The sequence below is a fragment of the Paracoccus aerius genome (assembly GCF_014656455.1).
Taxonomy (GTDB): domain Bacteria; phylum Pseudomonadota; class Alphaproteobacteria; order Rhodobacterales; family Rhodobacteraceae; genus Paracoccus; species Paracoccus aerius.
Window position 1 is genome coordinate 221952 of sequence record NZ_BNCL01000004.1, and the last position, 56715, is coordinate 278666.

Consider the following 56715-nt stretch of genomic DNA (forward strand, 5'->3'; position numbering starts at 1 on the left):
CCGGCATGGCGGCATAGAAGGCCGTCACCAGGTCGAACCCGCAGAAGCGGCGGAAGAACGGCACGCCGACCAGGCCGATGGCCGCGATGTAGAGGGGGATGATCGCGACGGAGGCCAGCATCGAGGGAAGCTGCGCCACAAGCGCCGGCGTGACCGAGGCGCCGATGGCCACGCCCAGCACCGACCGCGCCGCGACCGAGATCTGGCCCAGCCCCGCCAGCCGCACGCCCATCAGCGCCGCGACCAGCGAGGCCATCATCGGCCCGAACAGGAAGGGCAAGGGCAGGTGCAGCACCAGGAACAGCCCGACACCGACGATGCCGATCAGCACCGTCTGCGCTTGTTGCCTGAACGCCGCCCCCGCCGCCATGATCGTCCGTCAGACCTCGTCGCGGCCAGACGCAAGGATGCAGGCCAGCGTGATCACCGATGCCGCCAGCATGTAATAGCCTACATGCGCCAGGCCATAGCTTTGCTGCAGCCAGGTCGCGGCGTATGGCGCCAGCGAAGCCCCGAAGATCCCCGCGAAGTTGAAGGTGATCGACGACCCGGTATAGCGCACGCGCGTCGGGAAGGGCGCGGCCAGGGCTGCGCCGATCACGCCATAGGTCAGGCCCATCAGGAACATGCCGATGGTCACGAACAGGTAAAGGCTGCCCTCGCCCGCGCCCATCAGCGGCGCCAGGAAGAACGAGAAGATGCCGATCATGATCGTCACCACCACCAGGAACGGCCGGCGGCCCGTCGCATCGGCGATCTTGCCCGCGAAGGGGATCGCGATACCGAAGATGACCGAGCCATAGATCTGCATCAGCAGCGCGTCCATGAAGGCGACCTGACGCACCTTGACGTTGTAGGACAGAAGCCAGGCCGAGCAGATGTAGAACAGCACAAAGGTCACAAGCGCCACGAAGGTGCCCAGGAACAGGCTGCGCTTGTGGTTGCGGAACAGTTCCACGACCGGAACGGACACACGCTGGTCGTGCTTGACGGCCTCGGCAAATTCGGGGGTTTCGGTGATCGACAGCCGCACCCAGAGGCCCAGCACGATCAGGATGATAGAAGCCAGGAAGGGCAGCCGCCAGCCCCAGGCCAGCAGGTCGTCCTGGCTCATGAAATGCAGAAGCACCCAGAAGAAGCCCGACGACAGGAACAGCCCGACCGGGGCGCCAAGCTGCGGGAACATCCCGTACCAGCTTCGCTTGCCCTCGGGCGCGTTCTCGGTCGCCAGCAGGACCGCCCCGCCCCATTCGCCGCCCAGGCCGAAGCCCTGCCCGAACCGGCACAGCGCCAGCAGCGCGGGCGCCGCGACGCCGATCTGCGCATAGGTCGGCAGCAGGCCGATGATGACGGTGGAAATGCCCATCGTCAGCAGGGCCGCGACCAGCGTGGCCTTGCGCCCGATCCGGTCGCCGAAATGGCCGAAGACGATGGCGCCGAAGGGCCGGGCGAAGAAGGCGATCGAGAAGGTCGCAAAGGAGGCCAGCAGCGCCGTGGTCGCATCCGAGGCCGGGAAGAACAGGGTCGGGAAGACCAGCACTGCGGCCGTTGCATAGACATAGAAGTCGAAGAACTCGATCGTCGTGCCGATCAGGCTGGCCAGCAGCACGCGCGCCGGGGAATTGACGGGCGTGCCACGCGCCGCTGCGGGCGCCGAGATCGTCTGATCAGTCATGGTTTTTGATCCGCTTGTCAGGAAAAAGGAAACCCGCTTCGCGGATGAGGCGGGCCAGCGACCCGCGCTATCGCAAAAACTGCGCAAAGAGAATGCCGGAGGCACCGGAAATTGCGCGCGCATACCGGCTTTGACCCCAGGGATTACCGGCGCGGCTTATCGTGCCTTGGCCTCGGCCTCGGCCAGTTTCTGCATGATGTCAGCGATCTGATAAGGCTTGCTGACGATGGGGGTGTCGGCAAAACCGTCGGGCAGGGTCATTCCCGCCCCATAGCCGGTCGCGAAGACGAAGGGGATGGCGCGGGCACGCAGGGCCTCGGCCACGGGCAGCGAATCGCCCTCGGCCAGGTTGACGTCCAGCACGGCAAGGTCGGGCGGATCGCTGGCGATCAGCGCAAGGGCGGTGACAACGGCGCCGGCCCGGCCGGTGACGTGCAAGCCTTCATCCTCAAGCTCGGCCTCAAGGGCCATGGCAATCAGGGCCTGGTCCTCGACCAGCAGAACCCGGCGACCGGCCAGCGGATTGGTTTGGGCCGGGGCAAGCGACCTTGCGCTGATGGCCGGGGCCGCCTCTGACAGGCGGATGAAATCGCCGGGCAGCATGAAGGCTGCCTCGATCCCCATGGGGCGATAGGTCACGCGGCTTTCCCCGCCCAGGTCGAAGGGCAGCGACTGTTCGATCAGGGCCGAGCCGAAGCCCGACCGCCGCGGCGGTGTCAGGCCGTGCAGCCCGTCCTCGGTCCAGCGGATCTGGCAGTGGCCGTCGGTGTCCAGATGCCATTCGACCGCCAGCCGACCGCCCGGCCGCGACAGGGCACCATACTTGGCCGCGTTTGTCGCCATCTCGTGAAAGATCAGCGCCATGACCGAGAATGCGCGGGCGTCCAGCGTCACGGCAGGGCCTTCCAGGCGGATGGGCTTGCCGTCGCCTGCATAGGGCCCAAGCTCGGCCCCCAGCAGGTCGCCCAAGAGCCCGCCCTGGTCGTCGCGGATCACCTGGTCATGGGCATAGGCCAGGGCCTGGATGCGCCCGCGCAGGGCATTGGCGTAATCGGCCAGCGTTTCGCCGTCCTTGGGCTTGCGGCTGACCAGCGACTGGATGACGGCCAGGATGTTCTTGATGCGGTGGTTCAGTTCCTGGTTCAGCACCCGCTGGCGGACGGCGGCGCGGCTGCGTTCATCGGCCAGCAGTTCGTTGTTGAACAACAGAACCTCGACCACGGCGATGCGCAGCGCCTCGGCGAAGCGGCGGTCGCCTTCGGACCAGGGATGGCTTTTGCCGCGAACGGTTTCCTTCCAGATCGCAAAACTTTTGCGGGGTGTCAGCCGGTCGCCGAACTTGCCCGTGGCATAGGTCTTGTTCGGATCGCCCGCCCAGTCCAGCGTCTGAACGGCCTCCTTGCGGAAATAGAACAGGAAATCGCGCGGCCGCCGGGACAGCGGGACGATCATCACCCCGGCGACCTTGTCCGTCAGGCCGCCCGCCAGGGGCAGCAGGTCAGCAAGGCCATCGGTGCAGAAGACCTGCCCGTCGGACAGGCCCTCGGCCAGGGCCATGATGGGCGCGGCCTCGAACTCGGCCGGGGCATGTCCCAGCCCGGTCCAGCAACCGTCCAGCCACATGGCGATGCCGTCGGCCTCGATCAGCCCTGCCAGTTCTGGCAGGCGTTCCCGAAGGGCGGCACCCGCATCCTCGTCCTTGCGGGCATCGACCATCAGGTCGTCAAGCGCACGCCGGGCGGCCATTTCCGCCTCGCGGGTCTGGCGGCGGGTCAGCGCGTCCAGGTGCATCGAGAAGAACTCGCCCACCATCTCGGCCGCCGCGCGGTCCGCCATCGTCAGGACCTTGGGCGCATAATGGTGGCAGGCGATCAGCCCCCACAGTGCGCCGTCGATGATGATCGACACCGACATCGAGGCCGCGACCCCCATGTTGCGCAGGTATTCGCAATGGATGGGCGAGACGCTGCGCAGATGCGCATAGGACAGGTCCAGAGGATCGACCCCGTCGCCCTGCGCCAGGATCGGCACCGGCACGAACGAGGCGTCGCCGATCACGCGGATCGGATTGCGCAGGTAAAGGGCGCGGGCCTGCTGGGGAATGTCGCCGGCGGGAAAATACTGGCCGCGGAAGCTTTCCTGTTCGTCCAGCTTGGCCTCGGCCACGACCTTGCCTGCCCCATCCTCGCCCAGCTGATAGATCATCACCCGGTCATAGCCCAACTGGGCCTGGGCCAGCATCGCGGCCTGGGCGATCAGCGTTTCCACGTCATCCGTCGCGCGCAGGCGTTCGATGACGGTGCGCGACAGGCTGATGATGGTGCCGACGCGGTCCGAGGCGGGCTCAAACTCGATGATCGTGTGGCCCTTGAAGCGGTGGATGGTGGCATCGAACCCGCGGCCGTTGACTTCGACCCCGAAGACCAGGGCCGGGCGCGGCTTGTTGCCGGACACCGCCAAGGCGTTCAGCAGCCGATGCGCGGTTTCGGCCTCGATGACCTCGGTCAGCCGCTGACCCAGCGGATGGCCGGGCAAGCCCAGCATCTCGACAGCATTGTCCGAGCAATAAAGAACGGTCCGGGCCGAATTGTCGCAGGCCAGCAGGCAGCCATGCGGCTGGATGCTGCCGGGGATGTGGATCGGCTCACGATCGCAATTCGTCAGGTCGATCGACTTGCCGACCAATGATGCGTCAAAGGCAGCATTTTCGTTCATGCCGCAGCTTTCACGCCATATGCACTTAGTGCAAGTCCAAACACGTCGCGTGCGCCGTCTACGGCCTGGGACTGGGGAACATCTGCGTGTTCCAGCCAGTCCAGGAACCGCCGCCAACGATCCGGTTGGGCCGTCTGCGCGGCCAGGTGACGCGCGCCGAAGCTGGCGGTAAAGCCCTGGTCCGCCGCGCGCCGCGCCAGCAGCCGCGCCCCCAGGGCGGAACCTTCCAGGACATAGCAGGCGGCCGCCTGCGCCGCGCGCCCCTCAAGCGCGGGGGCCGCGGGAAGCGCGGGACGGGGCTGGTCCAGGTCGGCCATGTCCTGTTCCAGCAACCGGGAAAGGCGCTGCACCTGCCAGGCCCCGTCCGTCAGCCTGGGCTCAAGAGCGGCGCGAAAGCGATAGCTGCCGGTCAGGAAGCCGCGATAGGCGCCGGCATCAGCAAAGACGCCGATCGCCTGGTCAAGGCGATCGTGCAGATCTCGCGTTTCCGACATCAGAACGCGACGCAGTGAGCCGTCTTTCATGAATGCGCGCCAAGTTACGACTCGATTTCGCCCAGACATAGCGGCCCCGCCGGAAGGCCCGCAAGGGCTGATGACGTCGGATTGCGCCAAGGAACCTTGCGATTCCGCACTAATAGCCCCGTTCCCGGTCAACGAGGTAGAGAACCGGCCGGTTCCCCATCGCGCGGCGCAGGTTCTCGACCGCGACGGGGGCCGCGGTTTCGGGCCGCGTCTCGGCTGCGATATGGGGCGTGACCGTAACACGGGGATGGGACCAGAAGGGGTGGGCCGGGGGCAGCGGCTCGGTCCGGAAGACGTCCAGCACCGCATGGCCCAGATGGCTGCTGTCCAGCAGCGCCAGAAGCGCCTGGTCGTCCAGCACCGTTCCGCGCCCCGGATTGATGAGCCATGCCCCCTTCGGCAGCCGCGACAGCCGCCGCGCATCCAGAAGGTTCCGGGTTCCGGGCGTGTCGGGCAGCAGCGAGATCAGGATTTCGGCCTGTGCAAGGGCCTGGTCCAGGCCGTCCGGACCAAAGACCTGCACCCCCGGAACCGGCCGCCCCGACGCGCTGAACCCGGCCAGCCGGAAGCCGATGCCGCCCAGCATGGCCGCGACGGCACGGCCCAACTCGCCCATGCCCAGGATCGTCACCTGCCGGTCCCCTGCCAGCGGCGGCGTCAGGCCATGTCGCCACACCCCGTCCTGGGCATAGCCGTCCATGCCCAGATGTGCCCGCAAGGCCCAGCCGGTGCAGTATTCCGCCATGCCCCGCGCCAGGCCGGGATCGACCATCCGCGCCAGGGGCTGGGTCAGCGTGGGGTTCGTCACGATGCGTTCGACCCCGGCCCAGAGGCTTTGCACCAGGCGCGCGTTCACGAAGGGCGACAGATCCTCGACCGGGCCGCCGGGGGCATAGAGGATCGCGTCGATCCCGGCCGGATCGGCGGCGGCGTCCTCGGCGCGGACCAGCACCATCTCGGGGGCAAGGCGGGCCAGGACAGGCGACCATTCCGGCCACAGCCCGTCGCGGGCGGCGAACAGGACGCGCATCCTCATCGCGGCCTGTGGACATGGGCGGATTGCACCAGCCCGAAACCCAGCAGCAGGATCATCAGCGAGGTGCCCCCATAGCTGACCAGCGGCAGGGGCGACCCCTTGGCGGGCAGCATCCCCATCACGGTCGCCATGTTGATCGCGAAATACAGAAAGAACGTCCCGCTGATGCCCACGGTGATCAGGGACGCGAAGCGGTCGCGGTTCGACAGCGCCGAGTAAAGGCAGAAGCCGATGATCAGCGTGTAAAGCGCCAGCAGGGACATCGCGCCGATAAAGCCGAACTCCTCGGCCAGGACGGTGAAGATGAAGTCGGTGTGCTTTTCGGGCAGGAAATTCAGCCGCGACTGGGTGCCCTGCATGAAGCCGCGGCCCGACCAGCCGCCCGAACCCAGGGCGATCTGGCTCTGGATGATGTTGTAGCCCGCGCCCAGGGGATCGGCGGTCGGGTCCAGGAAGGTGTCGATGCGCCGGAACTGGTAATCCTTGAGCAACTGCCAGTCCGTGCCGCGGCTTTCCAGCACCGCCGCGACCAGCCCCACGGCCGCCGCGATCACCACGCCGAAATACCACAAGGACACGCCAGCCGCGAACATCACGATGCCGCCCCCGGCCACCAGCATGATCGAGGTGCCCAGGTCCGGCTGGATCAGCACCAGCCCCGTGGGCGCCAGGATCAGCACAACCGGGATCAGCACCCACAAGGGCCGCGACACCCGCCGCGCGGGCAGCCAGTCGTAATAGGCCGCCAGCAGAAGCACGAGCGAAATCTTCATCAGCTCGGACGGTTGCAGGCGGATCGGGCCGATGTCGATCCAGCGTTGCGCGCCCATCCCGATCTCGCCCACCAGTTCCACCGCGATCAGCAAAAGGAAGCAGCAGACATAGGCGGGAACGGAGATCCCCCGCCAGAACCACATCGGCACGAAGGCCAGGGCGATGATGATGACCATGCCGGCGGCAAAGCGGTACATCTGCGGCTCGGCCCAGGTATCCACCCGGCCCCCGGCGACCGAGACCAGCATCAGGAAGCCGATCGAGGCCACGGCCGCGATCAGGAAGACCAGCGGCCAGTTCAGATACAGGATCTTGCGGATGCCGGTCGGGGTCTGGGCGACCTTGTAGTCGAGGTAAGACATCGCTCAGGCCCGCGTCAGCCGGGGCGCTTCGGGCGTGAACAGGCGCATGGCGTTGTGGCGTTCCTCCATCGCCTCCTGCTGGTCGCCGGGCACGGCATCCAGGGGCGGCAGCCCGTCCGCCAGGGCGAACAGCAGGATGTCGCGGGCGATGGGCGCGGCCACCGCCGATCCGCCGCCGCCATGTTCCACCACGACCGACACCGCATAGCGCGGCGCCTGATAGGGCGCATAGCAGACGAACAGCGCATGGTCGCGCCGGTTCCAGGGCAATTGGTCGTTCGACACCACCCCCCGCGCCCGTTCGGCCGCGGTGATGTTGCGGACCTGGCTGGTACCGGTCTTGCCTGCCATGCGCCAATCCTCGCGCACGATGCGCGACCGCCGCGCCGTGCCGGTGGCCGAGTTCATCACCTCGTCCATGCCCAGCCGGGCCACGCGCAGGAAGGCCGGGTTCAGGCCCAGATCCGGGAAATCCTCCGCCGGCTGGGGCACGCCGTCGATCGCGCGGACCAGCCGGGGCTTCACCTCCAGCCCCGTGGCCAGCCGCGCGGTCATCACCGCCAGTTGCAAGGGCGAAGCGAGCACGTAGCCCTGCCCGATCGAGGCGTTCAGGCTGTCGCCCACCTGCCAGGACTGGCCATAGCGGGCCTGCTTCCAGGCGCGATCCGGGGCGATGCCTTCGGCCACGGCGGACATGGGCAGGTCGTGGCGCTGCCCCAGGCCCAGTCTGCGGGCCATCGCGGCGATCCGGTCGATGCCGACCTTCTGGGCCAGTTCGTAATAATACACGTCGCAACTGTGCGACAGGCTGGTGACGGCATCGACGCTGCCATGCCCGCCCCTGCTCCAGCAATGGAAGCGGCGGCCGCCCACCTCGGTATGGCCGGGGCAGTAGAAGCGAGAGCCCGCGTTGATGACCCCGGCCTCCAGGCCGGCCAGCAGGGTGACCATCTTGAAGGTCGATCCCGGTGGATAGACGCCCTGCACGGTCTTGTCGGCCAGCGGGCGGTGGTCGTGGTTCATCAGCGCCTTGTAGTCGGGCGAGGAAATCCCCCGCACGAACTTGTTCGGATCGAAGGAGGGCGACGAGCAGATGGTCAGGATGTCGCCCGTCTGCACGTCGATCACCACGGCGGCGGCGCTTTCGGTGCCCATGCGCTGCGCGGCATAGTTCTGAAGCCTGGCATCCAGCGACATCTGCACGGTCGCGCCCTGCTCGCCCTCCTGCCGGGACAGTTGCCGCATCTCGCGCCCGGCGCTGTTCACCTCGACCCGGCGCTGACCGGCCTTGCCGCGCAGATGCTCCTCCATCCGCGCCTCGAAGCCGACCTTGCCCAACTGGAACTCGGGCAGCATCAGCACGGGATCGGGATCCTCGATCTTGGACAGGTCGTAATCGGAAACCGGCCCCACATAGCCCAGCACATGCGCCATGTCCCCCGCCCGAGGATAGACGCGCGACAGGCCCGATTCCGGCGTTACGCCCGCAAGCGAGGGCGCGTTCACGGCGATGGAACTGAACTGTTCCCATGTCAGCCGGTCGGCCAGCACGATGGGCGTGATCGCGCTGCGCTTGGCGAATTCGTCCAGAAGTTCGGCCATGCGGGCGTCGCTGATGGGGATCAGCCGGGCCAGGCGCCGCAAGACGGGTTCCACGTCGCCGCCCGCCTCCTCTCGCGTCAGGGTGACGCGGTAATTCTGTTCGTTGCCGGCGATGACGATGCCGTTGCGGTCGTGGATCAGGCCCCGCGCTGGCACCAACAGGCGAATCTTGATGGAATTGCCGTCGGCCAGCATCCGATACTGCTCGGCATGTTCGACCTGCATCGACCTCAGCTTCAGCGCCAGGGTCGTGACCACGCCCAACTGGATGCCCGCCAGCATCAGTCCGCGACGGGTGATGCTGCGGCCGGCGGCATCGGCGGGATTGACGGGCTTGGTCATCAGGCGAACCTCATCTGCTCGGCCTCGACGGGGGTGATGCGGCGCAATCCGAACAACAGCCGCGCCGCCAGCACGACAAGCGGATAGGCCGCGACCGTGGCGATGAAATGCAGGATCGCCTGACCCAAAGCCGGAATCGGCAACATGAACAGCACCTGTATGATCCGATAGCCCAGCATCATCATCCCGATCAGGGCGGCTGTGCGCAGCCATTCAACCATGAATGGCTGATCGCGCCAACGGTTCTCACGCAAGCGTGCGGCCTCGGTCCCGACCAGGACGATGGCGGGCCAGAGTCCCAGGGGATGGAACAGGATGATGTCCTGAAAGGCGAAGGCCAGGGCGATCACCGGCGCGGCCAGTTGGTCGGGGCGACGCAGCACCCAAGCCAGGGCCAGGCACAGCGCGACATCCGGGCCGGGCAGCCGCGCGGCCCCTGCCGACAGGGGCAGAAGGCGCAGGAACAGCAGCACCGCCATGGCGAGGCAGAACAGCACCGTGCCGATCAGCACCGGCCGTTTCATTCGGTGCCCGTCGCCAGCGGGTCCGAGCCCGCCGCCGCCTCGACCGGGGAACTGGGCACCTGCGGGCCGATGAAGCCGCGGTCGCCCGGCGTGATGACCGCGCCGCTGTCCACCACGGTTTCCGCCGGATGGGACCGAAGGACGCGCAGGAACTCCAGCCGGCCGTAATCGGCGGCCGGGCGCAGACGCATCCGCCCGTCGCTCCCCTGCACGACCTGCCCCGCCAGAAGGCCGGGTGGGAAAACCCCGCCATCGCCCGAGGTGACGACCCGGTCGCCCGGCCGCACATTGTCCGGCGTCTCGATGAAGTCGAGGATCGGCAGCGGGGTGTTGTCGCCGGTCAGCAGCGCCCGTTCGCCCGAAGGCTGGACCGCGACCGGGATGCGCGACGACGGATCGGTCAGCAGCACCACGCGGCTGGTCCGCTTGCCCACGCCGGAAATGCGGCCCACAAGGCCCAGCCCATCCATCGTGGCCCAGCCCTCGACAATGCCGTCGTCGGCGCCGACATTCAGCAGCACCGACTGGCGGAAGGCCGATCCGCTGTCCACCATCACCATGCCCGTGACGCTGGTCAGCGCGGGGTCGATGCGGACATTGTTCAGCGCCATCAGCTTGGAGTTTTCCTGTTCAAGCTGGACCGCGGCTTCCTTCCAGGCCTGCATTGCCTGCAATTCGCGGCGCAGTTCCTGGTTCTGCTGATAGATCCGGGCATAGGACTGGAACCCGCCGATCATCTGGCTGACCTGCGTGACCGGGGCCAGCGCCCATTCGAAGCCGGGCACCACCCGGTCGATGATCGCGATGCGCATCGCCTCGGCGCGCGGGCTGTCGATGCGCCAGAACAGGAACAGCGCGATCAGGACAAGCGCCATCAGCGCGATCAGGACGCGCCGGACGGGTGTGGTGAAATCTGGTCCCTTGCGTGCCATTCAGGCAGCCCCTGACTGGACGGATGCCGGGCCGCGCCCTCAGCTGTCGTAGTCGATGACGTGGCGCAGCTGCTTTTCGTATTCAAGCGCCTTGCCGGTGCCCAATGCGACGCAGTTCATCGGCTGGTCGGCCAGGGTGATCGACAGGCCGGTCTGCTCGCGCAGCGCCAGATCCAGGTCGCCCAGCATCGCGCCGCCGCCGGTTAGGATCACGCCGCGGTCCACGATGTCGGCGGCCAGATCCGGGGGCGTGGCTTCAAGGGCGACCATCACGGCCTCGCAGATGGCCTGCATGGGTTCGGCCAAGGCCTCGGCCACCATGGCCTGGCTGATCTCGATTTCCTTGGGGATGCCGTTCAGAAGGTCGCGGCCGCGCACCATGATCGTGGCGCCGCGCCCGTCGTCGGGCATCCGGGCCGTGCCGATGCTGGTCTTGACGCGTTCGGCCGTGCTTTCGCCGATCAGCATGTTCTGGTTGCGGCGCAGATAGTTGATGATCGCCTCGTCCATGCGATCCCCGCCGATGCGGACGGACCGCGCATAGACCACGTCGCCCAGGGACAGCACCGCGACCTCGGTCGTGCCGCCGCCGATGTCGACGACCATGCTGCCAGTGGGTTCGGTGATGGGCATCCCCGCGCCGATGGCCGCCGCGATGGGTTCGGCGATCAGCCCGGCCTTGCGGGCACCTGCGGACAGGACCGACTGGCGGATCGCGCGCTTTTCAACCGGCGTCGCGCCATGGGGCACGCAGACGATGACCTTGGGCTTGGAAAAGCCGCTGCGCTTGAAGACCTTCTTGATGAAGTGCTTGATCATCTGCTCGGCGCTGTCGAAATCGGCGATGACGCCTTCGCGCATGGGCCGGATCGCCTCGATGCTGCCGGGCGTGCGGCCCAGCATCAGTTTCGCGTCCTCGCCCACGGCCAGGACCTGCCGCTTGCCGTCCTTGACGTGATAAGCCACGACCGAGGGCTCGTTCAGGATGATGCCCTTGCCCTTGACATAGATCAGCGTGTTCGCCGTCCCCAGGTCGATTGCGATGTCGGTCGAAAACAACCCGCCGAATGCCATGCCCGTTTTCCTTTCGCGCCGGTTTGTCCCGGCCTTAGCCCGTTTCTGTCGCCCCATGAGCATCGCCGCCCGCCGGAATCGTCCGCCTGACTGCGGCCCCTCATATAAAAGGGTTGACCCCATCACGAAAGCCCCGATCCTTCGCAAAGGCTTGGGGAAAGCAGTTCCCCGCCGCGACAAAGCAGGACCGGGACGAAGCCCTTGGAAGCAAGCCAGATTATCGGCATCTGCCGGTTCGCCTTCCTGGGCCGGGGGGATTGGATCGGGATGCGCGGGGCGGATGCCCATGACGCGCCGCGGCTGAAGGAGCAGGCGGAATGGCTGTTCGATCCCGACCGGATGGCCCGGCGCCTGTTCACCCTGGAACGGATCTGCCTGGCCTCGGTCGCGGCGCAGACGGATCCAGACTTCCGCTTCCTGGTGGTGACATCGGCCCGCCTGCCGCAGGTCTGGCGCGATCGCCTGTCGCAGCTTTGCGCGGGCCTTCCGCAGGCCGAGTTGATCCTGTCAGACAGTCCGGACCTTGCCGGGGTGCTGCGCCCGATCCTGATGCGGTCCGCCCGGCAGACGGGGCGAGCCGCGCTGCAGTTCCGCCTGGACGACGACGACGCGGTCGGGCCCGGCTTTGTCGCGGATCTGCGCCGGATCGGGACGGCAACCGCGGCCCTGCCCGAACACGCGATCAGCTTTCCGCGCGGTCTCAGCGTGATGTGCTATGGGGACAACCCGCCCAGCTTCTGGAAGACCTGGCGCCCCTTACCGGCGCGGCCCTGGCGGTGCGGCTGGCCGATCCCGGCCAGTCGATCTTCGCGCACAACCATTTCGACCTGCCGCGCAAGATGCTGGCCATCACCGAGCCTGGGACCGCGGGCCATTTCGTGACCCGCTGGGACGTGGCCGATTCCGCGCGGCGCGGCTTTCCCGGCATCCCCTGGGGCTATGACCCCCTTCTGCCCGAGGAGTTCCGCGAGGCCCTGGCCGCCGATTTTCCATTCCTGGCCGGGATGGACTGGTCGCAACTGGCGGGGGTGACGGCATAGGGCCGCGACAGGCGCGGCACCCTGACGGTCAGTGCGAATACATGCTGATCTCGGGCGCGTCCTTGCCGGCGCGGGTGCGGCGCACGATCAGGTGGTTCAGCGCGCCGACATAGGCCTTGACCGATGCAAGGATCGTGTCGGTATCGGCGGCCTGGCCGTTTACGATGCGGCCCTCTTCCTCCATCCGGACGCTGACGGTGGCCTGGGCGTCGGTGCCCTCGGTCACGGCATGGACCTGATACAGCTTCAGCGTCGCACTGTGCGGGAAGATCTGCTTGACCGCATTGAAGCAGGCGTCGACCGGGCCGTCGCCGGTGGCGTGGACGGTCTTTTCCTGCCCGTCCACGATCATGGTCAGGTCGGCCGACTGCCCGTCGCTGCCGCAGACCACGCGCAGATGCTTGACCTGCAGGAAATCGTCGCCGGTATTGGCCGAGGCGTCCTGGACCAGGGCCACGATATCCTCGTCATAGACCTCTTTCTTGCGGTCGGCCAAGGCCTTGAACCGCACGAAGATGTCCTTCAACTGGTTGTCGCCCACGTCATAACCCAGGTCGGCAAGCTTGGCGCGCAGGGCCGCGCGGCCCGAATGCTTGCCCATGGCGATGTTGGTTTCGTTCAACCCGATGTCGGCGGGGCGCATGATCTCGAAGGTTTCGACATTCTTCAGCACGCCGTCCTGGTGAATGCCGGATTCGTGCAGAAAGGCATTCTTGCCGACGATCGCCTTGTTGAACTGCACCGGAAAGCCCGAGACCTGGGCCACGCGGCGCGAGATGCCGATGATCTTCGTGGTGTCGATGCCGGTATCGTAAGGCATGATGTCGTGGCGCACCTTCAGCGCCATCACGACCTCTTCCAGCGCGGTGTTGCCGGCGCGTTCGCCAAGGCCGTTGATGGTGCATTCGATCTGGCGCGCCCCGGCTTCCACCGCGGCCAGGGCATTGGCGGTCGCCATGCCCAGGTCGTTGTGGCAATGGGTGGCGAAGACCACGTTTTCCGACCCCGGCACGCGTTCCAGCAGCATCCGGATCAGGTCGGCCGATTCGCGGGGCGCGGTGTAGCCCACGGTGTCGGGGATGTTGATGGTCGTTGCCCCCGCCTTGATGGCGATTTCCACCACCCGGCACAGGTAGTCGTGTTCGGTCCGCGTCGCGTCCATGGGCGACCATTGCACGTTGTCGCACAGGTTGCGGGCGTGCGTCACGGTCTGCTCGATCCGTTCCGCCATCTGGTCCATGTCCAGGTTCGGGATCGCCCGGTGCAGCGGCGAGGTGCCGATGAAGGTGTGAATGCGCGGGCGGCGGGCGTGACGCACGGCATCCCAGCAGCGGTCGATATCGGGGATCTGCGCGCGGGCCAGGCCGCAGATGACGGCGTTCCTGGACTGCCGGGCAATCTCGCTGACGGCGGCGAAGTCGCCTTCGGACGCGATGGGGAAGCCCGCCTCGATGATGTCCACGCCCATCTCGTCCAGCATGGACGCGATTTCCAGCTTTTCCTCGTGGGACATGGTGGCGCCGGGCGATTGTTCGCCATCGCGGAGGGTGGTGTCGAAGATGACGACGCGGTTCTTGTCGGTCATTGGAGATGCTTTCTTACAGGTCTGTCGCGGAAGGTGACCGGGCACTTCCTGGCTGAGCGGCGGCCCGGAGACCCGCTCAGCGCAGCGTAAGAAGCAGCAGACCGCGGAGGTTCACGACCACGCGCGCACCAGATGGCGCGGTCGGGGCGGCAGGAATGTCCAGCATCCGGGTCATGGCGCGGACTATGCCGCGCGACTTGGCAAATGAAAAGCGGAAATCACGCCGCCCGCCAGAGGCGGTCCAGTTCGTCCAGCACCTGATGCAGCCGGTCCCGATCATGATCTGCGGGCAAGCCGGCCAGGCCCCGGTCGCAGGCCAGGCGCAACTGGCGGTCGGCCGCCTGGCGGGCAGCCTCGGGGCCGATCCGGCGCAGGGCGTCCAAGGCCTTGACCAGCCGGATCAGCACGTCGATCTGACCCGCCGCATCCCGCGCGATCAGGTGGAAGGCGTCGTCGCAGATGTCGTCATAGCGCAGAGGCGGGACGCGCAGGCGGGGATATTCCGCCTTGTGCAGTTCGGCCTTGTGCCAGCCTTCGGACCAAAGGGTCAGCAGGCGAACCTGCCGCCCGATCACGTCGATGGCGGTGCCCGGATCGTTGACGGCGGGGGACAGGGCGCGCAACGCCACCTCGGACAAGGCGATGACGCCGAAGCGGGGATCCTGGTCGAAGGATCGCACATTGGCGACGGTGAATGCGCCGCGGACCTTGCGCGCCAGATCCTCGCCCAGCGGCTCGCCCTGCACGACGGCCAGGGGGCTGCCGTGATACAGGAAGGTGCCGGGCAGGACGCGGATGTCCAGGTGGATGCCGCGATCCTCGCACAGGCCGGACAGGGTGGCGGTGTCGATGAACTGGACATAGCCCACCTGGTCCGACAGGATGGCAGGGCCCCCCGGCGCGTCGTCCGGCAAGGGGCGGCCGCCCAGAAAGGGCAGGTCCAGCCGCGCCTTCATCGACCGGAGGGTCGCGTCCTCAAGCCGGTCGATGGTGTCGCCCACGCGGCCCAGCTTGGTCAGTTGGTGGATCCACCGCAGCAGGGCCAGCACGATCAGGATGATGACCAGAACCGTGGTCACGAACAACAGCGCCCGGCCCTGCGGGCCATAGACGCTGACCCGCAGCGTCACCAGGCCCACGATGCTGAACAGGAAGGATCCGATGAAGGTCGCCAGGACCGACTGGATGAAGTCATCCTCGGTCAGCAGGCGGGTGGCCCGCGGCGTGGCGTTCGACGTGGCCGAGCCATAGGCCGAGGTCAGCGCCGTCACCGAAAAGGTCGTGACCGCCAGCATGGACGAGGCAATGACGTTCAGCAGGCTGTCGATGGCCTCGGCGCTGATGTCGATGGGCAGCGGCCAGGGCAGCCAGTTGGCCAGCGTCGCGGCGACCGCCGCCGCAACGCCAAGCAACGCATAAAGAGACACGCGGATCCACAATGTCCGTCGCAGCCGCGACAGGATCCACCGCAGCCGCGACATGCTATGGTGTCCACCGCACCCGTGTCAGGTCATTGGCCTGGGTGGGCGCGTTTTCCCAAAGGCCCTCGATCCGGGCATTGGCCACGCCGGTCTTGGCAAGCTGGAACAGGAAGGCGTTGACGTAATCGCCCGCGATCATCTCCTGCGCCTGCCGATAGAGTTCGCTGCGCTGCTGCGGCGTGACCGCCGTCTGCAACTGGTCCATCAGGGCCACGAAATCAAGCTTGGCGTAGCGGAAGTAGTAATCGGGCCGGGCATAGATATCGATGTCCAGCGGCTCGGTATGGCTGATGATGGTCAGGTCGAAATCGCCGCCCTTGAAGACGGTTTCCAGCCACTGCGCCCATTCCATGTTGGTGATCTGCGTCTGTATCCCGACCTCGGCCAGTTGCGCCTGCACGATCTCGCCGCCGCGGCGGGCATAGGGCGTGGGCGGCAGGGCAAGCCGCAGGGTCATCGGCCCGGTGCCTGCCTCGGCCAGCAGCGCCCTGGCCTTTTCGGGGTCATGGGCCGAAAGCCCGGTCAGATCGACGTAATCCGGATGATGGGGCGCGAAATGGCTGCCGATGGGGGTGCCATAGCCGAACATCGCGCCGTCGATGATGTCCTGGCGGTTGATCGCATGGGCAATGGCCTGGCGGACCCGGATGTCGTCCAGGGGGGCACGGGCGTTGTTCATGGCCAGGATCGTCTCGCCCTCGGTCGTGCCGACCATCACCTTGAAGCGGGGATCGGCCTGCAACTGGGGCAGCGTCTCGGGCGCGGGGAAGTTCGGGAAGGCGTCCACGTCGCCCGCCATCATCGCCGCGAAGGCGGCCGAAGGATCGGGGATGAAGCGGAAGGTCGCGGTTTGCAGCGCGGGCCTGTCGCCCCAATATCCGTCAAAGGCAGACAGCACGATCCGGTCGCCCTGCACCCACTGCTCCAGCCGGAAGGGGCCCGTGCCGACCGGGTTCGTGGCAAGGCTGTCGGCACTTGCCGGATCCAGCATCACCGCATCGCCCCAGGCCATCTTGAAGGGAAAGTTGCCGTCGGGCGCCGTCAGGGTCACACGGACAGTGGCCGTGTCCACCGCCTCGACCGAGGCAATGCCCTGGAACAGCACCTTCTGGGCATTGGTCGAATCGGGCGCCCGCGCCCGGTCCAGGGTGAAGACCACGTCGCCGGCGTCGAAAGCCGCACCGTCGTGGAAGGTCACGCCCTGCCGCAGGTGGAAGACATAGGTGCGGCCCTCGTCCTGGACATCCCAGCGTTCGGCCAGACCCGGCTCGATGCTGCCGTTGGGGCCAAAGCGGGTCAGGCCCTCGAAGACATTGGCGTAGACGACCTCGTCGGTTGCCGCCGCAGCGCCGCCGGTCGGGTCAAGGTTCGGGGGCTCCAGCACCATGCCCAGGGTGATGGCGTCCTGCGCGGCGGCGGGCAGCGCCAGCAGGATCAGCGCGGCCAGGGGTTTCAGGGCATGGATCATGGGCATCCCCGGGGGTTCAGGCGCGTTTGGGCATCAGTTGCTGGGCCGGCCCTGCCAGCAGCAGCCACAGCGAAGTGACCACAAGTCCCCAGTTGGCCCAACTGTCGGGGTGGAAGTCGACCCAGGCGGCGCGCGCGGCAAAGACGCACCACAGCACCGATACCGGCAGCGAGATCCCGCGCCAGCGTTCGGTGCGGACCGGGTGGATGAACTTGATGGGCAGGAACATCGCGACCGTCAGGGCGACCACGATCAGCAGGATTACCGACCAATGCGGATCGGTCGCGAAGACCACCAGCACCACCATGTTCCAGCAGCCCGGAAAGCCCGAGAACGAGTTGTCCTTGGTCTTCATCCGCGTGTCCGCGAAATAGATCACGCTGCCATAGACGATCACGATGATCGCGAACCAGCCGGTCCAGCCCGACAAGAGCCCCGACTTGAACAGCGCATAGGCCGGGATGAAGACATAGGTCAGATAGTCGATGATCAGATCCATCAGCACGCCGTCATAGTTCGGCGAATGGATCTTCACGTCGTATCGCCGCGCCAGGGGGCCGTCGATGCCATCGACGACTAGGGCCACGACCAGCCACAGGAACATCAGGGACCATTTCCCCTCGACCGCGGCCAGCATGGCCAGCATCGAAAGAACGGCACCCGTGGCGGTCAGCAGGTGGACGGACAGGGCTTTGTGTTGCGTCTTCATGGTCCGGTTCTGGCAGCTTGAGGGCAATCACGCAACCGTGCTTGGACGTCAGCGCAGGATCGGCGGGCCCTTGGGACGCGGCGGCGCGGCGGGTGCCTCGGGCGGGGAAAGGTCGAAGCGCAGGACCTGCGGGGGCAGCGCGGCATCGGTAAAGCTGACATCCACCCCGCCCGGCTGTTCTGGCAGAAAGGCCAGTGCCTCGGCCAGGGCCTTGGCGATGGCGGGCTGGTGGGCGGGATCGGCACCCGCGACCAGGACGACGTGGCCCTTGCCCGCGCCGGCAAGCGCGGCCCCCGCGATCAGCCCGCGCATGTCGCCCAGCCGTTCGGCCAGGGGCTGCGCCAGGGCCTCGACCGTGTCCGAGGCGGGCGCGGTCAGGCGCAGGCGGGCATCCGTCGCCTCGGGCGTGGCGGACAGGGCGCCGGTCAGCCAGTCCAGCATGGCCGCGTCCAGCAGCATTTCCGACGGCAGGCCCGGATTGACCAAGAGGCCCGCCCCCTCGGCCTTCAGCAGCCCCGCCAGCACCCGGCCGGGCATCGCCGCATAGGCCACCGGCCCCCCGAAAAAGCCTGCCAGCCGGTCCTCGGTATCGCAGGCAAGGGCGACGGGGCCCCCTTCCAGCGGAAAGATGCGCAGTTCCACCTGATCGCCGGACGGTTCGGCCACAAGGGCCACGGCCAGTTCCGTGTCGGCCAGCCGCGACAGCATCCGCGCGCGCTGCGGGGCGGCGGCATCGTGAAAGGGCACGGGGGCCAGGTCATCAAGCGCGGTCATGGCTGGGCTTCCTGCATGGGGGCATCAACCCTGCCGTAATGGCCCGGTGCCCCCCGGACAAGCCCAAGCTGACGCAAGCGTGATTCCGCCAAAGCCGTCAACCGGCACATATAGGATGCCATGAACCGACGCACCCTTCTGCTGACCGCCAGCCTGTCCCCGCTGCTTGCCGCGCCTGCATTGGCGCAAGCCAGCCTGACGCCGATCCTTGACGATGCGGCGCGGCTGGAAAACCTGCGCGCCATCGCCGTCTGGTCGAACGGGTCCGAGATCGCGGCCCGCGGCTATGGCCGCTTCACGCCCGACAGCCCGACCAACATCAAGTCGGCCTCGAAGTCGATCGTCTCGGCCCTTGCCGGCATCGCGATCCAGCGGGGCGAGTTGGAGGGCCCTGGCCAGCCCATCGCGCCGATCCTGCGGGACGACCTGCCCGCCGATCCCGATCCGCGACTGGCAACCGTGACGCTGGGCAATCTTCTGTCCATGCAGGCGGGGCTGGAGCGGCAGTCGGGTGCAAATTACGGCGCCTGGGTCAGCAGCCGCAACTGGGTCCGCGCCGCCCTTGCGGCGCCCTTCACGCAGAACCCCGGCGGGCGGATGCAGTATTCGACCGCCTCGACGCATCTGGTGTCCGCCATCCTGACGCGGGTGACGGGGCGATCCACGCTGGATCTGGCACGGGACTGGCTGGACCCGGTGCCGGGCTTTCGGATCACCGACTGGGAACGCGATCCGCAGGGCATCTATCTGGGAGGCAACCAGATGGCGATGAGCACGCGGTCCCTGCTGGCCTTTGGTGCGATGTATGCCCAAGGCGGGCGCGCGGGCGGACAGCAGGTCGTGCCGGAAGCCTGGGTCGAGGAAAGCTGGCAGTCGCGCACCTCGTCGATCTTCAGCGGCCAGGGCTATGGCTATGGCTGGTTCATCGGCCAGGCAAGCGGGCGCCCGGTGCGCTATGGCTGGGGCTATGGCGGGCAGATGATCTATGTCTTCCCGGCCTCGCGCGGGCGGCCCGCGGCGGCCATTGCCATGACCTCGGATCCCGACCAGCCGTCGGCGCGCACGGGATACCGGAACGACCTGCACGTGCTGGCCGACCGGATCGTCCAGACGCTGTAGTGTGCGTGCTGGCACGCACCGCACCCGCAGCCGTTAGTCGATGAAATCGCCCGCCTGGAAATTGCCCAGGTTGCCCAGAAGCTGCCCGATCAAGGAAATCTCGGTCACGCTGCCCTCGGTCACGCGGCGCGACAGGGTGACGACGCGGCCCCGTTCCAGCCCGAAGCGTTCGACATTGGTGACGACGCCATTGGGGGAAAAGGACACGGCCACGACCTCGCGGTTGATCTCGCGCGGCTCGAGCGCGCCGAAATGGCGCCAGCGGGATCCCACGTAATACCAGCCCGACCCCGTCAGCAGCCCCTGCGCCGACGGGCGGCCGATCAGGCCCTGCAATTCGTCCACGGTGGTCTGGCCCACGACGACCTGGGACAGATCCTCGGGCGCGGGGATGAAGCCGTGGTTGCGATACACCGGCGCGCAGGCGGAAAGGCCAAGAACGGCCACGAAAGCCAGGACCACTAGATGCCGGATGGCTGTCATTCCGTCTTTCCTTTGCAAAGGCGCTGTTGACGCGGCCCGCCCGGCTTAGCAAACTCGGGGACCGCGCTCAAGAATGACAATCCTGTCGGGGATTTGGCGCCGCCCCTTGGCACGCCGCCCCGATCGCCAAAAAGACAAAGGCCCGCCATGACCGCCCCTGCGAACCAGCCCGAACGCCTGCGCGTGGCGCATCTGAACCCGCGCGCGCCGACAAGCTTTTCCTTGACGCCCGACGCCGACCGCTGCGCTGCCATCGCCGCCGAGCTGGGCATCCCCGCCCTGTCGCGCCTGACCTTTGCCGGAGAGATTCGGGCCGAGGGCGGCGAAGCCTGGGCCCTGACCGGCCGACTGCGCGCCCGCGTGACCCAGCCCTGCGTCGTGACGCTGAAGCCCGTGAAGACCGACCTGGACGAGCAGGTCGAGCGTCACTATTCCCCCCATGTCACCGCGCCCGAGGGCGACGAGATCAAGATGCCCGACGACACGCTGGAACCCCTGGGCCAGTTCATCGACCTGGGCGCCGTGATGATCGAGGAACTGGCCCTGGCCCTGCCCGACTATCCCCGCGCCGACGGGGCCGAGCTTGCCGCCCCTCCGGCCGACGACGCCCCCGACACCCGCCGCCCCTTCGCGGGCCTGGACAAGCTGCTGGGCAGCCGCGACGCGGACAAGGGGTGATTCCCGGCAGGCCGTTGCCCGGGGGCCACATCGCAGCGGAAACCGGGCGCGATTGCCGCATGGCCCTGGCGCAAGCGGGCGGTTCCGGCGCAATAACCCCTGCCTGCCCTGTTGCAAGGGGTTGCGGGCGGGGCCGTCATGGCGTATCTGCGCGGTTCATTTACGAATTCAATCCCCAAAGGGTGCGCAAGGACGCCTGCGCGTTGCACCCCCTACAAACCCGAGGTTGTGACATGGCTGTCCCTCAGAATCGCGTTACCCGGTCCCGCCGGAACATGCGCCGCGCCCACGATGCCCTGGTCGCCGGCAACCCCAACGAATGCTCGAACTGCGGCGAGCTGAAGCGCCCGCACCACGTCTGCCCGTCCTGCGGCCATTACGCTGACCGCGAAGTCGTGGCCCAGGCCAACGAGATCGACCTGGACGACGACGCGGCCTGATCGGGCTTGGCATCCGCGCCAGATGACCGACCTTGACGTGACCCAGACTGCCACGCCCGCCCCCGGCCCCGGGGGCAGCGTGGTCATATCGGTCGATGCGATGGGCGGCGATCGCGGTCCTGCGGCAGTTGTCGCTGGCATGGCCGAAAGCGCGGATAAAAATCCGGACATCCGGTTCATCGTGCATGGCGACGAAGCCCAGCTTCGCCGCCTTGTCGCACGTCGGAAATCGCTTGCCGGGCGCTGCGACATCCGCCACGCCGAGGGCGTCGTCACGATGGACGACAAGCCCAGCCAGATCGTGCGCAAGGGCGACGGCACTTCGATGTGGTCGGCCATCGAATCGGTCAAGACCGGCGAGGCCGGGGCCGCCGTCAGTTGCGGAAACACCGGCGCGCTGATGGCGCTGTCGATGCTGCGCCTGCGCAAGCTGCCGGGGGTCAACCGCCCCGCCATCGCCTGCCTCTGGCCCTCGGTGAACCCGCAGGGCTTCAACATCATGCTGGACGTGGGCGCCGATATCCGCGCCGACGCGCATGACCTTCTGCAATATGCGCTGATGGGCGCCTCCTATGCCCGCAACGGGCTTGGCCTTTCGGAACCACGGGTCGGCCTGCTGAACGTGGGCACCGAGGAACACAAGGGCCGGGCCGAGCTGAAGCAGGCGCAGGACATGATCGTCGCCGCGGCCGAGACGGGCAAGTTCCGCTATGTGGGCTTTGTCGAAGGCGGTGACCTTCCCTCGGCGCGCGTGGATGTGATCGTCACCGACGGCTTCACCGGCAACATCGCCTTGAAGACCGGCGAAGGCACGGCCAAGTTGGTCGGCACGCTTCTGAAGGACGCCTTCGCGAATTCCATCATGTCCAAGTTTGCCGCCGTGCTGGCGATGACCTCGCTCAAGCGCCTGCAAAAGCGCATCGACCCGCGTCGTGTGAACGGCGGGATCTTCCTGGGCCTGAACGGCACCGTGGTCAAATCGCACGGCTCGGCCGATGCGATGGGCGTGTCGGCGGCGATCAAGCTGGCCTTCACGCTGGCCCAATCGGGCTTTCAGGACCGGCTGGCCGCGCGCGTCGCGCAGGCCGCTGTCACCGCTGCCCCCGGCACCGAGGCTGCATCACAATGACCCTGCGATCCGTCGTCCGCGGCACCGGCCACTATCTGCCCGACCGGGTGGTCCCGAACAGCTGGTTCGCGGAACGTCTGGACACCAGCGACGAATGGATCCGCACCCGCACCGGAATCGAACGCCGCCATTTCGCGGCCGAAGGCCAGGCCACCAGCGACATGGGCCTGCGCGCGGCCCGCGCGGCCCTGGACAAGGCCGGCCTCACGCCCGACGACATCGACGGGATCGTGCTGGCGACCTCGACCCCCGACCATACCTTCCCGGCCTCGGCCACGATGATCCAGTACGGGCTGGGGATGACCCACGGCTTTGCCTATGACGTCCAGGCAGTCTGCGCCGGCTTTGTCTTCGCGCTTGCCAATGCCGACGCCATGATCCGCGGCGGCCTGGCGAAACGCGTGCTGGTGATCGGGTCGGAAACCTTCTCGCGCATCCTGGACTGGACCGACCGCGGCACCTGCGTCCTGTTCGGCGACGGCGCCGGCGCCCTGATCCTCGAGGCGCAGGAAGGGGCAGGCAGTTCTAACGACCGCGGCATCCTTTCCGCCGACCTGAACAGCGACGGCCAGTATCGCGAACTGCTTTACGTCGATGGCGGCGTGTCCACCACGGGCACGGCAGGCCAGTTGCGGATGCAGGGCAACCTGGTCTTCCGCCACGCGGTCGAGAAGCTGGCAAAGACGGCCCATATCGCGCTGGACAAGGCGGGGCTGACCGCAGGCGAGGTGGATTGGCTGGTCCCCCACCAGGCCAATGCGCGGATCATCACGGCGACGGCGCAGAAGATGGGCCTGCCGATGGACAAGGTGGTCCTGACGGTGGCCGACCACGGCAACACCTCGGCCGCGTCGATCCCGCTCGCGCTGTCTGTTGCCGATGGCGAGGGTCGCTTTGCCCCCGGTGACGTGATCGTGACCGAAGCGATTGGCGGCGGCCTCAGCTGGGGTTCCGTCGTCCTTCGCTGGTAGGACGCTATTTCAACTGCGAATCCTTGCTGCCGCGCCGGTTGATGCCGCCCGCGGGGCGGAAGCTGCGGTCGCGCCCCGATTGGCATTCGACGCAAAGCTGGACCCCAGGGATGGCGCGGCGACGCGCCTCGGGGATCGGCTCGTCGCAATCCGTGCAATGGCTGGCGCTGTCCGCCGCGGCCGTTCCGCGCGCCGCGCGCATTCTGGCACGGGCCACGGCCTCGGCCGTGCTGATCTCGATCTGGTCGTTCACCGCGTCGTCGCGGGCCCATCCTCCGGCCATCGTCTCGCTCCTTGCTGCCCTGAAAAGATAGGATCGCGGCCCGCCGATGCAATGCAGGGACCGCCGCCGGGGGCGCCTGGCCGCTGGTCCGCGGCCGATCAGGCGGTTTTTGTCGGAACGAAAGACCGCGCTTCTCGTTGACAGGCGGAAGAAATCCAACCATCCTTGTGAAATCAAAGGGGAAAAGTCATGAGTGACAAGACGCTGACTCGGATGGATCTCGCAGAGGCCGTCTTTCGGGACGTCGGCCTGTCACGACACGAGTCTGCCCAGCTTGTCGAATCGGTCCTCGAACATATCTCGAACGCGCTTGTCAGGGGCGAACAGGTCAAGATCTCGTCCTTCGGCACCTTCAGCCTGCGCGACAAGAACGAACGCATCGGCCGCAACCCCAAGACGGGCGAGGAAGTGCCGATCACGCCCCGGCGCGTCCTGTCGTTCCGCCCCTCGCACCTGATGAAGGACCGCGTGGCGGCCGGGAACAAGGGATAGGGACCTTCGGGCTGAATGACAAAAGGCGCAGACGCATTCCGGTCGATCGGCGAAGTTGCAAGGCTTCTGGGCGTCGCACCCCATGTGCTGCGCTATTGGGAAACCCAGTTTCCCCTGCTGCGGCCGATGAAGCGGCCCGACGGCAGGCGCTATTACCGCCCCGATGACGTGCGGCTGGCAGCGGGCCTTTGCACCGTTCTGCGGGACGAAGGCCTGACCATCCGGGGGGCGAAGAAGCTTCTGGCCCGCGACCGGGGTGCCGCCGTCCGCGAACGCGGGCTTGCCCGGCTCGAGGGCTTGGCCGAAGATGACATGGCGCCCCTGCCCGATCCCGAAATCTTCGAGGGTTTGGACGACGAGCCCGAGGCAATCGAGCCGCCGCATGGTCCCCGCGCCCGCCATCGCCGCCGCCGTTCCACCGCCGGCAGGTCACCGCAGAACTGGCTGGCCGAGGTGGCTTTGCTGCGGGCGCGGCTGCACGACCTTCATCCGTCGCAGGTGGCGGGACCCCATCATCGGGCCAGCCTGTCGCGGCTCCGCGACGCCCTTGCACGGATTTGCTGACAGCAACGGTTGTAAAGGCGAAGATTTCCGCTTGCCGGCCCTTGTGCAGGGGCTTCGGATCGCTCTATACGGTGCGCGTCGGGCCGTGGCGCAGTCTGGTTAGCGCGTCCGTCTGGGGGGCGGAAGGCCGCGAGTTCGAATCTCGCCGGCCCGACCATTTCGAAAACGCCCATCCCTTTGCGGGGGTGGGCGTTTTCGCATGAAAGGAACCTGCATGAACGGCGTTCTTCCCGACAGCGACATCCGCAGCCTGATCCAGTCCGACAGGATCACGGCGGAGCCGGACATCACCCCGGACCAGATCCAGCCGGCCTCGCTGGACCTTCGGCTGGGCAGCGTTGCCTATCGCCTGCGCGCCAGCTTCCTGGCAGGGCGCGGACAGCGCGTGATGGACCGGCTTCCCGACCTGCAGATGCACCAGATGGACCTGACGAACGGGGCGGTTCTGGAACGCGGCTGCGTTTATCTTGTCCCGTTGATGGAGCGTTTGCGCCTGCCCGCAGGCCTGACGGCCGTGGCGAATGCCAAGTCCTCGACCGGACGGCTGGATCTGCTGACGCGGCTGGTGGCCGATGGCGGCACCGAATTCGACCGGCTGCCCGAAGGCTATGACGGCCCGCTTTATGCCGAAATCTGCCCGCGCAGCTTTTCGGTCCTGGTGCGTCCGGGGATGCGCCTTAACCAGCTTCGGCTGCGGCGGGGTCAGGCGGTCCTGTCGGATGCCGAACTGCGCGACCTGAACGACCGCGAACCGCTGGTGGCCGGTCCGGCGCTGATCGACAGCGGCCTGGGCTTTTCGGTCGACCTGAGGCCCGCCGGCGGCGATCTGGTCGGTTACCGCGCCCGCCCCCACAGCGGGGTGATCGACCTTGACCGGATCGGCGCCTATGACAGCCGCGACTTCTGGGACGAACTGCACACGACCGAGGGTCGGCTGATCCTGGATCCCGGCGCCTTCTATATCCTCGTCAGCCGCGAATCGGTGGCCATCCCGGCAGATTACGCGGCCGAGATGGCCCCCTATCTGGCGATGGTGGGTGAATTTCGCGTCCATTACGCGGGCTTCTTCGACCCCGGCTTCGGCATCGGCGACGCGGGCACCGGCGCCCGCGGCGTGCTAGAGGTGCGATGCCACGAAGCGCCCTTTGTCCTTGAACATGGGCAGGTCGTGGGCCGGCTGGTCTATGAACGGATGGCGGGGCGCCCGGATCGGCTCTACGGCGCGGGGATCAAGTCGAACTACCAGGGGCAGGGCCTGAAGCTCGCCAAGCAGTTCCGCTAGTCCCTTTCACCTTAGCGCAAATATCCCGGGGGATCGGAGGCTGGCCCCCGGCCTACAGCACCCCCGTCCGCCACAGCCGCACCTTCAGCCCGCCATGCGCGACCACCGGCCCCGATTCCAGCGGCAGGCCCGTGGCCTTGGCAAGCGCGCCCTCGCTGGTCACGATCCCCACGCGCCAGCCCCCCAGCCGTTCCTTGAACACCTGCCCCATCGCCGCGTGCAGCCCGAACAGCGGCCCCTTGTTGCCGATCCGGGCGCCATAAGGCGGGTTCACGATCACGATGCCGGGCGAGCAGCCGGGACGTTCCAGATCGCCTATGGCGCGACAATCAAAGCTGGTCAGGGCCGCGACCCCGGCCCGCTGGGCATTGGCCTGGCTCATCCGGATGGCGCTTGCGTCGCGGTCGCTGCCGAAAAAATGCGGGATGGCGGGGCGGGGCGCGGCAGCCCCGCGCATTGCGTCCCAGGCAGCGGGATCGAAACTGGCAAGCTGCTGAAAGCCGAAGCCGCGGCTGCGGCCCGGGGCAAGGCCGGCCGCGATTTCGGCCGCCTCGATCACGAAGGTGCCCGACCCGCACATCGGATCCAGCACGGGCTGGCTGCCGTCGAACCCCATCTCGCGCAGGAACATGGCTGCCATGGTTTCCCGCATGGGGGCCTTGGCGACGGCCTCCTTGTGGCCGCGCTTGTGCAGCGATTCGCCGGTCGTATCCAGGCTGATGGTGACAAGGTCGTCCTCGATCCGCACCTTGATCACCAAGGCCGCGTCGGGTGCCAGGGGCGCGCCCAGTTCCTCGGCAATGGCGCGCTCGATCCGCTGGGTGGCGGCGCCAGCGTGATAGATGCGGCTGGCCTTGCAGGTGGTTTCCACCCGCACCGGCACGTCGCGGCACAGGACATCGGCCCAGGGGAACTTGCGGGCCCGCTTGTCCAGCTGCGCCAGGTGCAGGGCGCGGAACTGGCCCACGCGCGCCAGCACGCGCGTGGCCCCCCGCAGCCACAGGTTCGCACGCCAGACATCCGTCCAGCCGCCGGTGATCGTCACGCCGCCCGGCTGCACGACCGGCTGCCATCCCAGGGCCGCTGCCTCGGCGGCCAGCGGCGCTTCCAGTCCCGGCGTCGCCACCAGGAAGATTTCGAATCTGTCATCCATCCGGCAGCCCTATCCCGGCTGCCCGACAAAGGCGAGGGTCAGCGCCCGATGCGGCGGGTCAGCCGCGCGGCCTGACGGGCGCGCTTGACGGCGGTACGCATGGTCTTGGCCTGCTTGGCCGAAACGGCCGCCGGCTTGCCGCCGGATTTCGCCATCCTGTCGATGCCCTTGTTGATGCCCCAGTTGACGGCGCGCCGGGTGACCATGCGGGTCAGCATGTTGATGATGGAATTAAGGCTCATGGGGTTTAGTCGTCCTTGAGGAAATCGCCAGGGGGCGGGGTTGCGCCGATATCGTCATCGGCCTCTTGCGGCGCAAGGGGCAGGATCATGCCTTCGGCCGGCGGACGCGCTTCCAGCAATCCGGCCGCCCGCAATTCGGCCAGACCAGGCAGATCCCGCGCCGATTCCAGGCCGAAATGGTCCAGGAAGGTTTCCGTGACGACAAAGGTCGCGGGGCGGCCTGGGGTCATCCGGCGGCGGCCGATGCGGACCCATTCCATCTCGATCAATTGATCCAGCGTGCCGCGCGACACGGCCACGCCACGGATCTCCTCGATCTCGGCGCGGGTGACCGGCTGGTGATAGGCGATGATGGCCAGCGTCTCGATCGCGGCGCGCGACAGGCGACGCTGTTCCACCGTTTCGGTCTGCATCAGGAAGGACAGGTCCGGCGCGGTGCGAAAGGCATAACCGTCGCCGATCCGTTCAAGGACCACGCCCCGCCCGGCATAGGACCGGCGCAGGCCGGCCAGGGCCTCGGCCGGGTCGCAGCCCTGGGGCAGCCGGTCGGCCAGGTCGCGCACGGTCAAGGGCCTGGCGGAGGCGAACAGGATCGCCTCGACCATGCGTTCCTGTTCCGCCATCGCGGGCAGCGACGGATCGGGTCGGGGATCGGGCTGGGTCACGGCATGTCCGTTGTCGGGGGCCGGCGGCGAAAGCGGATCGGCGCGAAAGGGTCGGCCTGCCGTATCTCGATCCGGCCCTGGCGCGCAAGCTCGAGCGAGGCGGCAAAGGTCGCGGCCGTGGCCGAGCGGCGGCGCGGGCCGTGGTTGTCCCAGCCCTCGGGCAGGAAATCCGACAGGTTTGTCCAGTCCCCCGCATAGCCGATCAGGCCGCGCATCCGGTCAAGCGCCTGTTCCATCGTGAAGACGTCGCGCCGGTCGAAGGCATAGGGGCGGAACTCCTCGCGCGTTTTCAGCCGGGCATAGGCGCGCATCAGGTCGATCAGTCCGGCCTGCCATTCGGTGCGCCGGGTCCGCGCCACCACCTCGGGCGTGCCGCGGGCAAAGCGGGTGATGCCCAGACGGTCGCGCGCCATCAATTGCGCCGCCGCCCGCCGCATCGCCGCCAGCCGTTCAAGCTGGAAGGCCAGATGCGCGGCCATGTCCTCGGCCGAGGGACCCTCGGCCTGGGGGTCGGGGGGCAGCAGCAGGCGGGATTTCAAAAAGGCCAGCCAAGCCGCCATGACAAGGTAATCGGCGGCCAGTTCAATCCGCAGCGCGCGGGCCTGTTCCACGAAGGCAAGATATTGTTCGGCCAGATCCAGGACCGAGATCGTCATCAGGTCCACCTTCTGCGTCCGCGCCAGCGTCAGCAGCAGGTCCAGCGGGCCTTCGTAGCCGTCCACGTCCACGACCAGCAATTCGTCGGCGCGCCGCTGCGCGACAGTGTCGGCCTCGGGCAGGGGTCTGAGATGGCGGATATCACCGGCGGGGGGCACGGTCGTCCTTTCTGTCAGGGATCGCCAAAGTCGGCCCTGCCCCGGCCCAAGTCAAGAAGGGCCTGCGTTGCCGGGGGCTTTCCGCACCCGACCCTGCGGGACTCCTCCGGAGGATATTTGTTCACAGAAGATCGTTCAGGCGGTGGCGGCCGTCAGGTCGCGCCATTCCGCCATCAGGGCCGCCGGGTCGGTATCCCGGGGGGCGCGGCGTTGGAGCAAGGCTGCGTCAGCCCGGCGCTGCGCGTCCGGCGACATTGCGCCGGCGGCGGCCACGACGGGTTCCATATCGGCAATCGTGCCGTTGCAATGCAGGACCAGGTCGCAGCCTGCGTTGATCGAGGCGGCTGCACGATCGGCCTGGGTTCCGGACAGCGCGTTCATGGTGATGTCGTCGGTCATCAGCAGCCCGTCGAAGCCGATGCGGTCGCGGATCAGGGCGATCATCTTCACGGATGCAGTGGCCGGCGCGTCGTCCAGGGCGGTAAAGCAGATATGCGCGGTCATGCCCATCGGCAGGTCGCGCAGGACCCGGAAGGGGGCGAAGTCCATCGCGTCGAGGTCGTCAAAGCCAGCCGTCACGGTGGGCAGGCCGTGGTGGCTGTCGGCGATGGCGCGGCCGTGGCCCGGCATGTGCTTCATCACCGGCAGCACGCCCGCGGCCAACATTCCGTCGGCGGCAGCCCGGCCAAGTGTCGCGACCGTTGTCGGATCGGATCCCAGGCAGCGGTTGCGCAGGAAGGGATGCGTATCGGCCTGCGCCACGTCCAGCGTGGGCGCGCAGTTGCTGTCGATCCCCACCGCGCGCAATTCCCGGCCGATCAGGTGATAGCGCAGCCACATGGCACGCAGGCCGGCTGCCGCCTGGTCCAGCGGCGCGGGCCATTCGGTCCAGTGCGGGCCACGCAGGCGCTGCACCCGGCCGCCTTCCTGATCGACGGTGATGACCGCCTCGCGGCCTACGGCGTCGCGCAGGGCGTCCGTCAGGCGGCGCAGCTGGTCGGGACTTTCGACATTGCGGCCGAACAGGATGAAGCCCCAGGGATCGGCCGCGCGGAAGAAGTCCCGCTCGGCCGCCGTCAGGTCGGTCCCGGCGATGCCGCCGAGGATCGTGGCATTGGCGGCCATCAGTTCAGGGCAAGGCAGTCGGTGCCCGCCGATTTCAGCGCGGCGCAGAACTGGCGTGCCTCGGACAGCGAATCAAAGCCCGCGACGCGCAGCCGCCAGAAGGTGCGGCCGTTGGACTGGTGCTGCTGGATCACCTGCTGCTTGCCGCCGAAGACGACATGCTTGCCCGACAGCCGGTTCCATTCGCTGGCCGCGATCGCATCGCTGTCGAAGGCACCAAGCTGCACCTGCGGCCCGCTGGCCGAGGCCACCGGCGCACGGGTCGCGGCGGGGGCTTCCGCCGGCCGCGCTTCGGCTGCGACGGGCCGGGCGTCGGTCGCGGTGGTGCCGGCCGAGGCAACGCGGGTGCTGCGCGGACGCGGCGCGGGCCGGGTCGAGGCGGTCAGAACACCGGGATTTGCTTCGGCCTGAGCCTGGACCAGGGCTTCGGTGATGGCGGCCGCCTGGGCCGGCGCACCGTTCTCGTCGGTCAGGGCCTCGTTCACGGGGCCTTCGCTGGCCGGCGCATCGATAATCGAGGCTTCCTGCACCGCGCTGTCGGCCAGGGCCAGACGCTGCGCCTCGGCCTGGGCTTCCGCCAGGGCACGGGCTTCGCTGTCGGACAGGGGCAGGACCGCCTCCCCGTCGAAGCTGAGCGGGGTTTCCGACACGACCGAGGGCTGGCGCGGGGTAGCGCCCAGTTGGCCCATCGCCACGTCCTCGTCCGACAGGCCGACCGGCGCGGGCGCGATGGCCACCTGCTGCGTCGGCTGGTGGTCCACACCCTCGGCCACGGTATTGACCGCGTAGCCGGTATAGTTCGTCAACTCCCCGCCGGGCTCGGCGGGCGCGGTGCGCGCGTCGCCGGTGATGGCGCGGATCACCGGCACGCCCGACACGTCGCGCGACACCAGTTGCCAGCCCCAGACCATCAGCCCCACCATCAGCGCAACCGAGGCGACCGCGCCCAGGTAATGCGTCACCCGCGCAAATCGGGCGGTCAGGCCGTCATTGCCAGGGGCGTCCGCGGCGGGACGGCCCGCACCCCTCTGCGGCTGGTCGTCCCAGCCACCCTGGTCATAGGAAAACTCTCGCTTCACCTTGTGACGCGAGAACACATAGCCGCCTTCGCGAAAATCCATCACTGCCATAGCCTGCCTGCCTGCCGGTTGATCCGACCTGAACTTTGCTGCCCGTTCCGCCCGGCAGGGTCGCCTTGTAACTCAGCGCATTTCCTTTGCCGGCGTGACCCCAAGGATAGCGAGACCACATGAAATAACAACGCCAACTGCACGCACCAACGCGATTTTTGCTTGCGACGTGTCCGGATTGCCATCCTGCACGAAACGCAGGGACGTATCGTCGTTGCCGCGATTCCACAGCGAATGCAGATCCGAGGCAATGTCATAAAGGAAAAATGCGATCCGGTGCGGTTCGTGGGCGCGCGCGGCATGTTCGACAAGGCGCGGCCATTCGGCAACTTTCCGCGCCAGATCCAGCTCGGCCGGGTGGGACAACTGGGCAAGATCGGCACCCGCCAAGGCCGAATCACCGACGTCAATGCCCGAATCAGTTGCACGGCGCAGCACCGAATGGACCCGCGCGCTGGCATACTGGACATACCAGACCGGGTTGTCCTTGGACTGTTCCAGCACCTTGGCAAAGTCGAAATCAAGCGCGGCGTCGTTCTTGCGCGTCAGCATGATGAAGCGGGTGACATCCGCGCCCGCTTCCTCGACCACGTCGCGCAGGGTGACAAAGGTGCCCGCGCGCTTGGACATCTTGAAGGGCTCGCCGTTCTTGAACAGCTTGACCAGCTGGATCAGCTTGATGTCCAGGGGCACCCGCCCGTTCGACAAGGCCGCGACCGCCGCGTTCATGCGCTTGACATAGCCGCCGTGATCCGCGCCGAAGACGTCGATCAACTGGTCGAAACCCCGGTCGATCTTGGACCAGTGATAGGCAATGTCGGGCGCGAAATAGGTCCAGGCACCGTCGGACTTCTGGATCGGGCGGTCGACGTCGTCGCCATGCGCGGTGGACCGGAACAGCAGTTGTTCGCGCTCCTCCCAATCCTCGGGCAGCTTGCCCTTTGGCGGCTCCAGCACGCCACGATAGATCAGGTCCAGCGACCGCAGGCGTTCGATCGCGGCTTCGATCTGGCCGGTGCCATACAGCGCCTTTTCGCTGGAATAGACATCCATGCGCACGCCAAGGGCCGCCAGATCATCGCGGATCATGGCCATCATGGCGTCAGTGGCGAAATCGCGCACCTCGGCCAGCCAGTCGGCTTCGGGCTTTTCCAGCAGGCTGGCGCCGTATTTCTGCTTCAGCGCCTCGCCCACCGGGATCAGGTAGTCGCCGGGATAAAGCCCCTCGCGGATCTCGGGTTCAAGCCCGTTGGCCTCGCGGTAACGCTCATAGGCAGAGCGGGCAAGCACATCGACCTGCGCGCCGCCGTCGTTGATGTAGTATTCGCGCGTCACGTCATGGCCGGAAAAGGCCAGCAGGTTCGCCAGCGCGTCGCCGAACACCGCGCCGCGCACATGGCCCACATGCATCGGCCCGGTCGGGTTGGCGCTGACGAATTCGACGTTGACCTTCTGGCCCGCGCCGATGTCGGAGCGGCCGAAATCCTCGCCTTCGCGCAATGCGGCAGCGACCACGCCCTGCCAGACGGCAGGCGACAGGCGCAGGTTCAGAAAGCCCGGTCCCGCGACCTCGGCCGCCGCGATGCGCGGGTCGGTCAGGCGGGCGGCCAGCTTGTCTGCGATCTCGCGCGGCTTCATCCCGGCGGGCTTGGCCAGCACCATCGCGGCATTGGTGGCCATGTCGCCATGGGCCGGATCGCGCGGCGGCTCGACCGCGACATTGGCGAAATCCAGCCCTGGGGGCAGCTCGCCCGCCTGCGTCATTTGCTCCAACGCGGCAAGAACGACGCCGCGCAGATCGGTGAATAGGTTCATCATCGCTTTCCTGACTGTCGCCTGCCGGTTACCGCCTGGGGCGGGGCCTGGTCAACACAAAGCCCGAAAAGCGGCATTTTTCGCAAGGTTTCCGGGCCTAAACATTGACGTGGCGGTCCACTTGGCTTATCTCGCGGCAGTCCGCATCCGGCGGGCCAACTGAAGGGGCGTGCGAGTCTTGCGTCCCATTGCAGGCCGCAGCAGCCGTTCGGGCGACGCGGCGATGGAACGCGACCTGCCGCCATCCGGCGCGCAAGCCTTGGAAAGCCCCCAATGACGAAGTTCTCTGATCTCAAGCTTGACCCCAATGTGCTGAAAGCCATTGCCGAGGCCGGCTATGACGCGCCCACCCCGATCCAGGCGGGCGCCATTCCTCCGGCCCTGGATGGCCGCGACGTTTTGGGGATCGCGCAGACCGGCACCGGAAAGACCGCCAGCTTCACGCTGCCCATGATCACGCTGCTGGGCCGCGGCCGCGCCCGCGCCCGGATGCCGCGCAGCCTGGTCCTGTGCCCGACCCGCGAACTGGCCGCCCAGGTTGCCGAGAACTTCGACACCTATGCCAAGCATACCAAGCTGACCAAGGCGCTGCTGATCGGCGGCGTCAGCTTTGGCGAACAGGACAAGCTGATCGACCGGGGCGTGGACGTGCTGATCGCGACGCCCGGACGCCTGCTGGACCATTTCGAACGCGGCAAGCTGCTGCTGACCGGCGTGCAGATCATGGTCGTGGACGAGGCCGACCGGATGCTCGACATGGGCTTCATCCCGGATATCGAGCGGATCTTCCAGCTGACCCCCTTCACCCGCCAGACGCTGTTCTTCAGCGCCACCATGGCCCCCGAGATCGAGCGGATCACCAACACCTTCCTGCACGCCCCCGAGCGGATCGAGGTCGCGCGCCAGGCCACCACAAGCGAAACCATCACCCAGAAGCTGGTGGAACTGGTCCCCTCGCGCCGCGACATGGCGGCCAAGCAGAAGCGCGACCTGCTGCGCGCCCTGATCGACGCCGAAGGTCCCGAAACCGAAGGCGGCGGGCTGAAGAACGCCATCATCTTCTGCAACCGCAAGACAGACGTGGACATCGTTGCAAAGTCGCTGGCCAAGCACGGCTATGACGCGGCGCCGATCCACGGCGACCTGGACCAGAGCCACCGCACCCGCACGCTGGAAAGCTTCCGCGAAGGCAAGCTCAAGTTCCTGATCGCCTCGGACGTGGCGGCGCGTGGCCTGGATATCCCGGCCGTCAGCCATGTCTTCAACTATGACCTGCCCAGCCATGCCGAGGATTACGTCCACCGCATCGGTCGCACCGGCCGCGCCGGCCGCCTGGGCAGCGCCTTCAGCATCTCTACCCCATCGGATGAAAAATACTTGGCCGCAATCGAGAACCTCGTGAAGCAGACCCTGCCGCGCGCCCCCCTGCCCGAGGGTTTCACCCTGGCCGAAGGCGACCGCAACGGCGGCCGTGACGACCGCCGCAACGGCCGCGACAAGGGCCGTGGGCGCGACAAGGGCCGTGGCCGTGACGACGAACGGCGCAGCCCGCGCGAAGACAGGGCCGAAGCCCCGCGCGAGGAAGCGCGCCGCGAACCCGTGCACGAGGAACGGCACGACGAGCGTGTGGCCGAACGTGCCCTCCGCGAGGACCGGCGTGAAGATCGGCGCGAGGATCGCAGGGATGATCGGCGCGACGACCGCCGCGACCAGTCGCGCGACCGTCGCAACCGCCGCGACGGCGACCGCGGCCCGGCCGTGATGGGCATGGGCGATCATGTGCCGGAATTCATGCTGGTCGAACTGCGCCGCGCGCTTGCCTCGACCTCGCAGGAAAGCGACGACCGGCCCCGCAAGGCGCCCGAACCCGCGCGCGAACCTGCCGAGGCGCAGACCGAAAAGCCCCGCCGCGGCCGCAATCGCCGCAAGAAGGCCGATGCGCTCGCCCTGCCCGAGGCGCTCGAGGTTGAAGGGTCCGCCGATGCCGCGGCGCCGCTGCCGGCCGAGGCAACCATGACGCAGGACGCCGCCGTTGGGGAAACCGCTGCCCCGGTGGCCGAGACGGTGGCACAGCCTGTCGCCGAAGCCCCCGCCCCTGTTCCCGCCAATGCTCCCGCCCCTGTGGCCGAGGAAGCGCCGAAGCCCAAGCGGACCCGCCGCAAGAAGGCAGAAGCCACCGAAGCCCAGGCCGAGGCGCCTGCCGAAGCGGCCGAAACCGCGCCGCAGCCTGCTGAAAAGCCCAAGCGAACCCGCCGCAAGAAGGCCGAGCCTGCTGCGGACGCCCCGGCCGAAGCCCAGGCGGCCGAAGCCGAAGCCGCGCCAAAGCCCAAGCGCACCCGCCGCAAGAAGACCGACGAAGCAGCAGCACCGACGGCCCCCGCCGACAGCGCCGACGCCGAGGCCTGATCCAGGCCCATGTCCCGCCGTCCGCCCCTGCGGCAGATTGGGATCCCGCTGGCGCTTGGCCTGATCGCTGCGCTTGGCCTGGCCCCTTTCGGGCTGTGGCCTGCAACGCCCCTGGCGCTTGCGGTCCTGCTGCGGCAGGTCGCATCCGGCAGGACGGTCTTCTGGCCGATGCTGGCCGCGGGCTTCGGCTGGTTCGCCCTGTCGATGTCCTGGATCGTCGAGCCTTTCCTGGTCGAGCCCGAGATCTATGGCTGGATGGCTCCCTTTGCCCTTGTGCTGCTGGCCCTGGGCGGGGCCTTGTTCTGGGCCATGCCCGCCAGCCTCGCCGCGCGCCTTGCGCCTGCGGGCGGGCGCCGCGCCCTGGCCATCGGCGCAGCCTTGGTGCTGTCCGACTGGCTGCGAGGCTGGATCTTCACCGGCCTTCCCTGGGCGCTGATCGGTCATGCCTGGATCGACACGCCGCTTGCCCAGATCTCGGCCTGGACCGGGGCCATCGGCCTCAGCCTGGTGACGATGACGCTGGCGACGCTGCTGGCAGTTTTTCGCCCGCTGCCCGGCATCGTTGCCGCGCTGGCTGTGTTGGGCGGCCTGTGGGCAGGCGGCGCAGCGCGCCTGGCCCAGCCGCTGCCCCCGGATGCCGATACCATCCTGCGCATCGTCCAGCCAAATGCCCAGCAGGATCTAAAATGGGATCCGGAATGGGCCGCGGTGTTCTATCAGCGCCTGCTGGATCTTTCGGCTGCGCCGGGACGCCGCGACCTGGTGATCTGGCCGGAAACGGCGGTGAACTTCCTGCTGAACGATGCCGATCCGGTCCTGCCTGCGATGTCGCAGGCGGCGGGCGCACCCCTGGTAATGGGCATCCAGCGGCGCGACGGCAGCCGGTTCTTCAACAGCCTTGCGACGCTGAACACGGACGCCACCGTCGGCGCGGTCTATGACAAGTTCCACCTGGTGCCCTTTGGTGAATACATCCCATGGGGCGACGCCCTGGCGCGGGTTGGCATCACGGCCTTCGCCGCGCAGCAGGGCAACGGCTATTCCGCAGGCGCAGGTCCGGCGATCATGTCCGCGCCCGGCATTCCCGATTTCCAGCCGCTGATCTGCTATGAGGCGATCTTTCCCCAGCACCTGCGCGGGCTGGACGGCCGCCCTTCATGGCTGCTGCAGGCCACCAACGATGCCTGGTTCGGCCAGTTTTCGGGGCCCTACCAGCACCTCGCCCAGGCCCGGCTGCGCGCCATCGAATCCGGCCTGCCGCTGATCCGCGCCGCCAATACCGGCGTCAGCGCGGTCATCGACCCGCACGGTCATGTCCGCCAGTCGTTGGGCTTGGGGGTCGAAGGCAAGATCGACGCGGCCCTGCCCGCCGCCCTGCCCGAGACCGTCTGGATGAAATGGGGCGACACCCCCGTCGTCTTGCTCGCGCTGCTCGCGCTCGCCGCGGCCCTTCTTGTCCGCAAGCGTTCCTGAACGCGTCTTCTTCACGCAAATATCCGCGAGGGAATCCCCGCCAGGGGACGGGGGCGGCAGCCCCCTGCCCGCTCAGTCCTTGATGAAACGGCTGTCCTTGACCTGGTCCCAGGCCCAGACCACCTCGGCAAGGCGATCCTCGTCCGACCGGTCGCCGCCATTCATGTCGGGATGCAGATCCTTGACCAGCGACTTGTACTGCTTGCGGATCTCGGCCCGGGTCCAGCTGTCCTTGGCCTCGAGGATGTCCAGGGCCTTGCGCTCGGTGGGCGGGAGCTTGCGGCTGGCCTTGGCCCGGGCCTCGGGGGCGGTGCCATTGGCGCCCAGGATCTCCAGCGGGTCGCTGACGCCGTGGCGCGCCCATTTGTCCTCGGCTGCGGCGCGGCCAAAGGGCTTGGTCGGGCGTTCCCAGACGGTCGCGTTGTCGATGAACTGCTGGAACTCTTCCTCGGACTGGCCCTGGAAGTAATTCCAGTTCGCGTTGTATTCGCGAACGTGTTCCTTGCAGAACCAGAAATAGTCATCGAGGTTGCGCGGGTTCTTGGGCGCGCGATACTGGCCCGGCTCGTTGCAGCCCTGCTTTTCGCAGACGCGGGTCGAGGTCTCGAAGGCGCCGGACATGCCGCGACGGCCCTTGTTCTTGCGCTTCTTGTCCTTCGCGGCCGAAATGTCGAAGCCGAACGGGTCGTTACTGCTCATCCTGGGGCACCTTTGCGACTCGGAGGCGGCAGTTTAGAGGTTCTGACGCGACATGAAAGGTCTTGACGAATGATTGCCGACGAAATGCGCCAAAGGCTGGCCGCGCTCAATCCCAGCCGGATCGAGGTCATCGACGAAAGCGAAAGCCATCGTGGCCATGGGGGCTATCGAGATGGCGGCCAGAGCCATTTCCGCATCCGCATGGCCAGCCCCGCCTTCACCGGCCTGGGCAGGGTCGAGCGCCACCGGCTGGTCCACAAAACGCTGGGCGACATCGTGCCGCGCATCCACGCCCTGGCGCTTGATCTGGCCGAAGCCTAGGCGTTAGCGCCGTCAGGCTTGCCGCCGCCCTGGGGGGCGCGTAAGACCGGCGCGACCTGCGTCAAAAAGGGATGGACATGACCGCGCCCAAGGATTTCAACGACAGGATGCTTTCGCTGGGCTTGGCCCGCGTCAGCGAGGCGGCAGCCCATGCCTCGGCCCGGCTGATCGGGCGCGGCGACGAGAAGGCCGCGGATCAGGCCGCCGTCAACGCGATGCGCGATCAGCTGAACATGCTGGACATCAAGGGCGTGGTCGTCATCGGAGAAGGCGAACGCGACGAAGCCCCGATGCTCTATATCGGCGAGGAAGTCGGCACCGGCGACGGCCCCGAGGTGGATATCGCGCTGGACCCGCTGGAAGGCACGACCCTGACGGCCAAGGACATGCCCAACGCCCTTACCGTGATCGCCATGGCCCCGCGCGGCACGCTGCTGCACGCGCCCGACGTCTATATGGAGAAGCTGGCCATCGGGCCGGGCTATCCGACCGACGTGGTCAGCCTTGACATGACCCCCTCTGAACGCGTGCGTGCCCTGGCGCGCGCGCGCGGTGTCGAGGACAGCGACATCACCGTCTGCATCCTGGAACGCCCCCGCCACGAGGATCTGGTGGCCGAAGTCCGGTCGACCGGCGCGGCGATCCGGCTGATCACCGATGGCGACGTGGCCGGGGTGATCCACTGCGCCGAGGCCGAACTGACCGGCATCGACATGTACATGGGATCAGGCGGGGCGCCTGAAGGGGTGCTTGCGGCATCCGCGTTGAAATGCATGGGCGGGCAGATGTGGGGCAAGCTGCTGTTCCGCAATGACGATGAACGCGGCCGCGCGCGCAAGGCGGGCATCACCGACCTTGACCGCATCTATGCGCGCGACGAACTCGTGACCGGCGACGTGATCTTCGCGGCGACAGGCGTCACCAACGGATCGATCGTGGCTGGCGTGAAGCGCGAGCCGCACTATCTTCAGACCGAGACGATCCTGATGCGGTCGAAGACCGGTTCGCTTCGCCGGATGATCTATCGCAACCCGATCAAGTAAGGGGCTTCGCCCCCGTTCCTGCGGAACTCCCCCAGGATATTTGGATGAAGAAGAAGGTGCTGCCGTGACGTTCCTGGGAATCGAGCAATCGCTGACGAATCGGCGGTGGGTCGGCCCGGACGGCGCGGCAGACCGCGCGGCCGAAGGCCTTGCCCAACGCACCGGGCTGCCCCTGGCCGTCGCGCGCGTCCTGGCCGAACGGGGGGTCGAGGCGGATGGCGCCGAGGGCTTCCTGACGCCCCGGCTTCGCGACCTGCTGCCCGATCCCTTGTCGCTGCGGGACATGGAGGTGGCCGCCGACCGGCTGGTCGCGGCGGCAACCAGCGGCGAACGGATTGCGGTCTTTGCCGATTACGACGTGGATGGCGGCGCTTCCGCCGCGCTGCTGCTGGACTGGCTGCGGACCCAGGGCCGGGACGCCACGCTGTATATTCCCGACCGCATCGACGAAGGCTATGGCCCGAACGCCCCGGCGATGGCTGCGCTTGCACGCGACCACGACCTGATCGTCTGCGTCGATTGCGGCACGCTGAGCCATGACGCCCTGGCCGCCGCCTCAGGCACCGACATCATCGTTCTGGACCATCACCTCGGCGGGGAAACCCTGTCCCCCGCGCTTGCGGTGGTGAACCCCAACCGTGCGGACGAAGACGGGACGCTGGGCCATCTTTGCGCGGCTGGCGTGGTCTTCCTGACCCTGGTCCAGGCGGGCCGGGTTCTGCGCGCCAAGGGCTTGCCCGAGCCTGACCTGATGGCGATGCTGGATCTGGTGGCGCTTGCGACGGTGGCCGATGTCGCGCCCCTGGTCGGCGTCAACCGCGCCTTTGTGCGGCAGGGGCTGGCGATCATGTCGCGCCGCCGTCGTCCCGGCCTTGTGGCGCTGTCCGATGTGGCGCGCCTCGACGGTCCGCCGGGCGCGTTCCACCTGGGCTTCCTGCTGGGTCCGCGGATCAATGCCGGCGGTCGTGTTGGTCGCGCCGATCTGGGCGCGCTGTGCCTGTCCTGCCGCGACCCGCGAGAGGCGGGGCGTCTGGCGGCCGAACTGGACGGGCTTAACCGCGACCGGCGCGCCATCGAGGCCGCCGTCCGTGACGAGGCACTGGCACAGGTCGAGGCGCGGGGCGATGCCCGCCTGTCCTGGGCCGCTGGTCCCGGCTGGCATCCCGGCGTCGTGGGCATCGTCGCCGCCCGGGTGAAGGAGGCCACCGACCTGCCCTCGGTCGTGATCGGGGTGGAAGGCGGCATCGGCAAGGGCAGCGCCCGGTCGGTCCCGGGCGTAGACTTGGGCCGCGCGATCCACCGGCTGGCCGAGGAAGGCCTGCTGCTCAAGGGCGGCGGGCATATGATGGCCGCGGGCCTGACCGTGGCCGAGGAGATGATCCCCGCCGCCATGGCCCGCCTTGCCGACCTGATCCAGAAGGATCTTGTCCAGCGGACCGGGGCGCGCGACCTGCGCATCTCGGGCCTGATGGAATGCGTGGGCGCGACCCCGCAGATCTATCGCCAGTTGGAAGACGCAGGCCCCTACGGCCAGGCGGCCCCTGCGCCGCGCTTTGCCTTCGCCGACCAGTTGATCGACAGCGCCAGCACCATGGGCGACAGCCACCTGCGCCTGTCCTTCCGCAGCGCGGGCGGCCCGGCCCTGGAAGCCGTGGCCTGGGGCGCGATGACCGGCCCGCTGGGGCCGGCGCTGATCGGCGCGCGGGGCCGGCGGTTTCATCTGGCGGGCAAGCTGGATCTGTCCACCTGGGGCGGGCGCGAAAGGCTGCGCCTGCGCCTGGAAGACGCGGCGCCCGTCTGACCTGTCTGGTCACCGCCCGGCACCGCCGCTAACCTGCCCGGGACACTGGCAGGAGAACGCGATGAAACTGACCTGGCTTGGACATTCCGGCTTTCGCCTGGAAATCGAGGATGCCGTCATCCTGATCGACCCCTGGCTGTCCGGCAATCCCGTCTTCCCCGAGGATCGACGCGGCGACGCCATCGGGGGCGCGACCCATATCCTTCTGACGCACGGCCACGGCGATCATTCCGGCGACACGCTGGCCATCGCCAAGGAACTGAAAATCCCCGTCGCGGGCATCTATGACCTGATCAACAGTTGGTCGACCCACCAGGACATCAACGGCATCGGCTTCAACAAGGGCGGCACGGTCGACCTGGGCGGGGCCAAGGTCACGATGGTGAATGCGTCCCATTCCAGTTCGCTCGACGGGGCGGATGGTCCGATCTATGCAGGCCATGAATCGGGCTACATGATCGCGGGCGAGGGCCATGTGATCTATGTCTCGGGCGATACCGACATCATGGCCGACATGGCCTGGATGGGCGAATACCACCAGCCCGACATCGGCATCCTGTGCGCGGGCGGGCATTTTACCATGGACATGAAACGCGCGGCCTGGGCGGCCCGCAAGTATTTCGACTTCAAGACGGTCATCCCCTGCCACTACAAGACCTTCCCCCTGCTGGAACAGTCGGCCCAGGCCCTGATCGACGGCCTGCCCGGCGTGCAGGTGATCGAGCCCCAGGTGATGAAGGCAATCGAGCTGTGAGCTTTCAGTCCTTTGAAGACCCGGCAGTTGCGGCCGATCATCCCGCGCGTCTGGCGCAACTGCGCGCGCGGCTTGCGGCGGATGAGCTGGACGGCTTCATCGTGCCCCGCGCCGATGTCCATCAGGGCGAATACGTGGCCGATGCGGATGCTCGGCTGGCCTGGCTGACGGGCTTCACCGGCAGCGCGGGCTTTGCCATCGTGACCCCCGACCGGGCAGGCGTGTTCATCGACGGGCGCTATCGCGTGCAGGTCAAGGCGCAGGTGGACCCCCACCACTTCACGCCGGTGCCCTGGCCCGAGACCCGGCCCTCGGACTGGCTGCGCGAGGCCTTGCCCGCGGGCGGACGCCTGGGCTTCGACCCCTGGCTGCACACGCGCCAGGAAATAGAGACTCTGGAAAAGGCGCTGTCAGACAGCGGCATCGGGCTGATCGCAGTGGACCGCAACCCGGTGGATGTGGTCTGGGCCGACCGCCCCGCCCCACCCGTCGGCCGGGCACGCCCACATGACGACACGGTAGCGGGCGAGACCTCCGCCGAAAAGCGCGCCCGCCTGGCCGCGCAACTGCGCGAGGACGGTCAGGCCGCCGCCCTGCTGACCCTGCCCGACTCGATCTCGTGGCTGCTCAACATCCGGGGCAGCGACGTTCCCAAGAACCCGATCGTGCAGTCCTTCGCGGTCCTGTCTGACGACGGCCACCTGGCCCTGTTCGCCGATCCCGCCAAGTTCGACGACGATCTGCGCGCGCATCTGGGCAACCAGGTCGCGATCCTGCACCCCGAGGGACTGGCCCCCGCGCTTCTGGATCTGGAAGGCCCCGTCCGCATCGATCCCGCCTCGGCCCCCGAGGCCGCCTTCCGCCTGCTGGAAAGCGCCAACACGCAGATCGCCCGTGCGCCCGACCCGGCCATCAACCCCAAGGCCCGCAAGAACCCGGCCGAACTGGATGGGATGCGCGCGGCCCATCTGCGCGACGGTGTGGCCATGGTGCGGCTGCTGGCCTGGCTGGATTCCCAGGATCCAGCCACCCTGACCGAGATCGACGTGGTCGAGAAGCTGGAGACCCTTCGCCGCGAGGCGGGTGTAACAGACATCAGCTTCGACACGATCTGCGGCGCCGGGCCGAACGCCGCGCTGCCCCATTATCGCGTCACCCGCGCCACCAACCGCCGCCTGGCGGCGGGCGAGGTGCTGCTGGTCGATTCCGGTGGGCAATACCCGGACGGCACCACCGACATCACCCGCACCTTGCCCCTGGGCGATCCGTCGCCCGATGTCGTGGCCCCCTATACGGCCGTCTTGCGCGGCATGATCGCGATCAGCCGGGCGCGCTTTCCGCAAGGGGTGGCTGGCGGCCATATCGACGCCTTGGCGCGCCAGTTCCTCTGGTCGCAGGGTATGGATTACGACCACGGCACCGGCCACGGCGTCGGGGCGGCGCTTTGTGTCCATGAAGGCCCGGTCCGGATCAGCCGCGTCAGCACCTTGCCGCTGGACGCCGGCATGATCCTGTCCAACGAACCGGGCTACTACCGCGAAGGCGCGTTCGGCATCCGCATCGAGAACCTGATCGTGGTGTCACCGGTCGAAGCCGAACCCGGCCGCACCATGATGGGCTTCGAAACGCTGACCCTTTGCCCCATCGACACCCGCCTGATCGACCCGGGGGCAATGTCGCGCGACGAAATCGCCTGGCTCGACACCTATCACGCAAGGGTGCGCGACGTGCTGTCGCCGCATCTGGACCACGACGCCCGCCATTGGCTGCACGGGGCCACGCAGCCGCTTGGTTCATCTTCTGTGTGAAAACATTCTCGGGGGGTCCGGGGGGCGAAGCGCCCCCCGGCCGCCGCGGGACGCGAACCTAAAGCGCGCTCAGGATCCGCGCCGCCTCGTCCCTGCAGGGGGTCAGCGCCGCCCGATCCTCGCCCGGGAAGAACCGGGCGCGGACTGCGGTGGGCATGGGCGCGGGTTCGGCGATGACCACGCGCGGTCCGACCGAGGCAGCCTCGGCCTGCCAGCTGCGGGCAAGCGCGATCTGGCCTGCCTTGGTTGCGCCATAGGCGCCAAAGAACTTCTGCCCCGCGCGCGCATCGTCAAAGAACAGCGCGGTGCCTGAGCGGGTGCGCAGCAGCGGCTCCAGCAGGGCGATCAGCCCGCGCGTCACGTCCATGTTGACCAGCACCGACCTGGCCCAGTCCTTGCCGTCCACATGGGGCGCGGGGGCCAGCGGGGCAGCGTGGATCGCCGCATGGGCCCACAGATCCAGCCCGCCCCAGCGGCCCAGGACAGCCTCGGCCAGTTGCTGCATCGCCGGGGCTTCGGCCACGTCCATGGGCGCCAGCGTCGCGCTGCCGCCCGCTTGGCGGATGCGGTCGTCCAGTTCCTCCAGCGCGCCGACCGTCCGGGCCACCGCCAGGACGTGATAACCGCGGCCTGCCAGATCCTCGGCCAGGGCCGCGCCAAGACCGCGCGAGGCGCCCGTCACCAATGCGATTTTCTGTGTCTCTGTCATGGCTGATCCCTTGCCACTGGCCCCGCGCATCTGCAAGGCCCGCCATGCAAAAGGGCCCCCGAAGGGGCCCCTGCGAACTGTCGCGGCAGATCAGCGCGCCTTGACCTCGACATAGTCGCGCTTGTCCGCGCCCACGTAAAGCTGGCGCGGGCGGCCGATCTTGTTCTGCGGGTCGCCGATCATTTCCTTCCACTGCGCGATCCAGCCCACCGTGCGGGACAGCGCGAAGATCGGCGTGAACATGGACGTCGGGAAGCCCATCGCTTCAAGGATGATGCCCGAATAGAAATCGACGTTCGGATACAGCTTCTTCTCGATGAAGTACTCGTCCTCGAGCGCGATCTTCTCAAGCTCCTTGGCGACCTGCAGCGTGGGGTTGTTGTGGATGCCCAGCAGCTCCAGCACCTCGTCGGCGGATTCCTTCATGACCTTCGCGCGCGGGTCGAAGTTCTTGTAGACCCGGTGGCCGAAGCCCATCAGCTTGAAGGGATCGGACTTGTCCTTGGCGCGGGCGATGAACTCGGGGATGCGGTCGACGGTGCCGATCTCGCGCAGCATCTCCAGGCAGGCCTGGTTGGCGCCGCCATGGGCCGGACCCCAAAGGCAGGCGATGCCCGCCGCGATGCAGGCAAAGGGATTGGCGCCCGACGACCCGGCCAGACGCACGGTCGAGGTCGAGGCGTTCTGTTCGTGATCCGCGTGCAGCGTGAAGATGCGGTCCATCGCACGGGCCAGGGCCGGATCGACGTTGTATTTCTCGGCCGGGACCGAGAAGCACATGTGCAGGAAGTTGCTGGCGTAATCCAGTTCGTTCTGCGGATACACGAAAGGCTGGCCGATCGAGTACTTATAGGCCATCGCCGCAATGGTCGGCACCTTGGCGATCAGCCGGATCGCGGCGACCTCGCGCTGCCAGGGATCGTTGATGTCGGTCGAATCGTGGTAGAAGGCCGACATCGCGCCGATCACGCCCACCATGGTGGCCATCGGATGCGCGTCGCGGCGGAAGCCCCGGAAGAAGTTGTGCATCTGCTCGTGCACCATCGTGTGACGGGTCACGCGATGCTCGAAATCCTCCATCTGCTCGGCAGTTGGCAGTTCGCCGTAAAGCAGCAGGTAGCAGACTTCCAGGTAATGCGACTTGGCCGCCAGCTGCTCGATCGGATAGCCGCGATACCACAGCTCTCCCTTGTCGCCATCGATAAAGGTGATGGTCGAATCGCAGCTTGCGGTCGAGGTGAAGCCGGGGTCATAGGTGAAGACGTCCGCCTGCCCGTAGAGCTTGCGGATGTCCAGGACATCCGGTCCCTGCGTGGGGCTGAGGATCGGCAGCTCGTATTCGGCGTCGTTGATCTTGAGAGTGGCGTTCTTTCCGTCGGCCATCCAAAGCGTCCTTTCCGGCTGGGCCGGGCCGACCTCTGCGTTCGCGGTGCGACTGCGCGCGGGGCGACCCTGGCAAGTGAGGGCAGGCCGTCAGCCTGCCAAATCCGTCTGGTCCTGAAGCCGGGCCAGCGATTCCTCGCGGCCTAGCGCCGTCATCATGTCAAACACACTGGGAGACGTCGTCCGGCCGGCCAGCGCGGATCTCAGGGGAGCCGCCAATTTGCCCAACCCGACGCCGTTTTCCTCGGCAACCCGCTTGGCCGCCTGCTCCAGCTCGTCTCGCGACCAGCTACCATGCTGCAGTGCGGCAGTCAATGTGGTCAGCATACCACGGGATACCGTATCAAGCGCCTTGGCGGCCTTGTTGTCGATCTCGACCGGGCGCTCGATCAGCGCGAAACGGGCTTGGTCCAGCAATTGCGGCAGCGTTTTCGCCTTTTCCTTCAGGGCAGGCAGCGCAGGGACGATCCGGTCCCTTTGACGCTGCGTCAAGGCGGGTGCCCCGGTCTCGGCCAGGAACAGGTCCAGGGCGGCCATCAGGTCGTCATCGGACATGGCGCCGATATGGTGGCCGCTGACATGTTCCAGCTTCTTGAAGTCCAGCCGGGCGGGGGCGCGGTTGATGCCAGACAGGTCGAACCATTCGCGGGCCTGGGCATCGTCGAACAACTCGTCATCGCCATGGCTCCAGCCAAGACGCGCCAGATAGTTGCGCATCGCCACCGCCGGATAGCCGAGTGCCGCGAATTCGTGCAGGCCCACCGCGCCGTGGCGTTTTGACAGCTTCTTGCCGTCCTCGCCGTGGATCAGGGGGATATGGGCGAAGACCGGGCGCGGCCAGCCCATCGCGTCGAAGATCTGCACCTGGCGGAAGCTGTTTGTCAGGTGGTCGTCGCCCCGGATTACATGGGTGACGCCCATGTCGTGGTCATCCACCACCACCGCCAGCATATAGGTTGGCGTCCCGTCCGACCGCAGGATGATCATGTCGTCCAGCTGGTCATTGCCCACGCGGACCGTGCCCTGGACCGCGTCCTCGATCACCGTCTCGCCGTCGCGCGGCGCGCGCAGGCGGATGGCGAAGGGCGCATCGGGCAGGTCGGTGGCATCACGCCAGGGGCTCTGGAACGGCTGGCGCGGGTTTGCCTCGCGCCATTGGGCGATCTCCTCGGGGGTCGAGAAGCACTTGTAGGCCGTGCCGCTGGCCAGCATCTGGCGCGCCACCTCGGCATGGCGGTCCTTGCGCTCGAACTGGCTGATCGGCTCGCCGTCCCAGTCGAGGCCCAGCCAGGTCAGGCCCTTCAGGATCGCCTCGGTCGCCTCGGGGGTAGAGCGGGCGCGGTCGGTATCCTCGATCCGCAGCAGGAACTTGCCGCCCCGGCCGCGCGCATAAAGCCAGTTGAACAGCGCGGTGCGCGCCCCGCCGATATGCAGGTATCCGGTGGGGGACGGGGCAAAGCGGGTGACGATGTTCGTCGCGGCGGCAGGGTCGGACATGGCGGCGGCTTCCTTGGGTCGATGCGGGCATTAACGCTTTGGTAAGCTGTCCATGCCATCCTTGGACCGCAGGAATAGAGAAGCCGTTGCGAAAGGACAAGAATGGCCGCCGGGGGCGAGATCACGGCACTGCCGGGCTTTGCCAGCGCGCGTCCGGCCTTGCGACACGCGAGCGTGCGGCTCGCGCGGATGGCGGCTGCGCTGCGCGCGGGGTTGTTCGCCTGGGTGCCGGTCTGCCTGGCCGCCGGGATCGCGCTGTGGTTCGTCCTGCCGGTGGCGCCAGGGCGCGCGGCATGGATCATGCTGGCCCTGTCGGCGGTCGCGCTGCTGGCAGTCGGGCGGCTGGCCCTGCCCTGGGCGGAACGGGGCCGCATCGGCTGGGCCTTGGCGGATGCGATGCGGATCGGTTCGATGGCACTGCTGCTGGTGATCTTGGGCCTTGGCCTGATCGGGCTGCGGTCGGCCATGGTCGCCGCGCCGGTCATGGAATGGCGCTATTATGGCCCGGTCGAGGGGCGTTTGGTCGAGATCGACCGTTCCGCCCGCGACCGCATCCGTCTGACATTGGACCGGGTGGTCCTGCGCGACACCGCGCCCGGCCGCACGCCCACCAAGGTGCGCCTGTCGCTGATGGACCAGACAGACCCGCTGCCGCCCCTGGGCCAGCGGGTGATGCTGACCGGCCATCTTGGCCCGCCCCCGGCCCCGGCATCGCCCGGCAGCTTCGATTTCCGTTGGCTGGCATGGTTCGAAGGCCTGGGCGCTGTCGGTTACACCCGCACCCCCATCATGACCGTGGAGCCGGCATCGGGCGGTTTATGGGCCATGCACCAGGCCCGCATGGCGATCAGCCGGGCGATCCAGGACGGGATCGGCGGGCAGGAAGGCGCGGTCGCATCCGCCCTGATGACCGGCGACCGTTCGGGGATCGAGGAGGCGACGAACGAGGTGATGCGGGCCTCGAACCTGTATCACATCATCTCGATTTCCGGCCTGCACATGTCGATGCTGGCGGGCTTCGTCTACACCGCGCTGCGCATGGCCCTGGTGCTGGCGCAGGGCCTGGGCGCCCCCTTGCCGCAGGCCGTCCACAAGATCGCGGCGTTGGGCGCGCTGCTGGCCTCGGCCGCCTATCTGTGGCTGTCGGGCGGCGGCGTCGCCACGGAACGCGCCTTTATCATGGTGGCGGTGATGCTGCTGGCGATCATGGCCGACCGGCGCGCGATATCGTTGCGCACCATCGCCCTGGCCGCGACCATCATCCTGGTCTATTCGCCCGAAGCCGTGACCCATCCCGGCTTCCAGATGAGCTTCGCGGCAACCGTCGCCCTGATCCTGTCCGCCGGTCCCTGGTCAAAGGTTTCACCCCACCTGCCCTTCTGGCTGCGGCCGGTAGCCATGCTTCTGGTGTCCTCGCTTGTGGCCTCGGTCGCGACCTCGCCGCTGGCGGCGGCGCATTTCAACAGGATGGCTCAATACGGGCTTCTGGCGAATCTTCTGGTCGTGCCGGTCATGGGCGTCCTGGTGATGCCCGCGGGCGTGATCGGCGCGCTGCTGGCGCCCGTGGGGCTGGCAGGACCGGCGCTTTGGGTCATGGGGCTGGGCACCCGCTGGATGCTGCGGGTCGCGGAATGGGTGGCGGGCCTGGGGGGTGCGGTGGTGGCGCTGCCGCTGCCGCCCGCGCCGGTGATCCCGTTGATGTGCTTTGGCGCGACCCTTGCCGTGCTCTGCTGGCGTCAGGGACTGACGGCTCGGCGGCCCAGCCTGATGGGCGGGGGCTTTCTGGCGGGCATGGCGATGCTGGCGGCGTCAACGGCGATCTGGTTGACGGCTAGCCGCCCCCTGCTGCTGATCGCGCCCGAGGGCGAGGCGGTGGGGCTGATGACCCCGCTGGGAAGGGCAGTCTCCAAGCCCTCGGGCGGGGCCTTCATTGTCAGCACCTGGCTGCAAGAGGATGGCGACACGGCCACGCAGGAAGCTTCCGCCGCCCGCCCCGCCTGGCAAGGCGACAAGCGCGACCGCATGGCTGCGCTGCCGCAGGGCTGGGACATCTGGCATCTCACCGGCAAGGGCGCTGCGGATCGCGCGCCCGCCGCATGCCAGCCACGGCGGATCGTCGTGCTGTCGGAAAAGCTGCCCGCGCCTGCGGACTGGCCCTGCATCATGCTGGATCTGGGACGCCTGCGTGCCACAGGCGCCGTGACGGTGGAAATGGGCGAGGACGGCCCCGTCCTGCGCGGCGTGAACGACATGCTGCGCAGCCCGGGGTGACGCCGGGCGTCAGATCCCGGCGTCGATGATCGCGCGGGCCAGGACCGGCACCGTGTGCTGATTCAGCCCCGCGATGTTCAGCCGCGAATCGCCCACCATGTAGATCGCCGCGTCGGATTTCAGCTTGGCCACCTGCTCGGGCGTTGCCCCCAGGCGCGAGAACATGCCCCGGTGCTGGCCGATGAAATCGAAGCGGTCGCTGCCGGAGAGATCCCGCAGTTCGGATGCCAGTTGCGACCGCAGGCCCAGCATGGTGTTCCGCACCTCCTCAAGTTCGGCCGCCCAGTCGGCGCGCAGGGCGTCGTCGGTCAGGATGGTGCTGACGACGCGCGCGCCATGGTCCGGCGGGAAGGAATAGTTCTGCCGGTTCAGGAAGGCCATCGACCCCTGCGCCAGATCGCGGGCGGCGGTGTTCTCTGCCAGGGCGAACAGGATGCCGGTGCGTTCGCGGTAGATGCCGAAGTTCTTGGAACAGGACGCCGCGATCAAGACCTCGGGCAGGCGCTGCGCGATCATGCGGGTGGCGGCCGCGTCTTCCTCCAGCCCGTCGCCGAAGCCCTGATAGGCCAGGTCGATCAGCGGGATCGCGCCGGATTTTTCCAGAATCGCCGCGACCTCGTCCCACTGTTCCATGGACAGGTTCGCCCCGGTCGGGTTGTGACAGCAGCCGTGCAGCAGAACGATGTCTCCCTTGCCTGCACGGGCAATGTCGGCTTTCAGCCCGTCGAAATCCACGCCCCGCGTTTCCGCGTCGAAATAGCGGTATTCGACGAAGGGCAGGCCCATGAACTTCATGATCGACAGGTGATTGGGCCAAGTCGGATTGGACACATAGACCGTCGCCCCCGGATTGGCGAGCCGCGCCAGTTCCAGCGCCTGCCGGATCGCGCCGGTGCCGCCGACGGTCGCAAGGGACGCCAGCCGGTCGCCCGGCACGTCCTTCAGCACCATCCGCGCCATGGCGTTGCGGTATTCGGGTTCGCCCGCAAGCCCCGTATAGGCCTTGGTGGTCTGTGTTTCCCAGATCCGCTGTTCCGCCGCCTTGACCGCCCGCATGACCGGCGTCACCCCCTGGGGGTCCTTGTAGACGCCGACGCCCAGGTCGATCTTGCCCTGGCGGGTGTCGGCCTTGAACTCCTCGATCAGCTTCAGGATCGAATCGGGGGCTTGGGGTTTCAGGTTCGACAGCATTCAGGCGTCTCCGGTTGCGAGGGGCAGGTCCGGGAAGCTGCCCCATTCGGTCCAGCTTCCGTCGTAAAGCGAGTGGTTGCGGTGCCCGATCCGTTCCAGCGCAAGCGCCAGGACGGCGGCGGTGATGCCGCTGCCGCAACTGGTGATGACGGGCTGCTTCAGATCGACGCCGGCGGCTTTGAATTCGGCCCGCAGGGCCTCGGGCGCCTTCATGGTGCCGTCAGCGTTCAGCAGCCGCCCGAAGGGGACGTTGCGCGCGCCGGGGATATGGCCGGACCGCAGGCCGGGGCGCGGCTCGGGCGCCTCGCCGCGGAACCGTTCGGGCGCACGGGCATCGACGATCTGGTGATCGCCCAGCTTGCTGGCCAAGGCCACCTGCGTCACGTCGCGCACCAACCCCGCCTGACGCTGCACGGTGATGTGACGGTCGCGCAGGATCGGGGCCATGTCCTCGACCGGGCGGCCCTCGGCCTGCCACTTGGCGAAGCCGCCATCCAGCACGGCGACATCGGTCTTGCCCATCAGGCGGAAGGTCCACCAGACCCGCGCGGCGCTGCGCACGTCGGAATTGTCATAGACCACGACTTGGTGCCCGTCGCCCACGCCCATCGCCCGCATCCGGGAAATGAACATCTCGACCGGCGGGGCCATGTGCGGCAGGGCACTGCGCTTGTCGCTGATCGCATCGATGTCGAAAAAGCGCGCGCCAGGGATATGGGCGGTGTCATATTCGGCCCGCGCATCGCGGCCCGTGGCCGGCATGTGCCAGCTTGCATCCAGGATGCGCAGGTCGGGATCGTTCAGATGCGCCGCCAGCCATTCGGTCGAGACCAGCGTTTTCGGATCGTCCTGCATGGCCCCCTCCGCCTTGGTGCGGGCCTGATCTACAGGGGGCCGGTCCCCCTTGCAATGGCCTAGCCCTGCTTCAGCAGCCGCTGCTTTTGCCGGTTCCAGTCGCGCTTGGCGTCGGTTTCGCGCTTGTCGTGGTTCTTCTTGCCCTTGGCCACGCCGATCTTCAGCTTCACGATGCCGCGGTGGTTGAAATACATCACCAGCGGGACCAGCGTCATCCCCTCGCGGCCGATGGCCTGCCACAGCCGCGCCAGTTCCTTGCGGCTGACCAGCAGCTTGCGCTTGCGGCGTTCCTCGTGCCCGAAGACTCCGGCCTGCTTGTAGGCGGCGATATAGCCGTTGATCAGCCAAAGCTCTCCGTCCTCGACCGAGGCATAGCTTTCAGCGATGTTGGACTGGCCGGTGCGCAGGGACTTCACCTCGGACCCGGTCAGGACGATGCCGACCTCGAGATCTCTTTCGATGAAGTAATCAAAGCGCGCCCGCCGGTTCTCGGCGATGATCTTGTAGTTCTTGTCGGGATCCTGGGCCATGACGGGGATAGATAGGCAGCGGCAGGGGGCGTGTAAAGGTCGGGAAATCGCCGTTGCCCCAAGGCAGACGTCAGCCTTACCAATGGCGGCAACCGAAAGGACCGCCATGATCCCCGCGCCCCGCAACCTTGTGACCGACATTCCTGGCCTGCGCGTTGGCAACGCCGCCGATCCGCGCCTGAAATCGGGCGTCACCGTGCTGACCGCCGATGCGCCCTTTGCGGCGGCGGTTCATGTCATGGGCGGCGCGCCCGGCACACGTGAAACCGACCTTCTGGCCCCGGACAAGCTGGTGTCCCGGGTCGATGCGCTTGTGCTGTCGGGCGGGTCGGGTTTCGGTCTGGCCGCCTGCGACGGGGTGATGGCGGGCCTGGCTGCTGCGGGGCGTGGCTTTGCCGTCGGCGCGGCACGGGTGCCGATCGTGCCGGGCGCGATCATCTTCGACCTGCTGAACGGCGGGGACAAGGCGTGGGCCGGCAACCCCTATCCTGCGCTTGGCAGGCAGGCTTATGACCAGGCGGCGGCGGATTTCGCCATCGGCACGGCGGGGGCGGGAACCGGGGCCAGCACGGGCAACCTGAAGGGCGGGCTGGGGTCCGCCTCGGCGCGGCTGTCGAACGGGGTGACGGTAGGCGCGCTTGTGGTGGTCAACGCGCTTGGGCAGGCGACGGTGGGGGAAACCCGAAACTTCTGGGCCGCGCCCTGGGAACTGGACGGCGAATTCGGCGGCCTCGGCCTGCCGTCGGCATTTCCCGCCGCCGATGAACCTGCGCCGGTGAAACGCCTGGGCGAGGCGACCACCATCGCCATTGTCGCCACCGACGCGGCCCTGGACAAGGCGGGCCTGCAGCGGCTGGCGATTGCCGCCCATGACGGCATGGCCCGTGCGCTTGTGCCCAGCCACACGCCATTCGATGGGGATCTGGTCTTTGCCGTCTCGACCGGGGCGAAGCCGCTGGCCGATCCGGTGGCCGATCCCTTCCTGCTGGGGCACGCCGCCGCGTCCTGCCTGGCCCGTGCCATAGCGCGAGGCGTCCATGCCGCCACACCCGCACCGGGCGACCTGCAACCCTGCTGGAGCAGCCTTCGGGCATGAAAAAGGGCGGTGCGCGACCGGCGCACCGCCCCATGTCAGAGAGAGGGTCGCCAAGAGGGAAGGCTTAGCGATACCGTTCCAACGCGGCCGCGCGCATTTGGTTCACGGGTTTCGCCCTGGGCGCGACTTTTTTCCGATACCCTGCAATGCGCCGCCCCCGCTTTGACATCCCCATGCCCACGTGCTGATCTTGGGCAACCGATACGGAGCCAGCCCCATGACCAAGCATTCGACCGACCTGAAGACCCTGTTGCGCGATCCGTCGCTGCTGGAAACCCGCGCCTTTGTCGCCGGCGAATGGGTCGAGGCGCGGGACGGCGCCACCTTCGACGTGACGAACCCCGCCCGCGGCGACGTGATCGCCAAGGTGGCCGACATGGACCGCCAGGACGCCGCCCGCGCCATCGAGGCCGCGGCCGGGGCGATGAAGGGCTGGGCCGCGCGCACGGCCAAGGACCGTGCAGGCGTGATGCGCAAGTGGTTCGACCTGATGATGCAGAACCAGGACGACCTGGCCCGCATCCTGACCGCCGAGATGGGCAAGCCCTTCCCCGAGGCCAAGGGCGAGATCGCCTATGGCGCCAGCTTCATCGAATGGTTCGGCGAGGAAGCCAAGCGCGTCTATGGCGAAACCATCCCCGGCCACATGCCCGACAAGCGCCTGACCGTGCTGCGCCAGCCGATCGGCGTGGTGGGCAGCATCACGCCCTGGAACTTTCCCAACGCGATGATCGCCCGCAAGGTCGCCCCTGCCCTGGCCGCAGGCTGCGGCTTCGTCGCCCGCCCGGCGGCGGAAACCCCGCTGTCTGCGCTTGCCATGGCGGTGCTTGGCGAACGTGCGGGCCTGCCCAAGGGCATCCTGTCGGTGGTCACCTCGTCGCGGTCCTCCGACATCGGCAAGGAGTTCTGCGAGAACCCGCTGGTGCGCAAGCTGACCTTCACCGGCTCGACCGAGGTGGGGCGGATCCTGCTGCGCCAGGCCGCCGACCAGGTGATGAAATGCAGCATGGAACTGGGCGGAAACGCGCCCTTCATCGTCTTCGACGATGCCGACCTGGATGCGGCGGTGGAGGGCGCGATGGCATCGAAGTTCCGCAACAACGGCCAGACCTGCGTTTGCGCCAACCGCATCTATGTCCAGGCGGGCGTCTATGACGCTTTCGCGCAGAAGCTTGCGGCGGCTGTCGACAAGCTGCGCGTGGGCGACGGGCTTGAGGACGGCGTGACCACCGGCCCGCTGATCAACCAGGACGCCGTGGAAAAGGTCGAGGAACATATCCGCGACGTGCTGGACGGCGGCGGCCAGGTCGTCACCGGGGGCGAACGGATGGAGGGGCTGTTCTTCAAGCCCACCGTCGTCACCGGCGTCACCGACCGCATGAAGGTCGCGACCGAGGAAACCTTCGGCCCCCTGGCCCCCTTGTTCCGGTTCGAGACCGAGGAGGAAGTCATTGCCAAGGCCAATGACACGATCTTCGGGCTGGCCTCCTACTTCTATGCGCGCGACATCGGCCGCATCACCCGCGTCCAGGAAGCCCTGGAATACGGCATCGTGGGCGTGAACACCGGCATCATCTCGACCGAAGTGGCGCCGTTTGGCGGGGTCAAGCAGTCGGGCCTGGGTCGCGAGGGCAGCCGGCACGGCATGGACGACTATCTCGAGCTGAAATACGTCTGCCTGTCGGTGTGACATTTTCCACATAAGTTCCACGGCTTGCGGAACGCAATGCGTCCTGCCGGCATTGAATGGGCAAGACCCTGGTCGTCGTGATGTGCCGGGTCATCATGGAAAGGGAAAGTCATGGAAGGTTTTGGCTGGATTCTGTCGATCATCCTGGGCGCGATCGCGGGCTGGATCGCCGAAAAGATCATGAAGAGCGACCACGGTCTTCTGATGAACATCATCCTGGGCATCGTTGGCGCACTTCTGGGCAACTGGTTGGCCCGCGCCATCTTCGGCACCACCGCCGGCGGCGCGATCGGCCAGTTGGTCATCGCCGTGATCGGTGCCTGCATCCTGATTGCGATCGGGCGCTTCATCCGCCGCAAGACCTGAACCCGGTCCGGATGAAAGAAGAAAAGGCCGGTGCGCATCGACGCACCGGCCCTTTTTCATGCGGCCCTGGGCGGGATCAGCGGTCCCCGTCCTCGTCCTCGTCCCGATCGGGCAGGTTGAAGAAGCTGTCGGCATCCAGGTCGGGCTCGGCCTCCTTCGGCTCGTCCCGCGTCAGCGAGAAGTTCTCGAGCCCAGCCATCGACGAGGGCAGGCGCGGCTCGTCGCTCATCGACAGCGAGGTTTCGGTGCTGACCAGCTTGCGGCGTTCGTCGTCGGTCATCACCTCGCCATTGGCGGCGGCCTTCTTGGCGGCTTTCTGGACGGCGGCGTCCAGTTCGGTCTGGCGGCACAGGCCCAGGGCGACCGGGTCGATCGGCTGCATGTTCTGGATGTTCCAGTGGGTCCGCTCGCGGATAGACGCGATCGTGGGCTTGGTGGTGCCCACCAGCTTGGCAATGGCCGCGTCCGGCAGCTCGGGATGGAACTTCACCAGCCACAGGATGGCGTTCGGCCGGTCCTGGCGCTTGGACAGGGGCGTATAACGCGGGCCGCGGCGCTTTTCCTCGCCCTCGGCGGCGGGGTTGTGCTTCAGGCGCAGCTTGTAGGTCGGGCTAGCCTCACCCTTGCGGATCTCCTCGGGGTCAAGCTGGTGGGACGCGACAGGGTCATAGCCCTTGACGCCCGCCGCGACGTCGCCGTCGGCGATGCCCTGCACTTCCAACTCGTGCAGGCCGCAAAAGTCTCCGATCTGCTTGAAGCTCAGCGTGGTATTGTCCACCAGCCAGACGGCGGTCGCCTTGGCCATCAGCGGCTTGCTCATGTCAATCTCCTTCGCATGTCTGCCCCGAACAGCAGGTCTCAGACCGGTAAAACGGCTTTTGGCGGGGTGCCATTCCTCGTTTTCGGGGGGAATTGACGGGTCATATAGCGATTCTGACGACTGGGGAAAAGAGGATTCGCAAGGGTCGTGGACGGCGCCTGCCTGCCGGGGCATGGTGGCGGCATGAGACATGCCTTGCTTGCCGCCCTTGCGCTGACGCTTTGCCCCCTGCCTGCCCCTGCGCAGGATGTCGCGGGCGAATTCGACTATTACGTTCTCGCGCTCAGTTGGCAGCCAAGCTGGTGCCGCGCGACGGGTGATGATCGCGACGCCAGCGAATGCGACCAAGGCAGCGGGCTGGATTTCACGGTCCATGGTCTTTGGCCGCAATACGAACGGGGCTGGCCCGATCATTGCGATACGAATGAACGAGATCCGTCACGGCGCCAGACCCAGGCAATGGACGACCTGATGTCGCCGGGGCTGGCCTTGTACCAGTGGCAGAAGCACGGCCGTTGTTCCGGCCTTTCGGCAAGCCAATACTATGCCACGACGCGGGAAGCTGCCGAGATGGTCCGCATACCCGCCCCCTTCGACGACCTGCCCCGCGACATCACCCTGCCGCCCCAGGTGGTCGAGGAAGCCTTTCTCGAGGTCAATCCCCGGCTGTCACCTGATGGCATCACCGTCACCTGCAAGGCCGAAGCCCTGGCCGAGGTGCGCATCTGCCTGACCCGCGACCTGCGGCCCCGCGACTGCGCCCCCGACGCGCGCCAGGATTGTTCCCGTCCCCGCCTGCTGATGGAAAAGATCCGCTGAAGAAGGGGCGCTGCCCCCGGAGATATCTTTCCACAAAAGATGCGGTTTCAACTTTTCCTTTGGACCTGGGTGCGACATTGAACGCGCGAAACAGGCGGGGACCCCGGTGGCCGCCACCGCATATGCCACAGACCTTGGGGACGGGTGCCCGCTAGGTCTGTGTGCCTGTCTCATCTTCTG

53 protein-coding genes, 1 tRNA gene and 1 pseudogene (1 of these 55 cut by a window edge) are annotated in these 56715 nt (G+C 67.5%); 23 read left to right on the forward strand and 32 right to left on the reverse strand.

Annotated elements, in window-relative coordinates:
- The 10 genes from IE224_RS07100 to IE224_RS07145 form a co-directional block, all read right to left on the reverse strand.
- Positions 1-370 carry the 5' portion of an AbrB family transcriptional regulator gene (locus IE224_RS07100; RefSeq protein ID WP_191309044.1) on the reverse strand. It extends 674 nt beyond the left edge of the window, so 370 of the gene's 1044 nt are visible here — the first part of the coding sequence; the start codon lies at positions 368-370; the stop codon falls past the left edge of the window.
- Between the two features lie 9 nt (positions 371-379).
- A complete protein-coding gene (locus tag IE224_RS07105) occupies positions 380-1675 on the reverse strand; it encodes an MFS transporter (protein ID WP_167623035.1) in 1296 nt (431 codons plus the stop codon).
- Between the two features lie 156 nt (positions 1676-1831).
- Positions 1832-4390, reverse strand: a complete 2559-nt coding sequence (locus tag IE224_RS07110; protein WP_191309046.1) for an HWE histidine kinase domain-containing protein — start codon at positions 4388-4390, stop codon at positions 1832-1834.
- Positions 4387-4914 (reverse strand): biliverdin-producing heme oxygenase, encoded by a 528-nt coding sequence (locus IE224_RS07115; RefSeq protein ID WP_191309048.1) that lies wholly within the window; start codon positions 4912-4914, stop codon positions 4387-4389. The genes IE224_RS07110 and IE224_RS07115 overlap by 4 nt, the downstream gene beginning before the upstream one ends.
- Positions 4915-5023: 109 nt before the next feature.
- Positions 5024-5950 (reverse strand): 2-hydroxyacid dehydrogenase, encoded by a 927-nt coding sequence (locus IE224_RS07120; protein ID WP_308434853.1) that lies wholly within the window; start codon positions 5948-5950, stop codon positions 5024-5026.
- A complete protein-coding gene (gene rodA / locus IE224_RS07125; protein WP_191309050.1) occupies positions 5947-7086 on the reverse strand; it encodes a rod shape-determining protein RodA in 1140 nt (379 codons plus the stop codon). The genes IE224_RS07120 and rodA overlap by 4 nt, the downstream gene beginning before the upstream one ends.
- Before the next feature lie 3 nt (positions 7087-7089).
- Positions 7090-9030, reverse strand: coding sequence for a penicillin-binding protein 2 (gene mrdA / locus IE224_RS07130; RefSeq protein WP_191309052.1), 1941 nt, complete (start codon positions 9028-9030; stop codon positions 7090-7092).
- Positions 9030-9554 carry a rod shape-determining protein MreD gene (locus tag IE224_RS07135; RefSeq protein WP_167623040.1) on the reverse strand — a complete coding sequence of 175 codons (525 nt, stop codon included), beginning with the start codon at positions 9552-9554 and terminating at the stop codon, positions 9030-9032. Before IE224_RS07135 ends, mrdA begins: the two co-directional genes overlap by 1 nt.
- Positions 9551-10486, reverse strand: coding sequence for a rod shape-determining protein MreC (mreC, locus tag IE224_RS07140; RefSeq protein WP_167623041.1), 936 nt, complete (start codon positions 10484-10486; stop codon positions 9551-9553). The genes IE224_RS07135 and mreC overlap by 4 nt, the downstream gene beginning before the upstream one ends.
- Before the next feature lie 39 nt (positions 10487-10525).
- Positions 10526-11560 carry a rod shape-determining protein gene (locus IE224_RS07145; RefSeq protein WP_126153706.1) on the reverse strand — a complete coding sequence of 345 codons (1035 nt, stop codon included), beginning with the start codon at positions 11558-11560 and terminating at the stop codon, positions 10526-10528.
- A 201-nt stretch (positions 11561-11761) separates the two neighbouring features.
- Between IE224_RS07145 and IE224_RS07150 the strand changes: the two genes are divergently transcribed.
- Together IE224_RS07150 and IE224_RS07155 are read left to right on the forward strand one after the other, a co-directional pair.
- On the forward strand, positions 11762-12442 hold the full coding sequence (locus tag IE224_RS07150) for a glycosyltransferase (protein ID WP_191309053.1): 681 nt from the start codon (positions 11762-11764) through the stop codon (positions 12440-12442).
- The gene (locus IE224_RS07155) at positions 12439-12600 is read left to right on the forward strand and encodes a hypothetical protein (RefSeq protein WP_191309055.1); all 162 of its coding nucleotides are present in this window, start codon (positions 12439-12441) and stop codon (positions 12598-12600) included. The genes IE224_RS07150 and IE224_RS07155 overlap by 4 nt, the downstream gene beginning before the upstream one ends.
- Before the next feature lie 28 nt (positions 12601-12628).
- Here the strand turns inward: IE224_RS07155 and IE224_RS07160 are convergent, their stop codons facing one another.
- The 5 genes from IE224_RS07160 to IE224_RS07180 all read right to left on the reverse strand — a co-directional run bounded on the left by IE224_RS07160 (position 12629) and on the right by IE224_RS07180 (position 18617).
- Positions 12629-14185: a 2-isopropylmalate synthase gene (locus IE224_RS07160; protein ID WP_191309057.1), complete on the reverse strand. Its 1557-nt coding sequence runs from the start codon at positions 14183-14185 to the stop codon at positions 12629-12631.
- A 218-nt stretch (positions 14186-14403) separates the two neighbouring features.
- Positions 14404-15666, reverse strand: coding sequence for a DUF2254 domain-containing protein (locus IE224_RS07165; protein ID WP_191309059.1), 1263 nt, complete (start codon positions 15664-15666; stop codon positions 14404-14406).
- Between the two features lies 1 nt (position 15667).
- Positions 15668-17134, reverse strand: a complete 1467-nt coding sequence (locus IE224_RS07170) for an ABC transporter substrate-binding protein (RefSeq protein ID WP_191309061.1) — start codon at positions 17132-17134, stop codon at positions 15668-15670.
- Positions 17135-17150: 16 nt separating this feature from the next.
- Complete coding sequence (locus IE224_RS07175) at positions 17151-17843, reverse strand: CDP-alcohol phosphatidyltransferase family protein (RefSeq protein WP_167623046.1); 693 nt, start codon at positions 17841-17843, stop codon at positions 17151-17153.
- 48 nt (positions 17844-17891) lie between these two features.
- Positions 17892-18617 carry an SseB family protein gene (locus IE224_RS07180; RefSeq protein WP_191309063.1) on the reverse strand — a complete coding sequence of 242 codons (726 nt, stop codon included), beginning with the start codon at positions 18615-18617 and terminating at the stop codon, positions 17892-17894.
- Positions 18618-18737: 120 nt separating this feature from the next.
- On the opposite strand from IE224_RS07180, the gene IE224_RS07185 reads away from it, so the two are divergent.
- Positions 18738-19736, forward strand: a complete 999-nt coding sequence (locus tag IE224_RS07185; protein WP_167623048.1) for a serine hydrolase domain-containing protein — start codon at positions 18738-18740, stop codon at positions 19734-19736.
- Positions 19737-19769: 33 nt separating this feature from the next.
- Here IE224_RS07185 and IE224_RS07190 read toward each other — a convergent pair whose 3' ends face one another.
- Complete coding sequence (locus IE224_RS07190) at positions 19770-20219, reverse strand: outer membrane protein assembly factor BamE (protein WP_191309065.1); 450 nt, start codon at positions 20217-20219, stop codon at positions 19770-19772.
- Between the two features lie 147 nt (positions 20220-20366).
- On the opposite strand from IE224_RS07190, the gene IE224_RS07195 reads away from it, so the two are divergent.
- The 4 genes from IE224_RS07195 to IE224_RS07210 all read left to right on the forward strand — a co-directional run bounded on the left by IE224_RS07195 (position 20367) and on the right by IE224_RS07210 (position 23437).
- A complete protein-coding gene (locus tag IE224_RS07195; protein WP_191309067.1) occupies positions 20367-20897 on the forward strand; it encodes a YceD family protein in 531 nt (176 codons plus the stop codon).
- A gap of 233 nt (positions 20898-21130) precedes the next feature.
- The gene (gene rpmF, locus IE224_RS07200; protein WP_167623051.1) at positions 21131-21337 is read left to right on the forward strand and encodes a 50S ribosomal protein L32; all 207 of its coding nucleotides are present in this window, start codon (positions 21131-21133) and stop codon (positions 21335-21337) included.
- 22 nt (positions 21338-21359) lie between these two features.
- A complete protein-coding gene (plsX, locus tag IE224_RS07205) occupies positions 21360-22466 on the forward strand; it encodes a phosphate acyltransferase PlsX (RefSeq protein ID WP_191309069.1) in 1107 nt (368 codons plus the stop codon).
- Positions 22463-23437 (forward strand): beta-ketoacyl-ACP synthase III, encoded by a 975-nt coding sequence (locus IE224_RS07210; protein WP_191309071.1) that lies wholly within the window; start codon positions 22463-22465, stop codon positions 23435-23437. Before plsX ends, IE224_RS07210 begins: the two co-directional genes overlap by 4 nt.
- Positions 23438-23441: 4 nt before the next feature.
- Here the strand turns inward: IE224_RS07210 and IE224_RS07215 are convergent, their stop codons facing one another.
- The gene (locus tag IE224_RS07215) at positions 23442-23720 is read right to left on the reverse strand and encodes a DksA/TraR family C4-type zinc finger protein (protein WP_167623054.1); all 279 of its coding nucleotides are present in this window, start codon (positions 23718-23720) and stop codon (positions 23442-23444) included.
- A gap of 189 nt (positions 23721-23909) precedes the next feature.
- Between IE224_RS07215 and ihfA the strand changes: the two genes are divergently transcribed.
- The 4 genes from ihfA to IE224_RS07235 all read left to right on the forward strand — a co-directional run bounded on the left by ihfA (position 23910) and on the right by IE224_RS07235 (position 26058).
- Positions 23910-24212, forward strand: coding sequence for an integration host factor subunit alpha (gene ihfA, locus IE224_RS07220; RefSeq protein ID WP_103173462.1), 303 nt, complete (start codon positions 23910-23912; stop codon positions 24210-24212).
- Positions 24213-24227: 15 nt separating this feature from the next.
- A complete protein-coding gene (locus IE224_RS07225; protein ID WP_191309073.1) occupies positions 24228-24776 on the forward strand; it encodes a MerR family transcriptional regulator in 549 nt (182 codons plus the stop codon).
- A gap of 79 nt (positions 24777-24855) precedes the next feature.
- Positions 24856-24933: transfer RNA gene (locus IE224_RS07230), tRNA-Pro, on the forward strand.
- Positions 24934-24990: 57 nt separating this feature from the next.
- Positions 24991-26058: a 2'-deoxycytidine 5'-triphosphate deaminase gene (locus IE224_RS07235; protein WP_191309075.1), complete on the forward strand. Its 1068-nt coding sequence runs from the start codon at positions 24991-24993 to the stop codon at positions 26056-26058.
- A gap of 52 nt (positions 26059-26110) precedes the next feature.
- Here the strand turns inward: IE224_RS07235 and IE224_RS07240 are convergent, their stop codons facing one another.
- From IE224_RS07240 to argS, 7 genes are all read right to left on the reverse strand, one after another.
- Entirely contained in the window at positions 26111-27211 is a 1101-nt protein-coding gene (locus IE224_RS07240) for a THUMP domain-containing class I SAM-dependent RNA methyltransferase (protein ID WP_191309077.1), read from the reverse strand.
- A 38-nt stretch (positions 27212-27249) separates the two neighbouring features.
- Entirely contained in the window at positions 27250-27453 is a 204-nt protein-coding gene (locus IE224_RS07245) for a hypothetical protein (RefSeq protein WP_167623058.1), read from the reverse strand.
- Between the two features lie 5 nt (positions 27454-27458).
- Positions 27459-28076 (reverse strand): SMC-Scp complex subunit ScpB, encoded by a 618-nt coding sequence (gene scpB / locus IE224_RS07250; RefSeq protein ID WP_191309199.1) that lies wholly within the window; start codon positions 28074-28076, stop codon positions 27459-27461.
- A gap of 38 nt (positions 28077-28114) precedes the next feature.
- The gene (locus IE224_RS07255) at positions 28115-28933 is read right to left on the reverse strand and encodes a segregation and condensation protein A (protein ID WP_229849283.1); all 819 of its coding nucleotides are present in this window, start codon (positions 28931-28933) and stop codon (positions 28115-28117) included.
- 135 nt (positions 28934-29068) lie between these two features.
- Complete coding sequence (gene nagZ / locus IE224_RS07260) at positions 29069-30058, reverse strand: beta-N-acetylhexosaminidase (RefSeq protein WP_191309079.1); 990 nt, start codon at positions 30056-30058, stop codon at positions 29069-29071.
- Positions 30058-31179 (reverse strand): SPOR domain-containing protein, encoded by a 1122-nt coding sequence (locus IE224_RS07265; protein ID WP_229849284.1) that lies wholly within the window; start codon positions 31177-31179, stop codon positions 30058-30060. The genes nagZ and IE224_RS07265 overlap by 1 nt, the downstream gene beginning before the upstream one ends.
- An 81-nt stretch (positions 31180-31260) precedes the next feature.
- Entirely contained in the window at positions 31261-33003 is a 1743-nt protein-coding gene (argS, locus tag IE224_RS07270) for an arginine--tRNA ligase (protein ID WP_167623506.1), read from the reverse strand.
- Between the two features lie 273 nt (positions 33004-33276).
- On the opposite strand from argS, the pseudogene IE224_RS07275 reads away from it, so the two are divergent.
- Positions 33277-34893: pseudogene (locus IE224_RS07275) on the forward strand (DEAD/DEAH box helicase); the annotation flags it as partial.
- 525 nt (positions 34894-35418) lie between these two features.
- Positions 35419-36882, forward strand: coding sequence for an apolipoprotein N-acyltransferase (gene lnt, locus IE224_RS07280; protein ID WP_191309083.1), 1464 nt, complete (start codon positions 35419-35421; stop codon positions 36880-36882).
- A 72-nt stretch (positions 36883-36954) separates the two neighbouring features.
- Here the strand turns inward: lnt and IE224_RS07285 are convergent, their stop codons facing one another.
- On the reverse strand, positions 36955-37581 hold the full coding sequence (locus tag IE224_RS07285; protein WP_167623063.1) for a J domain-containing protein: 627 nt from the start codon (positions 37579-37581) through the stop codon (positions 36955-36957).
- Positions 37582-37650: 69 nt separating this feature from the next.
- On the opposite strand from IE224_RS07285, the gene IE224_RS07290 reads away from it, so the two are divergent.
- From IE224_RS07290 to IE224_RS07310, 5 genes are all read left to right on the forward strand, one after another.
- The gene (locus IE224_RS07290; protein ID WP_167623064.1) at positions 37651-37902 is read left to right on the forward strand and encodes a BolA family protein; all 252 of its coding nucleotides are present in this window, start codon (positions 37651-37653) and stop codon (positions 37900-37902) included.
- 77 nt (positions 37903-37979) lie between these two features.
- The gene (gene glpX, locus IE224_RS07295; protein WP_167623065.1) at positions 37980-38945 is read left to right on the forward strand and encodes a class II fructose-bisphosphatase; all 966 of its coding nucleotides are present in this window, start codon (positions 37980-37982) and stop codon (positions 38943-38945) included.
- A 64-nt stretch (positions 38946-39009) separates the two neighbouring features.
- The gene (gene recJ / locus IE224_RS07300) at positions 39010-40746 is read left to right on the forward strand and encodes a single-stranded-DNA-specific exonuclease RecJ (protein WP_191309084.1); all 1737 of its coding nucleotides are present in this window, start codon (positions 39010-39012) and stop codon (positions 40744-40746) included.
- Between the two features lie 61 nt (positions 40747-40807).
- Positions 40808-41500 (forward strand): metal-dependent hydrolase, encoded by a 693-nt coding sequence (locus IE224_RS07305; RefSeq protein ID WP_167623067.1) that lies wholly within the window; start codon positions 40808-40810, stop codon positions 41498-41500.
- Positions 41497-43308 carry an aminopeptidase P family protein gene (locus IE224_RS07310; RefSeq protein WP_191309086.1) on the forward strand — a complete coding sequence of 604 codons (1812 nt, stop codon included), beginning with the start codon at positions 41497-41499 and terminating at the stop codon, positions 43306-43308. The genes IE224_RS07305 and IE224_RS07310 overlap by 4 nt, the downstream gene beginning before the upstream one ends.
- Before the next feature lie 58 nt (positions 43309-43366).
- Here the strand turns inward: IE224_RS07310 and IE224_RS07315 are convergent, their stop codons facing one another.
- From IE224_RS07315 to gltX, 3 genes are all read right to left on the reverse strand, one after another.
- Entirely contained in the window at positions 43367-44017 is a 651-nt protein-coding gene (locus tag IE224_RS07315) for an SDR family NAD(P)-dependent oxidoreductase (protein WP_191309088.1), read from the reverse strand.
- A 90-nt stretch (positions 44018-44107) separates the two neighbouring features.
- Positions 44108-45400, reverse strand: coding sequence for a citrate synthase (locus IE224_RS07320; protein ID WP_167623070.1), 1293 nt, complete (start codon positions 45398-45400; stop codon positions 44108-44110).
- 90 nt (positions 45401-45490) lie between these two features.
- Positions 45491-46897, reverse strand: a complete 1407-nt coding sequence (gene gltX / locus IE224_RS07325; RefSeq protein WP_191309090.1) for a glutamate--tRNA ligase — start codon at positions 46895-46897, stop codon at positions 45491-45493.
- Positions 46898-46999: 102 nt separating this feature from the next.
- Between gltX and IE224_RS07330 the strand changes: the two genes are divergently transcribed.
- Positions 47000-49168, forward strand: coding sequence for a ComEC/Rec2 family competence protein (locus IE224_RS07330; RefSeq protein WP_191309092.1), 2169 nt, complete (start codon positions 47000-47002; stop codon positions 49166-49168).
- Positions 49169-49177: 9 nt separating this feature from the next.
- Here IE224_RS07330 and IE224_RS07335 read toward each other — a convergent pair whose 3' ends face one another.
- From IE224_RS07335 to smpB, 3 genes are read right to left on the reverse strand one after another with little or no spacing between them, the layout of a single operon-like run.
- Positions 49178-50359, reverse strand: coding sequence for an amino acid aminotransferase (locus IE224_RS07335; protein ID WP_191309094.1), 1182 nt, complete (start codon positions 50357-50359; stop codon positions 49178-49180).
- Positions 50360-51214, reverse strand: coding sequence for a 3-mercaptopyruvate sulfurtransferase (gene sseA, locus IE224_RS07340; protein ID WP_191309096.1), 855 nt, complete (start codon positions 51212-51214; stop codon positions 50360-50362). It lies immediately after the preceding gene.
- Positions 51215-51273: 59 nt separating this feature from the next.
- On the reverse strand, positions 51274-51744 hold the full coding sequence (gene smpB, locus IE224_RS07345) for an SsrA-binding protein SmpB (RefSeq protein WP_191309098.1): 471 nt from the start codon (positions 51742-51744) through the stop codon (positions 51274-51276).
- Positions 51745-51850: 106 nt separating this feature from the next.
- Between smpB and IE224_RS07350 the strand changes: the two genes are divergently transcribed.
- The 3 genes from IE224_RS07350 to IE224_RS07360 all read left to right on the forward strand — a co-directional run bounded on the left by IE224_RS07350 (position 51851) and on the right by IE224_RS07360 (position 54896).
- A complete protein-coding gene (locus tag IE224_RS07350) occupies positions 51851-52840 on the forward strand; it encodes a P1 family peptidase (protein ID WP_191309100.1) in 990 nt (329 codons plus the stop codon).
- Positions 52841-53057: 217 nt separating this feature from the next.
- Positions 53058-54530: an NAD-dependent succinate-semialdehyde dehydrogenase gene (locus IE224_RS07355; RefSeq protein ID WP_191309102.1), complete on the forward strand. Its 1473-nt coding sequence runs from the start codon at positions 53058-53060 to the stop codon at positions 54528-54530.
- A 111-nt stretch (positions 54531-54641) separates the two neighbouring features.
- The gene (locus IE224_RS07360) at positions 54642-54896 is read left to right on the forward strand and encodes a GlsB/YeaQ/YmgE family stress response membrane protein (RefSeq protein WP_167623078.1); all 255 of its coding nucleotides are present in this window, start codon (positions 54642-54644) and stop codon (positions 54894-54896) included.
- Positions 54897-54972: 76 nt separating this feature from the next.
- Here IE224_RS07360 and IE224_RS07365 read toward each other — a convergent pair whose 3' ends face one another.
- Positions 54973-55716 (reverse strand): DUF1013 domain-containing protein, encoded by a 744-nt coding sequence (locus tag IE224_RS07365; RefSeq protein ID WP_191309103.1) that lies wholly within the window; start codon positions 55714-55716, stop codon positions 54973-54975.
- A 183-nt stretch (positions 55717-55899) separates the two neighbouring features.
- Here IE224_RS07365 and IE224_RS07370 point away from each other — a divergent pair, with 183 nt between their 5' ends.
- Positions 55900-56535: a ribonuclease T2 family protein gene (locus IE224_RS07370; RefSeq protein ID WP_191309105.1), complete on the forward strand. Its 636-nt coding sequence runs from the start codon at positions 55900-55902 to the stop codon at positions 56533-56535.
- Positions 56536-56715 lie beyond the last annotated feature (180 nt).

Coding starts and splice junctions, on each gene's coding strand:
- nagZ (WP_191309079.1), bottom strand. CDS start 30,058: ATGGCCGCCAATGCCACGATCCTCGGCGGCATCGCCGGGACCGACCTG.
- IE224_RS07370 (WP_191309105.1), top strand. CDS start 55,900: ATGAGACATGCCTTGCTTGCCGCCCTTGCGCTGACGCTTTGCCCCCTG.
- IE224_RS07145 (WP_126153706.1), bottom strand. CDS start 11,560: ATGGCATTCGGCGGGTTGTTTTCGACCGACATCGCAATCGACCTGGGG.
- IE224_RS07210 (WP_191309071.1), top strand. CDS start 22,463: ATGACCCTGCGATCCGTCGTCCGCGGCACCGGCCACTATCTGCCCGAC.
- IE224_RS07165 (WP_191309059.1), bottom strand. CDS start 15,666: ATGTCGCGGCTGCGGTGGATCCTGTCGCGGCTGCGACGGACATTGTGG.
- IE224_RS07185 (WP_167623048.1), top strand. CDS start 18,738: ATGAACCGACGCACCCTTCTGCTGACCGCCAGCCTGTCCCCGCTGCTT.
- IE224_RS07305 (WP_167623067.1), top strand. CDS start 40,808: ATGAAACTGACCTGGCTTGGACATTCCGGCTTTCGCCTGGAAATCGAG.
- IE224_RS07160 (WP_191309057.1), bottom strand. CDS start 14,185: ATGACCGACAAGAACCGCGTCGTCATCTTCGACACCACCCTCCGCGAT.
- IE224_RS07110 (WP_191309046.1), bottom strand. CDS start 4,390: ATGAACGAAAATGCTGCCTTTGACGCATCATTGGTCGGCAAGTCGATC.
- IE224_RS07120 (WP_308434853.1), bottom strand. CDS start 5,950: ATGAGGATGCGCGTCCTGTTCGCCGCCCGCGACGGGCTGTGGCCGGAA.
- IE224_RS07215 (WP_167623054.1), bottom strand. CDS start 23,720: ATGGCCGGAGGATGGGCCCGCGACGACGCGGTGAACGACCAGATCGAG.
- plsX (WP_191309069.1), top strand. CDS start 21,360: ATGACCGACCTTGACGTGACCCAGACTGCCACGCCCGCCCCCGGCCCC.
- IE224_RS07315 (WP_191309088.1), bottom strand. CDS start 44,017: ATGACAGAGACACAGAAAATCGCATTGGTGACGGGCGCCTCGCGCGGT.
- IE224_RS07195 (WP_191309067.1), top strand. CDS start 20,367: ATGACCGCCCCTGCGAACCAGCCCGAACGCCTGCGCGTGGCGCATCTG.
- IE224_RS07190 (WP_191309065.1), bottom strand. CDS start 20,219: ATGACAGCCATCCGGCATCTAGTGGTCCTGGCTTTCGTGGCCGTTCTT.
- IE224_RS07175 (WP_167623046.1), bottom strand. CDS start 17,843: ATGAAGACGCAACACAAAGCCCTGTCCGTCCACCTGCTGACCGCCACG.
- IE224_RS07360 (WP_167623078.1), top strand. CDS start 54,642: ATGGAAGGTTTTGGCTGGATTCTGTCGATCATCCTGGGCGCGATCGCG.
- IE224_RS07170 (WP_191309061.1), bottom strand. CDS start 17,134: ATGATCCATGCCCTGAAACCCCTGGCCGCGCTGATCCTGCTGGCGCTG.
- IE224_RS07265 (WP_229849284.1), bottom strand. CDS start 31,179: ATGGATTTTCGCGAAGGCGGCTATGTGTTCTCGCGTCACAAGGTGAAG.
- IE224_RS07285 (WP_167623063.1), bottom strand. CDS start 37,581: ATGAGCAGTAACGACCCGTTCGGCTTCGACATTTCGGCCGCGAAGGAC.
- IE224_RS07225 (WP_191309073.1), top strand. CDS start 24,228: ATGACAAAAGGCGCAGACGCATTCCGGTCGATCGGCGAAGTTGCAAGG.
- IE224_RS07135 (WP_167623040.1), bottom strand. CDS start 9,554: ATGAAACGGCCGGTGCTGATCGGCACGGTGCTGTTCTGCCTCGCCATG.
- rpmF (WP_167623051.1), top strand. CDS start 21,131: ATGGCTGTCCCTCAGAATCGCGTTACCCGGTCCCGCCGGAACATGCGC.
- argS (WP_167623506.1), bottom strand. CDS start 33,003: ATGAACCTATTCACCGATCTGCGCGGCGTCGTTCTTGCCGCGTTGGAG.
- mrdA (WP_191309052.1), bottom strand. CDS start 9,030: ATGACCAAGCCCGTCAATCCCGCCGATGCCGCCGGCCGCAGCATCACC.
- IE224_RS07365 (WP_191309103.1), bottom strand. CDS start 55,716: ATGAGCAAGCCGCTGATGGCCAAGGCGACCGCCGTCTGGCTGGTGGAC.
- IE224_RS07240 (WP_191309077.1), bottom strand. CDS start 27,211: ATGGATGACAGATTCGAAATCTTCCTGGTGGCGACGCCGGGACTGGAA.
- sseA (WP_191309096.1), bottom strand. CDS start 51,214: ATGCAGGACGATCCGAAAACGCTGGTCTCGACCGAATGGCTGGCGGCG.
- lnt (WP_191309083.1), top strand. CDS start 35,419: ATGTCCCGCCGTCCGCCCCTGCGGCAGATTGGGATCCCGCTGGCGCTT.
- IE224_RS07105 (WP_167623035.1), bottom strand. CDS start 1,675: ATGACTGATCAGACGATCTCGGCGCCCGCAGCGGCGCGTGGCACGCCC.
- IE224_RS07290 (WP_167623064.1), top strand. CDS start 37,651: ATGATTGCCGACGAAATGCGCCAAAGGCTGGCCGCGCTCAATCCCAGC.
- scpB (WP_191309199.1), bottom strand. CDS start 28,076: ATGGCGGAACAGGAACGCATGGTCGAGGCGATCCTGTTCGCCTCCGCC.
- ihfA (WP_103173462.1), top strand. CDS start 23,910: ATGAGTGACAAGACGCTGACTCGGATGGATCTCGCAGAGGCCGTCTTT.
- glpX (WP_167623065.1), top strand. CDS start 37,980: ATGACCGCGCCCAAGGATTTCAACGACAGGATGCTTTCGCTGGGCTTG.
- IE224_RS07350 (WP_191309100.1), top strand. CDS start 51,851: ATGATCCCCGCGCCCCGCAACCTTGTGACCGACATTCCTGGCCTGCGC.
- rodA (WP_191309050.1), bottom strand. CDS start 7,086: ATGTCTTACCTCGACTACAAGGTCGCCCAGACCCCGACCGGCATCCGC.
- smpB (WP_191309098.1), bottom strand. CDS start 51,744: ATGGCCCAGGATCCCGACAAGAACTACAAGATCATCGCCGAGAACCGG.
- gltX (WP_191309090.1), bottom strand. CDS start 46,897: ATGTCCGACCCTGCCGCCGCGACGAACATCGTCACCCGCTTTGCCCCG.
- IE224_RS07335 (WP_191309094.1), bottom strand. CDS start 50,359: ATGCTGTCGAACCTGAAACCCCAAGCCCCCGATTCGATCCTGAAGCTG.
- IE224_RS07355 (WP_191309102.1), top strand. CDS start 53,058: ATGACCAAGCATTCGACCGACCTGAAGACCCTGTTGCGCGATCCGTCG.
- IE224_RS07320 (WP_167623070.1), bottom strand. CDS start 45,400: ATGGCCGACGGAAAGAACGCCACTCTCAAGATCAACGACGCCGAATAC.
- IE224_RS07330 (WP_191309092.1), top strand. CDS start 47,000: ATGGCCGCCGGGGGCGAGATCACGGCACTGCCGGGCTTTGCCAGCGCG.
- IE224_RS07235 (WP_191309075.1), top strand. CDS start 24,991: ATGAACGGCGTTCTTCCCGACAGCGACATCCGCAGCCTGATCCAGTCC.
- IE224_RS07245 (WP_167623058.1), bottom strand. CDS start 27,453: ATGAGCCTTAATTCCATCATCAACATGCTGACCCGCATGGTCACCCGG.
- IE224_RS07115 (WP_191309048.1), bottom strand. CDS start 4,914: ATGAAAGACGGCTCACTGCGTCGCGTTCTGATGTCGGAAACGCGAGAT.
- IE224_RS07180 (WP_191309063.1), bottom strand. CDS start 18,617: ATGACCGCGCTTGATGACCTGGCCCCCGTGCCCTTTCACGATGCCGCC.
- mreC (WP_167623041.1), bottom strand. CDS start 10,486: ATGGCACGCAAGGGACCAGATTTCACCACACCCGTCCGGCGCGTCCTG.